At 61.5% G+C, this 57,048-nt stretch carries 50 protein-coding genes, 1 tRNA gene and 3 pseudogenes (1 of these 54 only partly in view); 42 read left to right on the forward strand and 12 right to left on the reverse strand.

Annotated elements, in window-relative coordinates; all coding sequences use genetic code 11:
- Nucleotides 1-419: 419 nt before the first annotated feature.
- Nucleotides 420-968, reverse strand: coding sequence for a hypothetical protein (locus tag FEZ63_RS03705; protein WP_150942273.1), 549 nt, complete (start codon nt 966-968; stop codon nt 420-422).
- A gap of 504 nt (nt 969-1,472) precedes the next feature.
- Here FEZ63_RS03705 and FEZ63_RS03710 point away from each other — a divergent pair.
- The 3 genes from FEZ63_RS03710 to FEZ63_RS03720 all read left to right on the forward strand — a co-directional run bounded on the left by FEZ63_RS03710 (nt 1,473) and on the right by FEZ63_RS03720 (nt 5,276).
- Nucleotides 1,473-2,075 carry a TetR/AcrR family transcriptional regulator gene (locus tag FEZ63_RS03710; RefSeq protein ID WP_150942274.1) on the forward strand — a complete coding sequence of 201 codons (603 nt, stop codon included), beginning with the start codon at nt 1,473-1,475 and terminating at the stop codon, nt 2,073-2,075.
- A 953-nt stretch (nt 2,076-3,028) separates the two neighbouring features.
- Entirely contained in the window at nt 3,029-3,385 is a 357-nt protein-coding gene (locus FEZ63_RS03715) for a hypothetical protein (protein WP_150942275.1), read from the forward strand.
- Between the two features lie 331 nt (nt 3,386-3,716).
- On the forward strand, nt 3,717-5,276 hold the full coding sequence (locus tag FEZ63_RS03720) for an ABC transporter substrate-binding protein (RefSeq protein WP_150942276.1): 1,560 nt from the start codon (nt 3,717-3,719) through the stop codon (nt 5,274-5,276).
- Here FEZ63_RS03720 and FEZ63_RS03725 read toward each other — a convergent pair.
- Nucleotides 5,263-6,180 (reverse strand): LysR substrate-binding domain-containing protein, encoded by a 918-nt coding sequence (locus FEZ63_RS03725; protein ID WP_150942277.1) that lies wholly within the window; start codon nt 6,178-6,180, stop codon nt 5,263-5,265. The two genes, FEZ63_RS03720 and FEZ63_RS03725, sit on opposite strands and share 14 nt — an antisense overlap.
- 92 nt (nt 6,181-6,272) lie before the next feature.
- Here FEZ63_RS03725 and FEZ63_RS03730 point away from each other — a divergent pair, with 92 nt between their 5' ends.
- From FEZ63_RS03730 to FEZ63_RS03770, 9 genes are all read left to right on the forward strand, one after another.
- Complete coding sequence (locus FEZ63_RS03730; RefSeq protein WP_150942278.1) at nt 6,273-7,394, forward strand: NAD(P)/FAD-dependent oxidoreductase; 1,122 nt, start codon at nt 6,273-6,275, stop codon at nt 7,392-7,394.
- The gene (locus FEZ63_RS03735; protein ID WP_150942279.1) at nt 7,375-7,668 is read left to right on the forward strand and encodes a (2Fe-2S)-binding protein; all 294 of its coding nucleotides are present in this window, start codon (nt 7,375-7,377) and stop codon (nt 7,666-7,668) included. Before FEZ63_RS03730 ends, FEZ63_RS03735 begins: the two co-directional genes overlap by 20 nt.
- Nucleotides 7,665-9,062 (forward strand): FAD-dependent oxidoreductase, encoded by a 1,398-nt coding sequence (locus FEZ63_RS03740; RefSeq protein WP_150942280.1) that lies wholly within the window; start codon nt 7,665-7,667, stop codon nt 9,060-9,062. Before FEZ63_RS03735 ends, FEZ63_RS03740 begins: the two co-directional genes overlap by 4 nt.
- Complete coding sequence (locus FEZ63_RS03745; RefSeq protein ID WP_150942281.1) at nt 9,059-10,189, forward strand: NAD(P)/FAD-dependent oxidoreductase; 1,131 nt, start codon at nt 9,059-9,061, stop codon at nt 10,187-10,189. Before FEZ63_RS03740 ends, FEZ63_RS03745 begins: the two co-directional genes overlap by 4 nt.
- A complete protein-coding gene (locus FEZ63_RS03750; protein WP_150942282.1) occupies nt 10,186-11,127 on the forward strand; it encodes an ABC transporter permease in 942 nt (313 codons plus the stop codon). The genes FEZ63_RS03745 and FEZ63_RS03750 overlap by 4 nt, the downstream gene beginning before the upstream one ends.
- Nucleotides 11,127-11,993, forward strand: a complete 867-nt coding sequence (locus tag FEZ63_RS03755; protein WP_150942283.1) for an ABC transporter permease — start codon at nt 11,127-11,129, stop codon at nt 11,991-11,993. The genes FEZ63_RS03750 and FEZ63_RS03755 overlap by 1 nt, the downstream gene beginning before the upstream one ends.
- 6 nt (nt 11,994-11,999) lie before the next feature.
- Nucleotides 12,000-12,995 carry an ABC transporter ATP-binding protein gene (locus tag FEZ63_RS03760; RefSeq protein WP_150942284.1) on the forward strand — a complete coding sequence of 332 codons (996 nt, stop codon included), beginning with the start codon at nt 12,000-12,002 and terminating at the stop codon, nt 12,993-12,995.
- Between the two features lie 5 nt (nt 12,996-13,000).
- Nucleotides 13,001-14,011: an ABC transporter ATP-binding protein gene (locus FEZ63_RS03765; protein WP_150942285.1), complete on the forward strand. Its 1,011-nt coding sequence runs from the start codon at nt 13,001-13,003 to the stop codon at nt 14,009-14,011.
- Between the two features lie 70 nt (nt 14,012-14,081).
- A complete protein-coding gene (locus FEZ63_RS03770) occupies nt 14,082-15,173 on the forward strand; it encodes an NAD/NADP octopine/nopaline dehydrogenase family protein (protein WP_150942286.1) in 1,092 nt (363 codons plus the stop codon).
- A 311-nt stretch (nt 15,174-15,484) separates the two neighbouring features.
- Here FEZ63_RS03770 and FEZ63_RS24785 read toward each other — a convergent pair whose 3' ends face one another.
- The gene (locus FEZ63_RS24785; protein WP_153245850.1) at nt 15,485-15,658 is read right to left on the reverse strand and encodes a hypothetical protein; all 174 of its coding nucleotides are present in this window, start codon (nt 15,656-15,658) and stop codon (nt 15,485-15,487) included.
- A 389-nt stretch (nt 15,659-16,047) separates the two neighbouring features.
- Between FEZ63_RS24785 and FEZ63_RS03775 the strand changes: the two genes are divergently transcribed.
- A complete protein-coding gene (locus FEZ63_RS03775) occupies nt 16,048-16,806 on the forward strand; it encodes an SDR family NAD(P)-dependent oxidoreductase (RefSeq protein WP_150942287.1) in 759 nt (252 codons plus the stop codon).
- 43 nt (nt 16,807-16,849) lie between these two features.
- Here FEZ63_RS03775 and FEZ63_RS03780 read toward each other — a convergent pair whose 3' ends face one another.
- Nucleotides 16,850-17,614, reverse strand: a complete 765-nt coding sequence (locus FEZ63_RS03780; RefSeq protein WP_201274076.1) for an SDR family NAD(P)-dependent oxidoreductase — start codon at nt 17,612-17,614, stop codon at nt 16,850-16,852.
- Between the two features lie 169 nt (nt 17,615-17,783).
- On the opposite strand from FEZ63_RS03780, the gene FEZ63_RS03785 reads away from it, so the two are divergent.
- The 3 genes from FEZ63_RS03785 to FEZ63_RS03795 are packed head-to-tail and all read left to right on the forward strand — an operon-like array spanning nt 17,784 to nt 20,623.
- Nucleotides 17,784-18,524: an ATP-binding cassette domain-containing protein gene (locus FEZ63_RS03785; RefSeq protein WP_150942289.1), complete on the forward strand. Its 741-nt coding sequence runs from the start codon at nt 17,784-17,786 to the stop codon at nt 18,522-18,524.
- Nucleotides 18,525-18,538: 14 nt separating this feature from the next.
- The gene (locus tag FEZ63_RS03790) at nt 18,539-19,567 is read left to right on the forward strand and encodes an ABC transporter permease (RefSeq protein ID WP_150942290.1); all 1,029 of its coding nucleotides are present in this window, start codon (nt 18,539-18,541) and stop codon (nt 19,565-19,567) included.
- Between the two features lie 39 nt (nt 19,568-19,606).
- Complete coding sequence (locus tag FEZ63_RS03795; protein WP_150942291.1) at nt 19,607-20,623, forward strand: sugar-binding protein; 1,017 nt, start codon at nt 19,607-19,609, stop codon at nt 20,621-20,623.
- An 89-nt stretch (nt 20,624-20,712) separates the two neighbouring features.
- Here the strand turns inward: FEZ63_RS03795 and FEZ63_RS03800 are convergent, their stop codons facing one another.
- The 3 genes and pseudogenes from FEZ63_RS03800 to FEZ63_RS24790 form a co-directional block, all read right to left on the reverse strand.
- A complete protein-coding gene (locus FEZ63_RS03800; protein WP_150942292.1) occupies nt 20,713-21,756 on the reverse strand; it encodes an aldo/keto reductase in 1,044 nt (347 codons plus the stop codon).
- Between the two features lie 276 nt (nt 21,757-22,032).
- A pseudogene (locus FEZ63_RS25425) lies at nt 22,033-22,231 on the reverse strand (IS6 family transposase); the annotation flags it as partial.
- Between the two features lie 387 nt (nt 22,232-22,618).
- Nucleotides 22,619-22,813 (reverse strand): hypothetical protein, encoded by a 195-nt coding sequence (locus FEZ63_RS24790; protein WP_153245851.1) that lies wholly within the window; start codon nt 22,811-22,813, stop codon nt 22,619-22,621.
- Between the two features lie 238 nt (nt 22,814-23,051).
- Here FEZ63_RS24790 and FEZ63_RS03810 point away from each other — a divergent pair, with 238 nt between their 5' ends.
- Both FEZ63_RS03810 and FEZ63_RS03815 read left to right on the forward strand, forming a co-directional pair.
- A complete protein-coding gene (locus FEZ63_RS03810) occupies nt 23,052-24,119 on the forward strand; it encodes a patatin-like phospholipase family protein (protein WP_150942293.1) in 1,068 nt (355 codons plus the stop codon).
- Between the two features lie 197 nt (nt 24,120-24,316).
- The gene (locus tag FEZ63_RS03815; protein ID WP_150942294.1) at nt 24,317-26,395 is read left to right on the forward strand and encodes an ATP-dependent helicase; all 2,079 of its coding nucleotides are present in this window, start codon (nt 24,317-24,319) and stop codon (nt 26,393-26,395) included.
- A gap of 168 nt (nt 26,396-26,563) precedes the next feature.
- On the opposite strand, the gene FEZ63_RS03820 is transcribed toward FEZ63_RS03815, so the two are convergent.
- Nucleotides 26,564-27,028 (reverse strand): YidB family protein, encoded by a 465-nt coding sequence (locus FEZ63_RS03820; RefSeq protein ID WP_150942295.1) that lies wholly within the window; start codon nt 27,026-27,028, stop codon nt 26,564-26,566.
- A gap of 382 nt (nt 27,029-27,410) precedes the next feature.
- On the opposite strand from FEZ63_RS03820, the gene phaP reads away from it, so the two are divergent.
- The 3 genes from phaP (at nt 27,411) to FEZ63_RS25435 (ending at nt 29,590) form a co-directional block, all read left to right on the forward strand.
- The gene (phaP, locus tag FEZ63_RS24940; protein WP_162419659.1) at nt 27,411-28,412 is read left to right on the forward strand and encodes a phasin family protein; all 1,002 of its coding nucleotides are present in this window, start codon (nt 27,411-27,413) and stop codon (nt 28,410-28,412) included.
- A gap of 792 nt (nt 28,413-29,204) precedes the next feature.
- The gene (locus FEZ63_RS26145; protein WP_420846252.1) at nt 29,205-29,414 is read left to right on the forward strand and encodes a lytic murein transglycosylase; all 210 of its coding nucleotides are present in this window, start codon (nt 29,205-29,207) and stop codon (nt 29,412-29,414) included.
- Nucleotides 29,411-29,590, forward strand: coding sequence for a peptidoglycan-binding domain-containing protein (locus FEZ63_RS25435; RefSeq protein ID WP_244622611.1), 180 nt, complete (start codon nt 29,411-29,413; stop codon nt 29,588-29,590). Before FEZ63_RS26145 ends, FEZ63_RS25435 begins: the two co-directional genes overlap by 4 nt.
- A 165-nt stretch (nt 29,591-29,755) precedes the next feature.
- On the opposite strand, the gene FEZ63_RS03835 is transcribed toward FEZ63_RS25435, so the two are convergent.
- Nucleotides 29,756-30,766, reverse strand: a complete 1,011-nt coding sequence (locus FEZ63_RS03835) for a LacI family DNA-binding transcriptional regulator (protein WP_244622612.1) — start codon at nt 30,764-30,766, stop codon at nt 29,756-29,758.
- Nucleotides 30,767-31,081: 315 nt separating this feature from the next.
- On the opposite strand from FEZ63_RS03835, the gene FEZ63_RS03840 reads away from it, so the two are divergent.
- The 13 genes from FEZ63_RS03840 (at nt 31,082) to FEZ63_RS25445 (ending at nt 46,817) form a co-directional block, all read left to right on the forward strand.
- Nucleotides 31,082-32,362, forward strand: a complete 1,281-nt coding sequence (locus FEZ63_RS03840) for an ABC transporter substrate-binding protein (RefSeq protein WP_150942297.1) — start codon at nt 31,082-31,084, stop codon at nt 32,360-32,362.
- A 139-nt stretch (nt 32,363-32,501) separates the two neighbouring features.
- The gene (locus FEZ63_RS03845) at nt 32,502-33,458 is read left to right on the forward strand and encodes a carbohydrate ABC transporter permease (protein ID WP_244622613.1); all 957 of its coding nucleotides are present in this window, start codon (nt 32,502-32,504) and stop codon (nt 33,456-33,458) included.
- Between the two features lie 7 nt (nt 33,459-33,465).
- Nucleotides 33,466-34,515, forward strand: coding sequence for a carbohydrate ABC transporter permease (locus FEZ63_RS03850; RefSeq protein ID WP_150942299.1), 1,050 nt, complete (start codon nt 33,466-33,468; stop codon nt 34,513-34,515).
- Between the two features lie 11 nt (nt 34,516-34,526).
- Entirely contained in the window at nt 34,527-35,606 is a 1,080-nt protein-coding gene (locus tag FEZ63_RS03855; RefSeq protein WP_420846257.1) for an ABC transporter ATP-binding protein, read from the forward strand.
- Between the two features lie 22 nt (nt 35,607-35,628).
- Nucleotides 35,629-38,010: a glycoside hydrolase family 31 protein gene (locus tag FEZ63_RS03860; protein ID WP_150942301.1), complete on the forward strand. Its 2,382-nt coding sequence runs from the start codon at nt 35,629-35,631 to the stop codon at nt 38,008-38,010.
- Between the two features lie 86 nt (nt 38,011-38,096).
- A complete protein-coding gene (gene araD / locus FEZ63_RS03865; RefSeq protein WP_150942302.1) occupies nt 38,097-39,830 on the forward strand; it encodes an L-arabinonate dehydratase in 1,734 nt (577 codons plus the stop codon).
- Between the two features lie 7 nt (nt 39,831-39,837).
- The gene (locus tag FEZ63_RS03870) at nt 39,838-40,644 is read left to right on the forward strand and encodes an HpcH/HpaI aldolase family protein (protein ID WP_150942303.1); all 807 of its coding nucleotides are present in this window, start codon (nt 39,838-39,840) and stop codon (nt 40,642-40,644) included.
- Between the two features lie 7 nt (nt 40,645-40,651).
- Entirely contained in the window at nt 40,652-41,551 is a 900-nt protein-coding gene (locus FEZ63_RS03875; protein ID WP_150942304.1) for an aldose 1-epimerase, read from the forward strand.
- Nucleotides 41,548-42,429 (forward strand): SMP-30/gluconolactonase/LRE family protein, encoded by an 882-nt coding sequence (locus FEZ63_RS03880; RefSeq protein WP_150942305.1) that lies wholly within the window; start codon nt 41,548-41,550, stop codon nt 42,427-42,429. The genes FEZ63_RS03875 and FEZ63_RS03880 overlap by 4 nt, the downstream gene beginning before the upstream one ends.
- A 14-nt stretch (nt 42,430-42,443) precedes the next feature.
- Nucleotides 42,444-43,208: an SDR family NAD(P)-dependent oxidoreductase gene (locus tag FEZ63_RS03885; RefSeq protein WP_150942306.1), complete on the forward strand. Its 765-nt coding sequence runs from the start codon at nt 42,444-42,446 to the stop codon at nt 43,206-43,208.
- Between the two features lie 7 nt (nt 43,209-43,215).
- Nucleotides 43,216-45,231, forward strand: a complete 2,016-nt coding sequence (locus tag FEZ63_RS03890) for an alpha-glucosidase (RefSeq protein ID WP_150942307.1) — start codon at nt 43,216-43,218, stop codon at nt 45,229-45,231.
- Nucleotides 45,232-45,637: 406 nt separating this feature from the next.
- The gene (locus FEZ63_RS26150; RefSeq protein WP_162419660.1) at nt 45,638-46,093 is read left to right on the forward strand and encodes a tetratricopeptide repeat protein; all 456 of its coding nucleotides are present in this window, start codon (nt 45,638-45,640) and stop codon (nt 46,091-46,093) included.
- Nucleotides 46,094-46,376: 283 nt separating this feature from the next.
- Entirely contained in the window at nt 46,377-46,817 is a 441-nt protein-coding gene (locus FEZ63_RS25445; RefSeq protein WP_244622627.1) for a hypothetical protein, read from the forward strand.
- Here FEZ63_RS25445 and FEZ63_RS03905 read toward each other — a convergent pair.
- Both FEZ63_RS03905 and FEZ63_RS03910 read right to left on the reverse strand, forming a co-directional pair.
- On the reverse strand, nt 46,787-48,562 hold the full coding sequence (locus FEZ63_RS03905; protein ID WP_150942308.1) for an adenylate/guanylate cyclase domain-containing protein: 1,776 nt from the start codon (nt 48,560-48,562) through the stop codon (nt 46,787-46,789). The two genes, FEZ63_RS25445 and FEZ63_RS03905, sit on opposite strands and share 31 nt — an antisense overlap.
- A gap of 981 nt (nt 48,563-49,543) precedes the next feature.
- Nucleotides 49,544-50,242: pseudogene (locus tag FEZ63_RS03910) on the reverse strand (IS256 family transposase); the annotation flags it as partial.
- A 106-nt stretch (nt 50,243-50,348) separates the two neighbouring features.
- Between FEZ63_RS03910 and FEZ63_RS03915 the strand changes: the two are divergent.
- The gene (locus FEZ63_RS03915; protein ID WP_150942309.1) at nt 50,349-50,690 is read left to right on the forward strand and encodes a hypothetical protein; all 342 of its coding nucleotides are present in this window, start codon (nt 50,349-50,351) and stop codon (nt 50,688-50,690) included.
- A 172-nt stretch (nt 50,691-50,862) separates the two neighbouring features.
- On the opposite strand, the gene FEZ63_RS03920 is transcribed toward FEZ63_RS03915, so the two are convergent.
- Nucleotides 50,863-50,961 (reverse strand) — tRNA-OTHER (locus FEZ63_RS03920).
- A gap of 1,249 nt (nt 50,962-52,210) precedes the next feature.
- Between FEZ63_RS03920 and FEZ63_RS03925 the strand changes: the two genes are divergently transcribed.
- The 7 genes and pseudogenes from FEZ63_RS03925 to FEZ63_RS03955 form a co-directional block, all read left to right on the forward strand.
- Nucleotides 52,211-52,606, forward strand: a complete 396-nt coding sequence (locus tag FEZ63_RS03925; protein WP_150942310.1) for a hypothetical protein — start codon at nt 52,211-52,213, stop codon at nt 52,604-52,606.
- Between the two features lie 133 nt (nt 52,607-52,739).
- Complete coding sequence (locus FEZ63_RS03930; protein WP_150942311.1) at nt 52,740-53,606, forward strand: zinc metalloprotease; 867 nt, start codon at nt 52,740-52,742, stop codon at nt 53,604-53,606.
- 42 nt (nt 53,607-53,648) lie between these two features.
- Nucleotides 53,649-54,272 (forward strand): annotated as a pseudogene (locus FEZ63_RS25885) (isochorismatase family protein).
- A gap of 49 nt (nt 54,273-54,321) precedes the next feature.
- Nucleotides 54,322-54,762 (forward strand): ester cyclase, encoded by a 441-nt coding sequence (locus FEZ63_RS03940; RefSeq protein WP_150942312.1) that lies wholly within the window; start codon nt 54,322-54,324, stop codon nt 54,760-54,762.
- A 22-nt stretch (nt 54,763-54,784) separates the two neighbouring features.
- Nucleotides 54,785-55,384: an NADPH-dependent F420 reductase gene (locus FEZ63_RS03945; protein WP_244622615.1), complete on the forward strand. Its 600-nt coding sequence runs from the start codon at nt 54,785-54,787 to the stop codon at nt 55,382-55,384.
- Nucleotides 55,385-55,808: 424 nt separating this feature from the next.
- Nucleotides 55,809-56,615: a FadR/GntR family transcriptional regulator gene (locus tag FEZ63_RS03950; RefSeq protein WP_150942313.1), complete on the forward strand. Its 807-nt coding sequence runs from the start codon at nt 55,809-55,811 to the stop codon at nt 56,613-56,615.
- Nucleotides 56,612-57,048 carry the beginning of a sialic acid TRAP transporter substrate-binding protein SiaP gene (locus tag FEZ63_RS03955; protein ID WP_150942314.1) on the forward strand. The gene runs 553 nt beyond the window's last position, so 437 of the gene's 990 nt are visible here — the first part of the coding sequence; its start codon is at nt 56,612-56,614; its stop codon lies beyond the right edge, outside the window. The genes FEZ63_RS03950 and FEZ63_RS03955 overlap by 4 nt, the downstream gene beginning before the upstream one ends.

Below are 57,048 nucleotides of genomic sequence, written 5' to 3' on the forward strand. Positions count from 1 at the left end.
TGCTTCGCCCGGCGTCAGCGTAATGCCGGCATCATCGAGCGGACGGCTGGGGCCGCATAGTTCTTCCGAGTACTCGCGTCAGCCATCTGCAGGCAGAAAAGAGCGGTTGGACTGGCCTTTTACTCAGTCTTCGTCTTTGTCGCCGCATTTCTACCGAACACTTCAAATCGCAACCCCATCCGGATCCACAAAGGGGTTTATCGGAATTACGGGCGGAAGTTCGCCGGAAGTTCATTTTCCGGGCGGCAGTCCCTCGTACCCTTCAATGACAACAACGTTCAGGTCAGCCTTGCCTAGCGACGGCGCACTTACCGAACCCAGCTGCCAAGTGCCACCTGCTCGGGCCGTCAGCATGAGCCCAGATCATCGTGGTCGTGATCGGGCGCAGCCGGTGGGAACCAACTACGCCCCTGGACCGCTCATTGAACAGGGATTGTTGCTGCGCTCGCTGGGACAACGTTCGCTGGCGACTTTACCGCATCGGCTTGGAGGGTGGGCGCAGGGTTTACCGCGACGGCGATATCGCGCAGCACCTGATGGTCATGGATCAACCACTTACCGACATCATGGTCATACGCGAAAGCCACGCTGATCTGGGACGGCTGGCTCAACGTTTTGCCCGAGCGCCTGGTCACAACGAACTCCATGCCACCGGCACAAGTGGCGGTCACATCATCATACGCGTAGCACTTGATCTCACCGAGCTTCACTACGCGCGACGTGCTGTGCCCATTCTCGAAGTAGTAATGCTCGCTGATTGCCTCCGGTCCGATCATATCGGCCGTGTCCACACCACGCAGGCGGGCATAGCGATCGTACAACTGCGATATCTTGTTGTGATCACCCTCTGTATAGGCTTGTACCCAAGCCGAGATGATGTCTCGGACCTCCTCATCCGGGGTTGCTAACGCTGGGGAGACCGTGATGCATAGCATCGACGCAACAAGAATTCTCGATACGGTTCTCATGGAGACCTCCTGAATCGGTTCACGAACTCTGGATTTTGGTTCTTCAGCCCTCCCGTAGGAGGAGGGATAGGGATCAGTGATCTGTCGGAGGGCGGGTGTTACTGAGCCGCTGCCGTTTGCAGGTAACCCAGTGTGTCCTTCTCGGCCTCACCCGTATTCGCGCCGACCTGCAGGCGCTCTTTGTGTGCAGAACTGGTGAGGGAACTGGTTCGCTTGACATCAGCGGGCCCGCACAGGAGGCCAAAGGTGTCCTTCTCGGGATCCCTACTCACGTCTCCTACCTGAACGACCTGAGTAGAGCCGCATGCGGCCAGAGCCGGTCCGGCAGTTGTGAGAACAAGAGCGGTGGCTGCAAGGATGATGGTGGGTGTGCGCATAGCTTCGCCTTCCACGGAACCGGGTTCCGCAATCATGAGATTGTTGACGGGCTAGTGTTGTCGGATTATATATTTTTGTGAGATATAAATTTCACGAAACTACAATTCTGTCAAATGTAGAGGTCTGATGGCGAGAGACTACCGGATGCAGAAGCGGGCGGAGGCCCGCGACCAGGTACGCGAACGGATCGTGGAGGCGGCGATGCGGCTCCACGATGAGAAGGGGGTGGTTCCCACAACCTTCGCGGAGGTCGCGGAACGCGCTGGTGTGGGGCCGGCCACTGTCTCCCGGCATTTCCCCACCCTCGGTGACCTTGTGCGGGCCTGCGGCGCGCATGTGTGGCAAGAGATGCGCCCCCCGACTCCCGACACCGTGGCTTCGGTGTTCGCCGAAGCCAAGACTGGCCGCGATCGCCTCGCGCGGTTGGTCGAGGAGCTGGATGCCTTCTACGCCCGGGGCGCGCACCGCCTCGCCCTCGCGGCGCGGGATCGCGAACTCGTGCCCGAGCTCGATGGTTTTCTTACCGCTGTGGAGGCCGGCGTTGAGGCGCTGGTCAGGGAGGCGCTGGCGCATACCGGGGATCGCGCCCATGTCATCCAAGTCGTCGTCGCGTTCTGCAGCTTTCAGTTCTGGACGCAGTTCACACGAGTTGATCTCGCTCCTGCGGAATTGACGCAATTGAAAGTCAAGATCCTGGAATACGCACTCAAGGCTGCGCGGCAGGTCTAGTCCGCGAGGGGTCTGCTCGCAATTTCATAATGCCTGCAGGCTCGGACGGTCTCAAAATGGCACCTGCCCGTCGTTTCTCTTAGAGCGGCTACACTGTCAGATCCCGACCTCGCTCCGTGAGATCAGGAGCCTCTGGAGGCGGCCCATCGGCGAGCCGCCTCCACACTCAGATCTCAACTTGCTCGGGCGATCGCAAGTGCATCGTCGACATCGACGCCAGCTCGGGTGCAGTGCTTGCCCGGCGGCACGACGCTCTGAGGCGATGGTCGCGCCGGTGCGATGCCCTCGGACATACTCCATCACCTGATCCACTTCCGGTGATTCCGGAGGCTGTGAGAATGTGGTGTGACGCAGCACATCGAACCTGGTGGATTTCGGTCATGAAACGCGAGACACCCTGAACAGGATCACGGGGGTTTTGAACTTGCTTGCGATATTAGCAAATGTCACAAGCTAAGAATCCTAGCACCGGAGCTCTCCGGCACACCGCAATGGGGCAAGGCGTGAGTGCAAGCATGTCTGGGAACAGCTTTGGCGAGGTTGCATGCTAACACATCGACCGAATGCTCCGCTGACGGAACAAATGTTTGGCCAATCCGTATCTTCGACCTCTCTTGTCTCTGCAAAAAACAAAGACTGAGCTCCCGGCCTTTGTTCGCGCGCGCTCTGAAAGCGGTAGTGCTTGCTATAGCGGCGCTCCTGTTGACAGAGTTGCCCGTGGAGGCGCGCAATAGCGGCACTACCCATCTTCTTGCGGTTGGTATCTGTCCTCCCTGGAAGGATGATGGACCCGAACCCTGCATCAACAGTGTCGAAGCAGTCAGTCGCGCACTGCAGGAGCGCCTCGACATCGATGACGTAACGTCAGTCGGCTGGTCAATGCGAAGGCAACTGCGAAAGGGTTTGTCGATAGCCTCAGGAATTATAAGCGCCTAGGACCGTCTGACCGGCTGGTGATTTTCCTTAACCTGCATGCAGGGCCCATCTTCCTTAACCTGCATGCAGGGCCCATCAGTTCTCATACCGCAGCCAATCCGAGTGATGTCGTGTTCGTACTATGGACGGACGAAAAGCCTGTAGCGGCGCCATTTGCGGTGGCTAAGGGCGACTGGATGATGGCGACCCGTTTTGCAGACCTCGTCCATGCAATCCCAGCCGGTGAAGTTATCGTCATCCTTGATACCTGCGAGGCCGGTGCAGTTTCGCCGCTGTTCATCGACGAAAATCCTCATGATGACGAACGCCGGCCAGAAAGCGTGATCACCTCGTCCGGCGCAGGGCAGTTTGCCAACTTTGCGGCCGACCATTAAATTCAGCGGCGGAAGGAATTAGCCCGCTTTCTTGTGCCCCCGAAGACGCGACGTTCCCCCACCGAGTGCAGCAGCTGCCGTAAACCGGAATACGAACGGCCGAAGCTTGCCTCGGATCTCCGGCACGGGCCAATCCTTGCATGAATGAAAGATGCGCAACTCAGCAAAGTAGCAGTCGTGGTCCTCCGTACTTCAAATATCCATGAGGGTATCCGCCGGCTGCCAGCCGCTCCCCTCTATAACCTCCACGAATACCCCGCAAAAATTTTCGACTTTGACATAACGCCCCCTGCCTCCCAGCCTCGGGGTCCAGTGGGAGAACCTTTAGAAAATGAACCGGAACATAGTTTCGTCGGCGTCGGTTGTCGTGGCGTTCATGGTGGGCGGTGCGGCTGCGGCCCAGGCTCAGGAGAGCGTGCTTCAGATTAGTTCTGGCGGCACCGACATTGCGACGCTCGATGCACATCGCGCGAGCGCGACCACGGACAAGTCGCTGATCGGCTGGATGTACAACGGCCTCGTCCGCTTTCCTCCGGGAAGCGCCGATCCGAAGGATCTCGAGCCTGATCTCGCGGAGCGCTGGGAAACCTCGGCCGACGGCAAAACCTGGACTTTCTATCTGCGCAAGGGCGTGAAGTTCCACGGCGCGTATGGCGAGCTCACGGCTGACGACGTGGTCTATTCGCTCAAGCGCGCTGGCGACGAGAGCCGTTCCACGTTCGCTGCGAATTTTTCGGGCATTGAGGATGTGGCGAAGGTCGACGATTACACCGTCCGCGTCACCCTGAAATATCCGGATGCGAGCTTCCTTGGCCGCGTGTCCAACTATCACGCCGGCAACATCGTCAGCAAAAAGGCCGCGGAAGACCTCGGCGCGAAATTCGCTGCGAACCCGGTCGGCACCGGCCCGTTCAAGTTCGCCGAGCACGTCACGCAGCAGCATGTGAAGCTCGTCGCCCACAAGGATTATTTCCGCGGCGCGCCGAAGATCGACACCATCATGTACCGCATGATCCCGTCCGATAGCGCCCGCGAACTAGCCTTCGCGTCGGGCGAACTCGACGTAATGTACGGCAAGCGCGAGCAGCGCTGGGTCGATACCGCGCGCAAGCGCGGCAACATGATCATCGACATCTTCCGGCCGGGCGAGTTCCGCACTCTCCATCTCAACCGCTCCATCGCGCCGCTCGACGACATCCGTGTCCGCCAAGCCATCGCCCATGCGGTGAAGGTCGACGACATCGTTCGTTATGTGGGCAAGGATGTCGGGCCGAAAGGCTGCTCCGTCGTGCCCCCGGGCTATCTCGGTGAGGATTGCTCGGCCGGGGCCTACGATTACGATACGGAGAAGGCCAAGAAGCTCCTGGCGGAAGCTGGACACGGGGAAGGGCTCGTGCTGAAAGCCACCGTTTCCAACATTTCGGCTCAGCTGCCGATCATGGAGATCGTGCAATCCCAGCTCGCCAAAGTCGGCATCAAGCTCGACATGAATGTCGTCGACCACCCGACCTATCAGACCCAGAGTCGCAAGAACGCCAGCGCAATCGTATTCTACGGCGCCGCCCGCTTTCCCATCGCGGACGCCTATCTGACAGAGTTCTACCACTCGGACGCGATCGTCGGAAAACCCACCGCGATCACCAATTTCTCCCATTGCGCCGTGGCAGACAAGGAGATCGACGCCGCCCGTCTCGAAGGCAACCCGGAGAAGCAGCTTGCTCTATGGAAAGAGGCGCAGCGCAAGATCCACGAGGACGTCTGCTCCCTTCCTCTGTTCGATCTGCAGCAGGTCTGGGGTCACAGCAACCGCGTGGATTTCGGCTATGAGTTGAAGGGAGCGATGAACCTCGCTCCGCCAATCACCGAAAAGACCACCGTCAAGCCTCGCTAAGCAACTCGCGGGAGATGCGCTCCGCCGTGGAGCGCGTCTCCTGCACGAAGGCCTCGACAAGGCTCGCATTGCGGATGTCGTATGCGCGGCAGAGTTGAAAATCGAACGGCACCAGTGGCTCGAAGCGCCGCACCGCTACGCGCCCCTGCAGGCCGCTGATGAAGAGCGGATGGACCAACGAAACGCCTAGGCCCGCGGCCACGAACTCGCACAGAGTGGGCGAGGTGGTGGCGTCGAGAACGAAGTTCACCCGGACCCGGTAGGATTCGAAAACCGTGGCGATCTGCCGGCCGGTATAACTTTCCGGATCGAACGAGATGAACGGTACCCCGTCCAGATCATTGGGTTCGATCAGGCTGCGTGCAGTCAGGGGATGGTCGAGCGGCATGATGCAGACGAGCGGTTGCTGCATCAGCGACTCGGTCGCGATATAGGGATTGTCGATCCGCGAGCTGATCAGCCCGACATCGAGTTTTCGCGTTACCAGCCAATCCGCAATCCATTGCGAGCTTCGCGATTGGATGGAGCAATAGACATTCGGATGCGTGCGCAGGAAGCCGGTCGTCGCCTGTTGGATGAAGGCGCCCGACAGGGCGGGCATGACACCGACCAACAGCCGCCCCTGTTCCTCCCGGCGAATGGCCGCGACCGCGGTCTCGACCTGACGCACGCCGGCGAAAATGCGGTCGACTTCCTCATAGAGGCGCATGCCGCGCACGGTCGGGGCCAGCCGGCCTTTCAACCGGTCGAACAGCTCGAGACCGGTGTCCTCTTCGAGATGGGCGATCAGCTTGCTCACCGCGGGCTGTGAAATGTTGAGCATTTCCGCCGCTCTGCTGACCGTGCCGTTCTCGACCACGGCCTTGAACGCCTCGATTTGGCGCAGGTTGAGCGGGCGACGCATTCCATAACCTTCCTGAATAGGGTGGCGATAATTACGACTTTGACGAAATGGACTCTGTCTTCGTACCGTCATGTTCTGCAAGAGGAAAATCCATGCAGTCAGATGCAATCGTCATTGGGGCCGGAACGGTCGGCGCCGCAGTCGCCTATGGGCTGGCGCGTCGGGGCTTAAGCGTGCTCGTTCTCGACGGCGACGATGGCGATTATCGCGCGGCGCGCGCGAATTTCGGTCTCGTCTGGCTGCAGGGCAAGGGCATGAACATGCCGGCCTACCAGCAATTGACGCGGCGCAGCGTCGATCTCTGGCCGGAATTCGACGCGGAGCTGTCTGCGCTCACCGGCATCGATCTTCAATATGAGCACGATGGCGGTCTCGCCTTCTGTTTTGGCGAGGACGGCTTCGAGCAGCGTCGCCTGCATCTCCAGCGTCTGCACAATCAGCTCGGCAGCGAGGATCCCGATCACGAGATGCTCGACCGCGGCACGCTCGAAAAACTCGCACCGAAGGTGCGGTTTGGCGCGGATGTCAGCGGTGCGAGTTTCGGGCGGCGCGACGGTCACGCCAATCCTCTCAAGCTCCTCGCGGCTCTGCATGCGGGCATCCTGCGGCACGGGGGCGTGCTGCGTAGCCACAGCGCCGTGGACAAGATCGTGCCCGGCACGCAAGGGTTCACGATCGAGATCCAGGGGGGTGATCGTTTCTCCGCAACGCGCCTGGTCATCGCGGCCGGGCTCGGATCGGCGACGCTGGCGGAGCAGGTCGGCCTCCATGTGCCGCTGCGCCCCCAGCGCGGCCAGGTGCTCGTCACCGAACGCGTCGACCCGCTGCTGCCGCTGCCGGCGAGCGGTCTTCGCCAGACCCGCGAAGGCACGCTGATGATCGGCGCCACGCAGGAAGAAACCGGCTTCAACACCACGACCACGAGCGAGGCCGCCGCGCATTTGGGTCACAAGACCGTACGACTGGTTCCAGCGCTCGCCGAGCTGACCTTGGTGCGCCATTGGGCGGGTTTGCGCGTCATGACGCCCGACAGCTACCCGGTCTATGTGCAGTCGCCGACCTATCCCGGCGCTTTCGTCACCCTGTGCCATTCGGGCGTCACGCTCGCCTCCACCCACGCGACCGTCATCCCCGATGCGATCATCGCCGGCCGCCTGCCCTCCATTCTCGATCCTTTCCACCATAGGCGCTTCGATGTTCCGAAAGCTGCATGAGCCCGAAGGGGCCATAACCGTTTATGTCGACGGCATCGCCGCATCGGCGGAGCCCGGCGAGAGCATCGCCGCCGTGCTGCTGCGCGCGGCGCCGCATTGGTCGCGCACCACGCCCGTCACCCAAAGCAAGCGGGCGCCCTATTGCATGATGGGCGTCTGCTTCGAGTGCCTCGCCATCGTCGATGGCATCGCCTCCGTCCAGACCTGCCTCACTCTGGTGCGCGACGGCATGCGCATCGAGCGCCAACACGGAAAGCGGAGCCTGAGCGCATGACAAGCGTCGATCTTCTCATTGTCGGCGCCGGTCCGGCCGGCATGGCGGCGGCCGTTCAGGCGCGCCGGTTCGGCCTCGATGTGCTCGTCGTCGATGATCAGCCGGCACCCGGCGGCCAGATCTGGCGGTCGGTCGAAACGGTCGCCGCAGCTCCGCGCGGCAAAATTCTCGGCCAGGCCTACCAGGCCGGAAAGCCCCTCGCGGACGCCTTTCGCGCCAGCGGCGTGCGCTATCAGCCCGGCACTCAATTGTGGCAGATCGAACCGGGATTTCGCGCTTTCGTCACCCGCGACCGGCAGGCCTCCACGATCGAGGCCAGAAGCGTGATCCTGGCGACCGGTGCGCAGGAACGGCCCGTTCCTTTCGCGGGCTGGACGCTGCCGGGCGTTCTGACTGTCGGGGCGGCGCAGATTCTGCTCAAGAGTTCAGGCCAGATCCCGGAAAAGCCGGTCTGGATCGCGGGCAGCGGCCCGCTGCCGCTGCTCTATCTGGTCCAGCTCTTGCGCGCCGGCGGCAAGATCGCGGGGTATCTTGACACGACGCCGCCCGGACGTCGCCGCGCGGCGCTGCCTCATCTGGCCAAGGCGCTCGGCGCGGCCGGCGATCTCATCAAGGGCCTGGCCTGGATGGGGATGCTCCGCAAGGCTCGCGTGCCCATCGTCAGGCATGTGGCCGATATCGAGGCGATCGGCTCCGAGCGGATCGAGTCGCTGATGTACCGCACCCGAACCGGACAGGAAAAGACCGTCCCGGCGGACGTGCTTCTCGTTCATGAGGGCGTCATCCCGAGCATTCACGGGGCGCTGGCGCTCGGCTGCGCGGTGGCCTGGCGCGATGATCAGGATTGCTACGCGCCGGTTCTCGATCCGTGGGGCGAAAGCTCGCAAGCGGGGATTTTTGTGGCGGGCGACGGCGCCGGCATCGCGGGCGCTCAGGCCGCAAGCCTGCGCGGCGAGCTCGCTGCGCTTCGCGTCGCCGTGACGCTTGGGCGCGCGAGCGAGCAGGCGGCGGCGGAGGCGGCAAAGCCGATCCGCCGGAAACTGGATCGCCAACTTGCCTTGCGCCCGTTTCTCGATGCCCTGTTCAAGCCCCGTCCGGAAATCTTCGCCCCCAGCGACGCAACTATCGTGTGCCGTTGCGAGGAGGTCACCGCTGGCGATATCCGTGCAATGGCCGATGTCGGCCGTCCCGGGCCGAACCAGGTCAAGGCCTTCACCCGCGCCGGCATGGGCCCCTGTCAGGGGCGTCAATGCGGCTACACGGTGACGCAAATTCTCGCGGCCGCGGAAGGCCGGACGGCGCAGGAGGTCGGCTTCTACCGGATCCGCCCGCCGCTCAAGCCCGTCACCCTGGGTGAACTCGCCTCTCTCGATCGGCGGGAGAAAGTTTCGTGAGCCGCTCGGCTTTCGATACCGCGGTGATCGGCGGCGGTCTGCATGGATTGTCGGCAGCGCTGCATCTGGCGCGCGCCGGGCGGCGGGTCGTCCTCGTCGAGCAGAACTGGGTCGGCCGTCATGCCTCCGGCGCGACGGCGGCCGGCGTGCGCACGCTGGGCCGCGATCTGGCGGAAGTGCCGATCTCGCTCGAATCGATGGAGATGTGGCACCGGATCGAGGCGATCGTCGGAGACCATTGCGGGTTCCATTCCTACGGCCAGCTCCGGGTCGCGGAATTCACCGCCCATCTTCCGTCTTTGGAGAAGCGCCTCGAGACCATGCACCAGCAGGGCTATGGACACGAGGAGATCATCGATCGTGCGGAACTCCTGAAGTTGGTTCCGGCGATCGCGCCCCATTGCGTCGGTGCGCTGATCGCGCGGCGGGATGGCGCGGCCGATCCCCATCGCGCCTTGCGCGCGTTTCGACGCAGCTGCGAGGGTGCCGGCGTGGTGATCCATGAGGGCTGCGGCGTTACGGCCATTGATCGGCGGGGATCGGACTGGCACATCCGCGCCGGTGAGCAGGAAATCACAGTGCCGGTGATTGTGAATGCGGCCGGCGCCTGGGCCGCCCGCCTCGCCGCCTTGGTGGGCGACGACATTCCGCTCGGCCTCAAGGCCTCGATGATGATCGTGACTGAGCGCCTGGCGCCCCTTTTGAAGCCCGTCGTCAGCGTGGTCGGCCGGTCTTTGTCCTTCAAGCAATCCGACCAGGGCACGCTCGTGATCGGCGGCGGCCTGCAAGGCAGGGCCGATATCGACGCGCAGAAGAGCGCGGTCGATTTCACCGAACTCGCCAAGGGCGCGCGGGCGGCGACCGATCTCTTTCCGAGCGTCAAGGACGTGCGGATCACGCGCAGCTGGGCCGGCATCGAGGCCAAGACGAAAGACCTTCTTCCCGTGATCGGTCCCTCGCCCAACGCGTCCGGCGTTTTCCACGCCTTCGGGTTCTCGGGACACGGTTTTCAGCTCGTTCCCGTCGTCGGATCGATCATCGCCGATCTCGTCGTCAGCGGCAAAACCCAACGCCACATCAGCCCCTTCTCGGCCGAACGGCTCATGACCACGCGAGCGGCAGCATGATCAGATACGCCATCAAACGTCTCCTTTTGGCGATCCCCACTTTGTTCGTCATGCTCACGGCGATCTTCGTGCTGGTGCGCCTGGTGCCGGGCGATGCCGCCGCCGTCATTCTCGGCGATCAGGCGAGCGAAGCCTCGTTGCGGGCGTTGCGGACGACGCTCGGGCTCGATCAGCCGGTCTACATGCAATATCTGAGCTTCATCGGCGATGTTCTGACCGGCGATCTCGGTCGGTCGCTGAGCAGCGGCCGTTCGGTCGGGCAGGAGGTGCTGCTCGTACTGCCCTACACGATTGAGCTGACGCTGGCGGCGATCGTGATCGGCGTCGCGCTCGGCCTGCCGCTCGGGATCGCGACCGCTGTGCGCCGCAACGGTTGGGTCGATTATGCCGGCCGGCTGATCTCCCTTGTCGGGCTCTCGTTTCCCGCCTTCGTCTCCGGCATTCTTCTCTTGATCGTCTTCGCGATCCAGCTCGGCTGGTTCCCGGTGCTGAATTCCGGCAGTTCGGGCGATCCGATCGAGCGTCTGCGCAATCTCGCCCTGCCGGCCTTCAATCTCGGCATCATTATGATGGCCTATGTGGTGCGCGTGACGCGCTCCTCCATGCTGGGCGTGCTGGGCGAGGACTACATCCGTACGGCGCGGGCCAAAGGCGTCCGCCCGGGCCGGCTCGTCATCCGTCACGCGCTGCGCAACGGGTTGATCCCGATCATCACCGTGGTCGGTCTCTATTTCGGGACGCTGATCGGCAATTCGGTGCTCACCGAAATCATCTTCAACCGTCCGGGCCTCGGCAAGTTGATTCTCGGCGCGCTGAATGCTCGCGACTACACGCTGCTCCAGGGACTGATGATCATCTTCGCAATCTGCGTCATCGCAGTGAACACGTTGACCGATCTGGCCTATGGGCTCGTCGATCCAAGGGTGAAGTACAAGTAATGGGTGCCGCAGTTTCCTCATCTCCCGCACGGCCGGGCGGCCTGTGGTTGGCGTTCTCCAAGAACCGCCTGTCCTGGGTCGGGCTTGCGCTTCTCGCGATCATCATCATCGTGGCGATCTTCGCTCCCTTGATCGCGCCCTACGATCCGCTGGAGCAGAACATCGTCGCACGGCTCGAGCCGCCATCGGCGGAGTTCCTGCTCGGCACCGACAGCTATGGCCGGGATGTCCTCTCCCGCCTGATCTACGGCACGCGGATTTCGCTCACCGTCGGCTTCATCGCGATCCTGATCGCGATGACCATCGGCTCCATGATCGGCATCCTCGCCGGCTATGTGGGCGGCGTCTTCGACCAGATCGTGATGGGCCTGCTCGACGTGATGCTATCCTTTCCGACTCTTCTGTTGGGATTGATGATCGCCGCCATGCTCGGCGCGAGCCTCGAGAACCTGATCATCGCCATCGCAATCACCGAGATCGCCCCCTTCGCCCGCATCGCCCGCGCGCCGACGATTTCCCTGAAGCAGCGCGACTTTGTCGAGGCCGGCCGGGCGCTCGGTTTCGGGCCGGTGCGCATCATGGGCGTTCACATCCTCCCCAACATGATCTCCGACGTGGTGGTCATGAGCTCGCTCTGGATGGCCTCCGCGATACGCACCGAAGCCTCGCTCTCCTTCATCGGTCTCGGCGTGCCGCCGCCGACCCCGACCTGGGGCAGCATGATCCGCGAGGGATTCGAGAACATCCTGGATGCCTGGTGGCTCGCCGTCTTCCCGAGCCTGGCCATCCTCCTCACCGTGCTCGCTCTCAATCTCTTGGGCGATGCCCTGCGCGATGCGATCGATCCCAAGCTACGGGCCGAGTAAGCCGATATGCAGCAAAACCAAGAGACCGCCCTCGATATCCGCGGCCTGCGCACCGAGTTCAAGGTCGGCGGCCGCTGGTATCCGGCCGTTCGCGATCTGTCGCTTGACGTGGCCGAGAACGAGACGCTCGCCATCGTCGGCGAATCCGGCAGCGGCAAGAGCGTCACCGCTCTGTCCATCCTGCGTCTTCTGCCGCAGGCGGGTGCGCGCATCGGCGCAGGCGAAGTTCTGTTCGAGGGGCGGGATCTGACGAAGCTTTCCGAACGCGAGATGAGCAGCGTGCGCGGCAATTCCATCGCGATGATTTTCCAGGAGCCGATGACCTCGCTCAATCCGACGATGACCGTCGGCGAACAGATCGCGGAAGCCATCACGATCCATCGCGGAGCCTCGCAGGCAGATGCGATGGCCGAGGCGCTTCGCCTTCTCAAGGAGGTCAAAATCCCCTCCGCCGATAGCCGCCTGCACGATTATCCGCACCAGTTCTCCGGCGGCATGCGCCAGCGCGTGATGATCGCCATGGCGCTCGCCTGCCGTCCGAAAGTTCTGCTGGCCGATGAGCCGACGACCGCCCTTGACGTGACCATTCAGGCCCAGGTGCTGATGCAGCTCGACGAGCTGAAGGAGGCCTATGGCATGTCGGTCGTGTTCATCACGCATAATCTTGGCGTCGTGGCCCAGATCGCCGACCGGGTGGCGGTAATGTATGCGGGCGAAGTCGTCGAACTCGCCACCGTCGATGCGCTGTTCGCCAATCCGGCCCATCCCTATACCGTCGCCCTTCTGCGCACCATGCCGCGCGCCGACCGGGCGACGGAGAGCCTGGAGCCGATCCCGGGCAGCGTGCCGCCGGTGACCGCCATGCCGGAGGGTTGCGCCTACGCTTCCCGTTGCCCGCTCAAGCAGCCGAGCTGCGAGGATAAGCGGCCGGAGCTTCTGCCCTTCGACGGTCCCGGACATCAGGTGCGTTGTCCCGTCCGCCTCGAACAGACGAGAGGGTGATTCCCATGACAGCTGGAAACGGGGCCCTCGAGGTCCGCAACCTCGCGAAGCATTTCACCATCGGCGGCGGATTGTTCGGTCCCGAGAAGAAGCTCGTCCGCGCCGTCAATGACGTGTCGTTCACGGTGCCCAAGGGGACGTCGCTCGGTCTTGTGGGCGAATCCGGATGTGGCAAATCGACGGTGGCGCGCTCACTGCTGCGCCTGATCGAGCCCGATGCCGGATCGGTCGTCTTCGACGGCATCGACGTGCGGGCGGCCAAGGGCGCTGCGTTGCGCCAGCTGCGGCGCCGGATGCAGATCGTCTTCCAGGATCCGTATTCGTCTCTCAATCCGCGCCGCACCATCCAGCAGGCGCTGGAGGAACCCTTGCGCGTGCACCGGCTCGGCACGGCCAGGGAGATCGCCGAGAAGATCGAAACCGCGATCACGGAGGTCGGGCTGCCGAAGCAGGCGCTCGATCGCTACCCGCACGAATTCTCCGGCGGCCAGCGCCAGCGCATCGGGATCGCCCGCGCCCTCGTGCTCGATCCGGAGCTGATCGTCGCCGACGAGCCCGTCTCGGCGCTCGACGTTTCCGTTCAGGCGCAGATCTTGCGGGTGCTCGAACGCCTTCGCGACAAGCGCGGCCTCTCCTTCCTGTTCGTGTCGCACGATCTCGGCGTGGTTCGGCATTTCTGCGAGCGGGTCTGCGTGATGTATCTCGGACGCATCGTCGAGCAGGGCGTGACGGCCGAGGTGTTCGACCGGCCGCTCCATCCCTATACCAAGCTACTGCGGGACAGTTCTCCGGTGCCGGACCCGACCGCGCGGCTGACCCTGACCAAGATCATGGGAGAGGTTCCGTCCGCCGCCAATCCGCCGCCGGGCTGCACCTTCCACCCCCGCTGCGTCCGGGCGGCCGGCCCTTGCATGACGGATATTCCGGCGTTGAACGAACATGACCGCGGCCGCCAGGCGGCCTGTTATCACCCCGAGACCTGGCCCGGCCTGCAGGCTGTTGCGGCCGCCGGCTGACCACTTCCTAATCCAAGCCAACCGGCGGGCCAAACCCAGCTCGCCGTCATAATCTTCACGGAGAAAAACGATGCGTGTCGCCATCGCCGGCGCCGGAGGAATCGCCTTCGCCGCCGCCGCCTTTCTGATTGAGAACGGCCATGATCCGATTCTCTGGTCGCCTTCGGGGAAGCGCACGACCGAACTTGCCGCCGGGCAGCCGCTGACAGCGACGGGCGCCGTCTCCGGCACCTATCATCCGCGCGTGGCGTCCTCCGCGGCTGAACTCGTGCAGGGTTCCGACGTCATCCTGATCGCCCTTCCCGCCTATGGTCACCGGGCGGTGATGGATGCGGTCGCGCCGCACGTGACTGACGGTCAGGTCGTCATCATCAGCTCTCACGCCTCCTTCTGCGCGCTCTATCTTTCGAAGAAATTTGCGGAGAGGGGCGTCAAGGCTCCCATCGTCGCCTGGGGAACGACAGTTACCACAGGGCGTCAGAAGAGCTTGACCGAAGTTCATATCTCCACCGTGCGGGGTAAAATTGATATGGCGACCGTGCCACTCGCGGCAAGCGAGCAGGGACTCGCAATGTGCCAGGCGCTGTTCGGCGACCGTTTTGTTCAGAAGGACGATCTGCTCGCCATCGCGCTCAGCAACCTCAATCCGCAGAACCATATGGGCATTGCCTTGTGCAACCTGACCCGCATGGAGCGCGGCGAGGCCTGGGGGCAGCACCAGAACGTCACGGATGCGGTCGGCCGTCTGTTCGAGGCCCTCGACGCCGAGCGCCTGCGCATCGCCGAGACCTTCGATTTGTCGGTGCGCACCGTGCGCGAGCATTATCACTTCTCCTACGGCGTCCCGATGGGGCCTGTCGGTGAAATGGCGCTGAAATTGCATGAGCGCGGCGGCGGACCCATGGGGCCGACCACCCTCGATACCCGCTACGTAACGGAAGACGCGCCGTTCGGCCTCCTGCCGACGGTGCTGCTTGGAAAATTGACCGATGCTCCCGCCAGGCTCCACGAAGCGGGGCTCGACATCTTCTCGGCGCTCTATGGCCGTGATTTCCGGCAGGAGAACGATCTCCTGCCGGAGCTCGGACTCGAAGCCCTGTCGAAGTCGGACATGCAGCGTCTTGCCCGGGAAGGCTGGAGCAGCCGGAGCGACTTGCGCTGAGCGGCGAAGGCGGGTCTCAACCGCCCGAAAACGAAAGATCAGCGGCATTCATTTCGGAACCGAACGCGCTCATCGGCCTCGCCCCGGGGTCTAATATGACAATACGTCGGTCCTTTCCGAAAATTGTTATGCTAAACCAACTGAAAGACCAGGAGACCTGACAATCACCATCGCCTGCGTCCGGAGAGCACGTTTGCAAGTCCCGGTGGTTTCAGGTCCCCGCAACCAGCTTTAATTGTCGTGCATCAAAAGCCGGATCCGAAAGGGTCCGGCTTTTTGCGTTCGCGCCGGCCCACCGGCGTCGGTCCTGATCAAACAGTTGCGAGCGTCGGGGGTTTCTTGCTGCTGTCGGCGTTCCGGAGATCCAGCCGAACACAGCACAAGATGCGGACGAGGTCCCCGCTCAAGACGGCATCCAGTCCACCGCCAGCACCGACCCGCGGCGTCAGGGTGATGTCGGCGATCAGCGAGCGGATCAGCTCCATGGCTTGCTCTCGTGATCATCCTCGAGCAGGAGCTCAAGTTCCGCAACCTTGCGCCGATAGACGGCGGCCAGGTTCGGATGGACACCTTGGGGCGCAAAGCTGAAGGTCCGGTGTTTTTCATACAGGAAACAACTTCCGCTTCTGGCACAGCTGGGACGTGGCGCCTTGGTCAGCTTGCGAGCTCAAAGCGGAAGTTCACTTAGAGCAGGGGACTTCCTAGCACCCATTTGACGGTCGGGCTGAAAACAAGCTCACGACCTTAAGGCGACCATCGATCCATCTCACAGCTTCCTGTCAAAGCGTTTGCGTTTGCCTTTGCGCTTGCGCGCGGAGGGGGCTCGGTCAGAATAACGAGGCTTGAGGAAACGTTGAGGCGAAGGAGGGATCAGATGGCTGCGACCTATAGCGACTTGGATGGCAAAGTGGTGCTCATCACGGGTGGCGGCTCGGGCATAGGCGAGGCCATCGTCCGCCGCTTCGCCGAGCAGAAATGCAAAGTGGCCTTCATCGACATTGCACGGGACGCATCGGAGAGGCTGACGCGCGAACTGATGGCCCGGGGCCTCAGCGTGCGTTTCGAACATGCCGACCTCACCGACATCACGGCTCTGCGTGCCGCCATTGGCCGGATCCGGGAAACGCTCGGGCCGATCCAGATCCTCGTCAACAACGCCGCCCACGACGAGCGCCACCCGACGCCGGACGTCACTTCCGAGTATTGGGACGATCGTATCGCCGTGAACCTGAAGCATCAGTTCTTCGCCGCGCAGGCTGTCCTGCCCGATATGCAGCGAGCAAATGAGGGGATCATCGTCAATTTCGGATCGTTCTCTTGGATGATCGGGCAGGGAGGCATGGCGGCTTACACGGCTGCCAAATCCGCCGTGCTTGGGCTCACGCGCTCGCTGGCGCGGGATTACGGTCCCTATAATATCCGCGTGAACGCCATTGCGCCGGGTTGGATCATGACGCAGCGCCAGATCGAAAAGTGGCTCACCCCCGAGGGCGAGCAAGAGCTGATGCAGCGCCAGTGCCTCAAACGGAAACTGATGCCGGACGAGATCGCAAAGTTCACGGTCTTCCTGGCGTCCGAGGAGGCCTCAGCCTGCACCAATCAGCAATATGTGGTGGATGGCGGCTGGGTCTGACCCGCACTCATGAAGGCCGATCCCGGGGACCATGCACTCCGGCTCACATGGATGCCAGCAATCCGCCATCCACATAGATTATCTGTCCGTTCACGAAGTCGGAAGCCGCCGAGCTTAAGAATATGGCGGCACCCACGAGCTCGTCGGGTTCGCCCCACCGGCCGGCGGGTGTCCGCGATCGGACCCAGCTGTCGAAGGCGGGGTCCTCCTTCAGGGTCGTATTCAACGGCGTCGCAAAATAACCGGGACCGATCCCGTTTGCCTGAATATTCGAGCCTGCCCATTCGACGCACATGGCTCTGGTCAGCTGCCTGACCGCGCCTTTGGCGGCGACGTAAGGTGCGATGGTCTTCCGGGCAACTTCACTCGCAAGGGAGCAGATGTTGACGATCTTGCCACGGCGGCGTGCCACCATGCCCTTCGCGACTGCCTGCCCGACAAGGAAGACGCCGGTCAGGTTCGTCCGGATGACCTCGTCCCACATGGCCGGATCCATCTCAAGAAGAGGGGCACGGCGCTGGATTCCCGCATTGTTGATGAGGATATCGATCGGGCCGATCTCGCGCTCGATGCGTGCGATCTCGGGGGCGATCTCGTCTGCAAGAGTGCAGTCGAAGCGGGAGCCGTGAACTTGAAGGCCCTGGCAGCGTAGCATCTCGACAGTGCGGTCGATTCTATCCGGATTGCGACCGTTCACCACCACCACGGCGCCTGCCCCCGCAAGGCCTTGAGCAAGCGCCAAGCCGATGCCGGATGTGGCACCTGTTACGAGAGCAGTTCGGCCGGTCAGATCGAAAAGACGAGTCACCATCCAAGACTTTTAAAAAGCAGTAAACTGGGGCCGGAATATTGATTCTAATGCATAATCCCCAAGAGGAAAGGGCTTTACCGCGGCCATTAGAGTTGTAATCTCTCCTCACGAAATGTTCCCAAGACAGGAGCTTCGGTCCCGGCCGAGGCTCCGATGAGGGGGATGCATGGCGCTGCTGGAGCTTCAAGGTATTGCCAAGCACTTCGGTGCTATCGAAGCATTGAAAGGCGTCGATCTCTCCATCCAGGCCGGAGAGGTGGTCGGCCTGATGGGCGACAACGGCGCCGGCAAATCCACTCTTGTGCGAGTTATCGCGGGGAATTTCCGGCCATCCGAGGGCGAGATCCGGATCGAGGGTCAGACAAAGCACTTCCACAAACCTGTCGATGCGCGGGCGGAAGGAATCGAGGTGGTCTATCAAGACCTCGCTCTGTGCGACAATCTCACGGCTGCCGCCAACGTTTTTCTCGGCCGCGAGATGAAGCGTCGGATTGGCCCGATCAAGATACTCGACTATGCGGCCATGTACGCCCGGGTCGCCGAGCTCTTTAGTGAACTCAAGTCGGAGACGCGCCCTCGCGACCTCGTCAGGCAGATGTCGGGAGGTCAGCGTCAGGCCGTCGCCATCGCGCGCACCCGCCTCTCCGACGCACGCATCGTACTCATGGACGAGCCGACGGCCGCGATCAGCGTGCGACAGGTTGCGGAAGTCCTCGGTCTCATCCGGCGGCTGAGGGACAAGGGCATTGCCGTTGTGCTGATCAGCCATCGCATGCCGGATGTGTTCGCGGTCTCCGATCGCGTCGTAGTCATGCGCCGCGGCACGAAGGTCGCCGACAAATCTGTCAATCAGACCTCCCCTGAAGAGGTCACCGGCCTGATCACGGGAGCCATTCACACTGCGTAACTGACCGAGGGCCCATGACGACGAACTTACCGACCCGTCCGTTCCAGAGCAGCGTCGCGATTGAGGATATCACGGGCCTCAAGGAACGCAGCCTCGGCCAAAGGTTGCTGGCAAGCCAGCCCTTCTGGGTCACGATCGCGCTCATCATCATGTGCGCGGTGATGACGTGGGATCAACCGGATGCCTTTGCCTCGGCGGACAATTTCTACAATATCACCCGCAACTTCGCCTTCATCGGCATCATGGCGGTCGGTATGACCGCGGTGATCCTCACCGGTGGCATCGACCTCTCGGTGGGATCCCTGATGGGCCTCGTCGGCGTGGTCTGCGGACTTGTCCTGCAAGCCGGGTATCATTGGGCAGCTGCCGTTCTGGCAGGACTTTTCGCCGGTGGGGCTGCGGGCGCGGTCAACGGCCTGTTGATCGCCTATGTGGGCCTCCCGGCCTTCGTCGTAACGCTCGGCATGCTCTCGGTGGCTCGCTCGCTTGCAATCGTCCTGTCCGAAAACAAAATGATCTACGAATTCGGGCCCTGGGGCGACACATTCAACGCCCTCGGGGGAGGCTCGGTCCTCGGCATCGCCAACCCCGTCTGGACGCTGCTGGTCCTTGCTCTCGTTTTCGGCTTCGTTTTCAACGCCACCGCTTGGGGCAACTATCTCTATGCGATCGGCAGCAACGAGAACGCCGCCCGCCTCACCGGCGTTCCAGTCCGACGGATCAAGTTGCAGGCCTATATCGTCTCCGGCCTGACGGCGGCGCTCGCATCCGTCCTGATCGTTGGGTGGCAGGGCTCGGCCATCAATGCCCTCGGGCAGGGTTACGAATTGCGCGTCATCGCCTCGACAGTGATCGGCGGCGCGGACCTTATGGGTGGCCAGGGAAGCGCGTACGGCGCCGTCGTCGGCGCGGCGCTGATCGAAGTGATCCGCAACTCCCTTCTCATGGCGGGCGTCGATTCCAACTGGCAAGGCGCCTTCGTCGGCCTCTTCATCGTGTTGGCGGTTCTGCTCCAGCGGATCCGCGGCAAACGTTCGGCTTAAGAGATGCCGGGCGTCTATAACCAGCAGGAGGAACAACCAATGAGAGCTCTAACCCTAGGTGTCGCTACTGCGGCGCTGCTTGTGATGAGTGCCGGCGCCCAGGCGCAGGGCAAGAAATACACCTTCGCGCTTGTGCCAAAGAACATGAATAACCCGTTCTTCGATCAGGCTCGCGACGGCTGCAAGAAGGCCGAGAAGGAATCGAGTGGCTCGATCGAATGCCTCTATATCGGCCCTGGCGAGCATGGCGGCGGCGACGAGCAGGTCCAGGTCGTGAACGATCTGATCGCAAAGAAGGTCGACGGCATCGCCGTGTCACCCTCCAACTCGGCTGCCATGGCAAGAGCGCTCGAGGGCGCAAAGAAGGCTGGCATCCCGGTGCTGACCTGGGACTCGGATCTCCTCGAAAAGGACAAAGCCCTGCGCACTGCCTATGTCGGCACCTACAACTACGACATCGGCGTGAATCTGGCGAAGCTAGCCATGCCGCTGAAGCCGCAAGGCGGGACGATCTGCATCCAATCCGGTGGCGCCGCGGCGTCAAACCACAACGAGCGCATGCAAGGCATTCGGGACACCCTTTCGGGCGCGAAGTCGGCCGCGGCTCCAGGCACCCGGCTGGCAGGTCAAAACGGCTGGCGTGAGATAGACGGTTGCCCCCTCTACACCGACGACGATTTTCCGCGTGCGGTCCAACAGATGGAGGATATCCTCGGCAAGAACCCGCAGCTCGATGCGTTCATTCCGACCGGCGGCTTCCCGCAATTCATCCCGCAAGCTTATCGCAGAGTCGCCGAAAAGCATAAGGCTCGGATCGACAACGGCTCGCTCGCGCTCATCGTCGCCGACACCCTCCCGGTGCAGATGGACCTCATGAAGGCGGGCCTTTCGAGGGGGCAGGTCGGTCAGCGTCCGTTCGAGATGGGCTACAAGACCATGTTATTCCTCAAGGACATGAAGGACGGCAAGGCGCCGCCCAAGGACCCGACCTATACGGGTCTCGACGTCTGCACGCCTCAGAACGCTGCGACCTGTATTGGTGGCTCTGGCTCCTAGAGCGCTTTCACGTCTGGTGAAATCGCTCTCTTGTTCAGATTTGCCGCGTTTGTCTCCGGCGAAGTGGATCCACTTCGCCGGAGAATGCTCTAGGCAGGTACGGGAGCGTCGGGACGCAGCAACCCTTCTGTCTTGAGGTCCGACCAGAGGGGGCGTGGAATGCGAGCCTTGATGATCTCAGCATTGCGGTACACCTCTTGGGGCGTCTGCGCACCGGGGATGACGGACACGACCGCCGGATGGCCGAGCGGGAAGCGCAGAGCTGCTTCGATCAGCTTCACGCCGTGCACGCCACAGACACGCTCGATGCGCGCGACCCGGTCCAGGATCTCCGGCGGCGCGGGCTCGTAGTTGTAGAAGGCTCCGGGTTTCGGTCCCGTGGCAAGGATGCCGGAATTGTAAGGGCCGCCGAGCACGATTGCGATGTCCCGCTCGCTGCAATACGGCAGAAATGATCCCAGAGCCTCCTGCTCCAGGAGCGTGTAGCGACCGGCAAGCAGGAAAATGTCGAAATCGCCCTCGCGGGCCATCCTCTCGCAGACCTGCCATTCGTTCACGCCAGCCCCGAGCGCAGCAATCACGCCCTGATCGCGCAATGAGGCGAGGGCACGATAGCCGCCGTCCATGAATTCCCGGATACGACGATCGGATGCTTCCTTGGAGCCATGGGTGAACACATCGACGTCATGGCAGAAGAAAATGTCGATGCGGTCGACCCCGATGCGCTCGAACGAATCCTCGATGGAGCGCATCACTCCGTCATAGGAATAGTCAAAGATCTCCTGGCGCGCGGGCGTATCGAAGAACTTCCCGATTCCGGTGCGACTCTCGGGCGGACAGATCCGGAGAAGCCGGCCGACCTTGGTCGATAGGACATAGCTGTCGCGCGACCGGTCGCGAAGGAAATGGTTGAGGCGAGTCTCGGCAAGACCGAGGCCGTAGAGCGGCGCTGTATCGAAGTAACGGCAGCCCGTATCCCACGCTGCCTGCAAGGTGGCTTGCGCCATATCCTCCTCGATTGCCTTGTACAGGTTCCCAAGCGGAGCCGTTCCGAAGCCAAGTTCCGTGAAGGACAAGCTACGACGGGAGCGCGTCGTAAACCGTCGTGGGACTTGAGATTCGGCGCCATTCATGGTCCCGCCGCTCCGTTTGTCTGCGGACGCTAGCGTAGCAGGATTGGACGTCGGCGATAGTCGCGATGGCGACCGAAATCAGGCACAGTGCGTTTCCGTAGTCAACTTGACCGGTGGCCCTGGAGCCGTTGATATTCCGCACCCGAAGCTAGGCGGCCGATGGGCTCGCTTGGCTGGCTCTGCTGCGATTGATTGTCCTGAGCAACGCCCTCCGAACGCTCACCGATCTCGATCCGGCGCGGCCTCAATGCCTCAGGGATCTCTCGGACGGAGCTGGCTCGCAGGAGACTTGAAGTCGAGCATAGGCCGGGCCCGGCGCTTGATCCCCGATGATCTTGCTCGATGCGATTGTTCAGGGTTTGGTTTTTAAGGATCCGGATTGGCATCAGCTTGGGTCGGGCGCGCTCCCGCAATCAATGGCTGATGTCGCAGGAAACAACGGCTCTCGATTGGTCCGGCTTCGGTCGATAACGAGCTATCGGGCACCTTCCAGAGAACGCCGGTGGTCATGGGAGGCGGATTTGGTCGATAAGAAGCAAGCGGATCCCGTCTTCCTCGACTTCGAAGCCTCATCTCTGGGAAAGCACAGCTACCCGATCGAGGTCGGATGGGTGTCTGCTTCCGGGGATGAGGAGAGCCACCTCATCAGGCCCGCTCCGTCGTGGACGGATTGGGCAGCAGATGCCGAGTCTATCCATCGCCTCTCTCGCGATCGCCTCGTGGAGGAGGGCGCCCGGTCGAGGAAGTGGGACGACGCATGATCGCTGTTCTGACCGGCCCCGGACTCTATGCGACCGCACCCTCTTGGGATGGACGCTGGCTCAGTCGATTGCTGCGGGCCGCAGGCCTGCCCCGACATGCGCTACGATTGCAGGGTTCGGACCAGGCCCATCGGGAGGCGACGGTCGAAATACTGCGGGTGGCCAATATCCCGCCAGAGCTCCATGACGGGATCTTTCGGCAGATTTTGGCAAGCGCACGCCGCGTCGATGACGATCGCGGGCCGCCGACGCATCGCGCCCTCGCGGATGCCCGGCGCGAGCAGCGTGTGTGGCACGATGTCCGTCGCATCGCGGAGGAGGCAGCCGCACGATTGCCAAGCAACATAGCATCTTGCGGCGCAGGGGTTGCTCCAATGGTTGGGTCGGGTTTTGATGGCACAAGATGCCCGGGGAGACCGTTTGATCGAGTTGCGGCCGCTAGCATCAGGCGAGAAAGGGAAATCGCATGAATGTTCGCATTACTGACAATGGCGATCCGAACAATGGCGATCCGAATTTCGCCGGGCGACCGGCATGACGGGCAAGGCGACAAAAAAGTCGGACGGTCCGCGCGGCCTTGCCGGCCCCAATGCGGAGAAGTCCCTCTCGTTGGCTCTGCAAGGTGGCGGCGCGCACGGTGCTTTCACCTGGGGCGTCCTCGATCATCTTCTTGAAGACGGGCGACTTTCGATTGAGGCGATTACGGGAACGAGCGCAGGAGCGCTGAATGCCATCGTTCTGCTCGAAGGCTGGGTCGAAGGCGGACCGGAGGGCGCTCGCGCGCAACTGCGCCAGTTCTGGAAGCGGGTCAGTCTGGACGGGGACCTCTCCCCCATTCAGCGCTCGCTCTTCGACAGGTTTCTGGGCTACTGGAACGCCGACGGATCACCGGGCCATTTGTGGCTCGACGCGTGGTCGCGCGTGGCGAGCCCTTACGACTTGAACCCGCTCGATATCAATCCCCTCCGCGACGCCTTGAGCGAGTTGATCGATTTTGAGCGGGTCCACGCGTGTGTGGATACAAAGCTCTTCGTAGCCGCCACGAATGTCTGGTCAGGAAAAATTCGGATCTTCAACGCGCCGGAGCTCACCGTCGATCATGTCCTGGCTTCCACATGCCTGCCGATGCTTTTCAAAGCTGTCGAAATCGATGGCGAGCCGTATTGGGACGGAGGTTATTCGGGAAATCCGGCGCTCTTCCCACTTTTCTACGAGACCCGGGGCGATGACATCCTGCTGGTGCAGATCAATCCACTTGAGCGCCGTTCTACTCCTCGAACGACGCAAGAAATTCAGAACCGTCTTACCGAGATCACCTTCAACTCGAATCTCTTGCACGAACTTAGAGCCATCGAATTCGTCACGCGGCTGATCGACGAGGGCAAGCTTTCGTCCAAGGAATACAAGCGCGTTTTCATGCATCGCCTCCATGGTGGTCCCAAACTGGACGCCTTTGCGGCCTCGTCACGCATGAAGGCCGGTTGGGATTTCTTCAAGGAACTGAGGGATCTTGGCCGCGCCGCTGCGCGAAGCTGGCTGTCGGATCACTACGAGGCCATCGGAACGCACAGCACGCTCGATTTGCCGAATACCTATTCGTGAGTTTCGAGAGGCAGCTCTCGCGTGAACGCACCTTCGTCTATCAGGCTGCGGCAGATTTACCTGTCGGCTGCGCGCCACCGACCCGCCACCGGGATACTCGATTCTGGTCACGCTCGACTTCGGCCGCAACTCAAGCTCAGCGGTTGCGAACAAATCAGAAACAGGAATACTGCCTGATCGAGGAGATCGATTCGCCCGTGTCCGTCAACGCGACCTATCTGGAGAAGCTCAACCCGCAACAGCGCCGGGCGGTCGAGCATGGGACGGAGGGAATGGGACAGGGCAGGGGCCGTCCGCTTCTCGTGATTGCTGGCGCCGGATCGGGCAAGACAAACACTCTGGCCCATCGCGTGGCCCATCTGATGGTCGGTGGCGCCGATCCTCGTCGGATCCTCCTTCTGACGTTTTCACGCCGGGCGGCTGCAGAGATGGCGCGCCGCGTTCAGCGGATTTCATCGCATGTCATGGGACAGGATGCCCGCATGATGACGCACGCCCTGACCTGGGCTGGCACCTTTCACGGCATCGGCGCCAGACTGCTACGGGATTACGCGCTCGGGATCGGACTGGATCCTGCCTTTTCCATCCACGATCGCGAGGACTCGGCCGACCTGATCAATCTCGTTCGCCATGAGCTCGGATTCTCCAAAACGGCGAGCCGGTTCCCGGCGAAAGGAACTTGTCTGTCAATCTACTCCCGCTGCGTCAATGCCGAGATGGCGATTGAAGAGGTACTGAGAACCTCCTTCCCATGGTGTGCAGGATGGGCTGCCGAATTGCGCCAGCTTTTCGCCGCCTATGTTGAAGCCAAGCAACGCCAGAATGTCCTCGATTATGATGACCTCCTGCTCTACTGGGCACAGATGACGGCTGAACCGTCTATCGCGGCAGAACTCGGTGGCCGCTTCGACCACGTGCTTGTCGACGAGTACCAGGACACCAACCGGCTCCAGTCCTCGATCCTTCTGGCTCTGAAACCTGATGGGCATGGCCTCACGGTCGTCGGAGACGACGCCCAGTCGATCTATTCGTTTCGGGCAGCCACGGTCCGAAACATTCTTGATTTTCCCTCGCACTTCTCTCCTCCGTCCGAAATCATCACGCTCGACCAGAATTATCGCTCGAGCCAACCCATCCTGGCCGCCGCCAACGCGGTAATTGAGCTCGCCTCCGAGCGTTTTACAAAGAACCTCTGGAGCGAGAGATCTTCCGCGGAGAAGCCGCAATTGGTAGCGGTTCCGAACGAAGCCGAGCAGGCCCAATATGTGGTCGAATGCGTATTGCAGAATCGAGAGAGCGGCATCGTCCTCAAGCAACAGGCCGTTCTCTTTCGCACCTCGTCCCACAGTGGACCGCTCGAAGTGGAGCTGATCCGTCGGAATATTCCATTCGTCAAATTCGGTGGCCTCAAGTTTCTTGATGCCGCTCATATCAAAGACGTGCTGGCATTGCTGCGGTTCGTCCAGAACCCGCGCGATCGCGTCGCTGGTTTTAGATTGATGCATCTCCTGCCGGGCGTCGGACCGTCTTCGGCACAAAGAGTGCTCGACCTCATGGCCAAGGCGCCTGATCCCGTGACGGCACTGCTGGAAGCTCCTGCGCCACCCCGTGCAGGCGACGATTGGCGATCATTCGTCGAGACCATAGAGCAGCTCCGCGCGGGCATGGTCGGCTGGCCGGCAGAACTTGAACGAGTGCGGACTTGGTATGAGCCTCATCTCGAGCGAATACATGAGGATGCATCTGCCCGCAGAGCCGACCTTGTCCAGCTCGAGCAGATTGCCGGCGGGTATCCCTCGCGGGAACGTTTCCTGACCGAGCTCACTCTCGATCCGCCGGACGCGACGAGCGATCAGGCTGGCGTGCCTCTGCTTGACGAGGACTATCTGATTCTCTCGACCATTCATTCCGCCAAGGGTCAGGAATGGAAGTCGGTCTTTGTCCTGAACGCTGTCGACGGCTGCATCCCGTCAGACCTGGGCACCGGTACCACTGCCGAGATCGAAGAGGAGCGACGGCTGCTCTATGTTGCCATGACGCGGGCCAAGGATAATCTGCACCTGATGGTCCCACAGCGCTTTTTCACGCATCAGCAATCGGCAACCGGCGATCGGCACGTCTACGCCGCCAGAACACGTTTCATTCCCAGCGCGCTCCTGAAATTTTTCGAGAGGGTGTCATGGCCGGTGGCGGCTTCAGACTCTGACGTGACACGCTCGCTGAATAACGACGTTCGTATCGATATCGGGGCCCGGATGCGAGGAATGTGGCGCTGAGGCAAGAGTTACCTGCGGTCACTATAAGCCGCCCTTACGTGACGAGCGGCGGTTCTCCTATTTCCGCAAACTCCGGCACGCAGGCTTCTTCCGAGAGTGCAACATCCGGACAGGATTCGGACCAAACTCTGCTGTTGGGCGCCCCTGTCGATGTGCATCGAAGGTCGGTCAGGTTGCAGGTGGAAGTTGACCATCGGGCGTGTACTTATCGACTGCCTCGGGCAATTCCCGGGAAAGTCGGGCCAGGAGTTCCTCGCGAGACAGCCCCGTCTGTTGCGATAGCGTCGCTAGTACATCCGGTCCGATCGCTTGTTCGAGTTGCTGGGGAGCAACCGCTTGATTAGGGCCCGTATTGACCCAAGAATCGACCACTTCGCGTTGTCCGCTCTGGGTGAACCGCTCCACGAGCTCGCCAAGTCCGCCGCCAAGCAAGTTGCCCACGCTTGTGCCTTCCAGAGCACCACTCAGATTGCCAAGCATCCCGCCTGGCCCATCTGACTGACTGCCCTGCGACCGAGTTCCGGTATGTTTTGCTATTCCCCCAAGCATTTCAGCGAGCTTGTCTCGGTTCTGAAAGCCTGCCACCGCAAGCAAACCTAATAGGGCCGTCATCGACGGGAATCCGCGACTCATTTTGCTCTCCTCACTGCTGCCGAAAACAACACGGGAACGAGTTGGTCGTTCCAGCGAGCGATGACAAGAAGATAAACCCGTACAGTGGAGCTTCGAAACCCGTTACAGAATGCACAAAGCTGGTCGGCACAGGTGTCGGATTTCGCGAGCACTTCGCCGGTGTATATTTTTTGGTTGGGCGGTGTGGGCGGGCTACGCCTGTAAGCGACAAGGCTGAGTTATCACCAAACGTCAGTCGCCCAGGGAACGTTAAAGGCATCAGCGGCTTCCCATAGGATCGCAGGATATTAGCCGTCGCGACGGCCACCGGCGTGACGGCACCCACCCGCTTTCGTCGTGACACACCCACCCGCGTAGCACACCTATTATTTTGTGAGGGAACATGACCACCAACAAAAAATTTAGCAAAACCCCGCCGGATAAGGCAAATGAGCTTATTACGAAGCTCCTCGCCACGTCCGACAACGCGGCGAGAACTCGTGAGCGGTTGCTCTCGGAGCTGAAAGAAGAGTTGGAACTGCTGGCCAGCCTCCAGGAGCAGCATCTCTTTCCGGTCTTGAGGAAGCACGGAATGCAGGTGCTCGTTCAAGAGGCGAGCGATGACAATCTCGAAACCAGTGCGCTCATCGCGGAATTGGAGCGCATGCCGAAGAACAATGGCAAGTTCCTCACCAAGGTCGCAGAGCTACGGAAGGTATTCCAGCAGCATCTCCGCGACGACAAGAAGGAACTGCTCCCGGCCGTGCTCAAGGTCTTGAGCGACGAGGAGGCCGAAGCCGTCGTCGAGAAGGTGGAGGATGAGGTGGCGAGTATGGAGGAGACTAAGCGGGCCGAGCCTGAGCACGCGCAGGAGCAGGTTGAAATTGTCCAGCAAATCGCGGTGGATATGACAGACACCGTGCGGGCAGGAGCGGAAGGAGCCCAATCGGTCGCTCGTACCGTGCAGGATGCGGTACAGAATGGCCTTAGCTCAGCATCAGAGTTGGCCCACCTATCAACCGAACAGGCAATGCAGCTCTTCTTCTACACTGCACGTACCAGAGACCCACAGGCAGTTGGCGATCAAACCTCCCAGAACCTCCGAGCGGTCTCACAATCGGGCACGATTCTGGCCCGCGGCGTGCAGGATGTCTCACGGAAATGGTTCGAGTTGAGCGAAAAGCGCCTGCAGACCAATATCGAAGGCTTGAGCAGTCTGGCCAGATGCCGGTCGGTTCCGGACTTCGTTGCGGTCCAGACTTCTCTCATTCGCGAGAACCTCGAGCAGACCATCGACAACAGTCGGCAGATTGCTGAAGTCACTCGTCAGCTCGCAGATGAGGCAATCCGGACGGTGACTGTTCAAGCTAAAAAGACGGTAGAGCACGCCAGCCGCGCGGCTTGACAGTCTGGGTTCTATTGCGAAGGATGTGCCCTGACTTAGAAGTCGGGCGCGTCCTCGCGCAGGTATCAGATCGATTGCGCGGAATCGTTTTGATTGCGCAGCACTCGTGCCTACACCGTCCAGCAACGCACGATGCTGAGAAGGTTTGGCGGAACAGTCTATTCTCACGACCGTGAGACCTGCGCGGTAACAACAGCATGCTCCTCATCGGTGCATTGAGAGCGGCCGAGCCCTGATGCGGTGCGTGAAGAGGGAGAACAGCAAGCTCGCCGGTTAATAATCCACATCACGGCAGCGGCCCGCTTCCTCACCATTATCCGCTACAAAGCAGGCAGGTGGAGCGGCGTCTCTAACACCGCCATTCCATCAGAAACTATCCTGATCTAGTGTCTGTGCCATGTCGGTCCTCGCCCGGTTCGCGCGCTACGCCTCCGTGGCTCTTGTGGCTATCGTCCTGTGTGCCGTCCTCGCAGAGGCGCTCTCTCGCGCGCAAGCGCAGGCGCCGGAAATAAGGCCAGTCATTGAAGCGCAGTTCCGCGACTGGCTCGTGCAAACCGTGTGGCCCGATGCGCAAAAACAGGGCGTCTCCCGGGAAACGTTCGAGCGCAGCCTGGTTATGGTCACACTTGATTGGGACCTTCCGGAGCTTCAGCCGCCTGGCTCGGCGATGCCTTCAAGCGACCAACGCCACGCGGTGTTCCAGAGCCCGGGGCGCTATTTCGCGGAGCGCCAACTCGCCTCCCTCGCAAAGCTCGGAGGCGAGCTCTTGAAGCAATGGGCGCCGAACCCTCAATGCGATCGAGCGGCGCTACGGAGTGCCACGCGAGATCATCGTCGCGATCCGCGGGCCGTCTGGGACCGTCCTTCCTGGTTTCGGAGAACTTCTACGTCCTCAAGCGGTACAATGAGTCCGACCTCTATGCACTCTTCATCGGCGATCTCTCGAATCGGATGCGTGGTGCCGCCGCCTTCGCGGGGACATGGATGCCGTGGATGCGATGAGGCGTGGCGATATCGAAGCGCTGCAGGAGCGCCTGCGGGCCCAAGGCTACGACGTGGGGAAGATTGACGGTCTGATCGGGTTTGCAACACGTACCGCCATCGGCCGGTGGCAGGCAACAAGCCGGCGCGACGAGACTTGCTTCCCCGATCTTGCCCTAATCCAGATGACCCGCTGAGCAGCCTAGTGACGGGGCGGGTTGGATTTCGGTTGTTGCGCTTTAGTCAGCTCCTGGGCCGTAAGCTGACCTTCATTCGCTTCGCTCAACGTCGCACGCTGACCCGTAGCGGACTCTCATTCCTAATCCAATCAACGAGTATAAGGTGCGGATAAAATCAAGTCGCTAACGGACAATGAGCTCATGCGGCAAAAGCTGCTCCGAGGGTTGCTCACCAGCCCAGAGAGCTTGCAACTGGCCCACGACCTTGGCGCCAAAATCCGCATAGGGAATCCGGACTGAGATAAGCCAAGGGGCAATCCAAGCGTTGAGCGCGTTATCGTCGATACCAACAATTCGACATGTTTCGGGGATGCGGATGCCCTTCTCCAAAGCCAAGCGGTAGGCCCCGTAAGCCATCATATCGCTCGGACAGAGGAGCCCTCCCGGCCACGATTTCCCGTCAATAAGCCTTTGCGCTGCGGCGTATCCCACCTCCAGATGTGACAGGCCCAAGGCGCTGGCTTGACGGATCGCTTCGCAGGGAAGACCGAGCTCCTTGAGGCGCCTCACAAAACCGTCAACGCGATCGCGCGACGCCGATGATCCTTGCGTAGGATGGATGACAGCAAGGTCCCTGATCCCTTGCGCCCACAGATGATCGGCCGCATCGGCCCCAGCGCGCCGATTGTCGATCCCGACAAAGGATCCCGCCCCGGCGGGGTTCCGGCGCCCGACAAAAACGATGGGGTCGCCTCGGGCAACCGAGGCGGACAATGCTTCGCTTTGCACCGCATTGACCAGCACATAGCCCTGCACGGCCTGCGACCGCATGGCGTGCAAGTATTCATCTTGCAGTTCCGCGCGGTCATGTGTGTCGCAGAGGATCATCACATAGCCAGCCGAGCGCAAAGCTGTCTCGACGGAGGCCGCGATCGCCGCCATGGCCGGGTTGTCGAGGTTCGGGGACAGCATGGCCACGATACGGCTTTCCCGCCTGCGCAGGGCCCGGCCGACATGGTTCGGCCGGTATCCCAGCGCTCCCACTATTTTCTGGACGCGCTCGATGGTTTCGGCAGAAGCCCGGCCCGTCTCCCCGTTCACAATGCGGGAGACGGTCGCAATCGAAACGCCCGCCTTGGCCGCGACCGTTGCCAACAAGACCGGTTGATGGGCCGAAACTCGTTTCCTGTTCATGGCCCCTTGTTCACCACTTTGACTGGGCCTGTCGAGACCCCTCATGCGTAGGTCAAGAACGCTGACCTGAAGAGTGCTGGACAGCCCGGCAAACGTTTGCCAAACTGGTCTCGCAAATCGAGCTTCTGGTCTCCCGACGCTTGTCTGTGGCCACTCGCCGCCCTACCGGCCGCCAACCGATTAGGGTCGGATGCCTTTCGAGAGGAGGCTAGTCCGATCAGGCACCGCAGCCGGTCTCTGAGTCCGGTCGCCCCGTTGGCGCCATAGATTCAAGCAAATCTTCAATCTTGAAGAGCAAAATAAACGGAGGAAACGATGAAGGGCACCAAGATGCTCCTAGGTTGCGCCCTGCTCGCGGCGAGCCTTGTAGTGAGCAACGCACAGGCACAAACGACCTTGCGGATGACCTGGTATTCGGACGGCAACGAAGGCGAGGTCATGAGCGACCTGTTGCGCCGCTTCGAGGAGCAGAACAAGGACATCAAAGTCGTTCTCGATCAGGTTCCGTTCAAGGCGATCAATGAGAATTTGCCGGTGCAGCTGGCGGCAGGGCAGGGACCTGACCTCGCACGCGTCGCAGATCTCGGGGGCGTCGCTCGCTACATGTTGGATCTGCGGCCCCTCCTGAAGGACCCGGCCTATTTTGAAACCAATTTCGGACCGTTCCTCGAATGGATGCGCCTTCCCGGCGACAAGACTTCCATCCCGGGCTTCATGACGCAGCTCACCCTCACGGGCCCCCTGGTCAACAAGACCTTGTTCGAGCAAGCCAACATTGCGATGCCCGGTCCCAAAGCAACCTGGGAGGAATGGGCGAAGGCCGCAAAGGACGTCGCGACGAAAGTCCAGGCGCCATTCCCGGTCGCCATCGATCGCTCGGGCCATCGCTTCTTCAGCTTGGCGATCACGCAAGGCGCAAAGGTGTTCGACGACAAGGGCGAGCCCGCGGTCGTGGATGACGGCTTCAAGAGGGGCGCGCAACTCGTCTATGACTGGCACAAGAACGGCGTGATGTCGAAGGAGCTCTGGGGCTCGGTGGCGGGAACCGCCTATCGTGGCGCCAACGACGAGTTCAAGAACGCACAGGTCGTGATGTACGTGTCGGGCTCGTGGCAGATCGGCCAGTTCGACAAGACCATCGGAAACGGCTTCGATTGGGTCGCCGTCCCGACGCCTTGCGGACCCGCCAACTGCTCGCCCATGCCGGGCGGCGCGGCGCTGGTCGCCATCAAGACGACCCAGCATCCCAAGGAAGTCGCGCGCCTCGTGGAATATCTCGCCAGCGAGAAAGTCGTTGGCGAATTCTACGATCGCTCCCTCTTCGTGCCGGGTCATCTCGGTCTCGCAAAGCAGGGCCTTACCTACAAGGATGCCTCGCAGCAGGGCAAGGCGGCGCTTAAGGTCTTCAGCGAAGGTGTGTCGACCCTGTCTCCGGTCGCCAACAAGCTGCAGGGCTACGTCCACAACCGCGTGATCTTCAACGCGGTTATCAGCCGACTCGGCCAGGCCATCGCCGGCGAGGCCTCGCTTGACGAAGCCTACAAGCGCATCACGGCCGATATCGAGCAGCAGATCGCCGAGCGCACAAAGAAGTAATGGGAAACCCCTCCCGGGCTTTCCAACCCGGGACGTTCCAGCTTCCGCCGGGGACACCATGACTCTCTCGTCAAAAACCACTCCAGCGACTGCGGCGGATTCCACAAGCCGGCAGGCGCAGCCGCGCGGGACGAACCCCATGCTGAGAGGGGCTACTCGGATCATCGACTGGCCCATGGAGGGGCTGCAGCGACTGATCGGCGAAAGGCGAATGCCTTACGTCTTCCTGCTGCCGAACCTCGCCTTCTTCGGGGTCTTCGTTTTTGTCCCCATTTCCATCAACTTTCTCTATTCGGTCACCGGCGGACCAGCTTTGTTTCCAGCTGAGCGCCCATTCGTCGGGGCTGGGCAGTACGCTTACCTGTTCGACTGCGGATCCTTCGTGGACCCAAGTTCCTGCCGCGAGGACCACTTTTGGCGCGGTGTTTCGAACACCCTTCGGTTCACCGCGTTCCAGGTCGTTGCGATGGTGCTGTTGTCGCTCCTGACGGCCATCGTGCTGAACATGAAAATTCGCGGACGTGGCTTCTTTCGCGCCGTTTATTTTTTTCCGGTTCTGCTGTCTCCCGTGGTCGTCGCGCTGATCTGGAAATGGATCCTGCAGCGCGATGGGCTGCTGAATGCCGGCATCACGGGACTGGGCGGCGACAAGATCCTGTTTCTCAGCGAGCCTGGCTGGGCGATGTTCTGGATCATCTTCGTGTCGGTCTGGGCCCATATGGGTTTCTACACGCTGATCCTGCTGGCCGGACTCCAGGCGATTCCAGCGGATATCTACGAGGCCGCCGAGATGGACGCGACACCCCGGTGGCGGGTGTTCTGGCGTCTTACCCTCCCGCTTCTCTGGCCCAACCTGATCGTCGTGATCGTGCTGGCCCTGATCCGCGCCGTGCAGACCTTCGACGAGGTCTTCGTGTTGACCGGAGGAGGACCCGGCACTTCCACCCTGATGGTGGTGCAATACATCTACGAGACGGCGTTTTCGAACCAGGTTCAAAATTTCGGCCTCGCAGCGGCGGCGTCCGTGGTGCTCGGCATCGTGCTGTTCGCGCTGACGTTGGCGCAACTCGCGTTCTCGCAACGCAAGTCCTCGTGAGGACGTCATGAAGATAGCGCAACTCCTCACCGCCCGCCGCGATGCCAGCCATCGGCATTGGACCGATATCGCGGCTTACGCATATCTGTTGCTCGGCGTCGTTTTGATGTTCGGCCCGGTTCTCTGGCTCGTCCTCTCGTCGTTCAAGACACAAGCCGGTCTGCTCGAATTTCCCCCATCGCTTCTGCCCATGTCGCAGAAGGAGATTTCGGTTGCCGGATACCCGCAACCGCTGCCTCTCTTCACGGTGACGATGGAGGACGGAACGACTCGGCAACTGGCGCAAGTTCGCCGCGTCGGCATCCAGTCCCAGATGGTCGACCCGGACAACCCGAGCCAGCAATATCGCGTGGCGATCGACAAGCGGGTTCCCGTTCGCGAATTCTCGCTCGCCACAGAAAACTACACGGAGCCGCTGGCGCGTTTTGCTTTTCCGCGGTTCCTCGCCAACTCGGTCTTCGTGACCGTGGTCGCGACCTTGATCACGCTCCTGATCAACTCGATGGCGGCCTATGCGCTGTCCATCTACGAGTTCAAGGGCAAGAACGCCGCCATGCTGATGGTGATCGGCACGCTCATGATTCCGATCACGATCATCCTCGTGCCGGTCTACCTTGTGGTGACCAAGCTCGGGCTCGTCAATTCGCTCTGGGCAGTCATCCTGCCGGGGGCGGCGACGCCGACGGGCGTGTTTCTTCTGCGCCAGTACATGCTGACCCTCCCGCGCGATCTCATCGAGGCCGCCCGCATGGACAAGGCATCCGAGTGGCAGATCTACTGGCGAATCGTGATGCCCCTCACATTGCCGGCGCTCGCGGTGTTGGCGATCTTCTCGATCATGTGGCGCTGGAACGAGTTCCTCTGGCCGCTCGCCGTTCTGACCAAGACAGAAGTCTATACGCTGCAGATCGGCCTTAATGCGTTTCAGGGCGAACTGCAGACCCAATGGCAATACCTTCTCGCGATGACCGTCATGACTCTGACTCCGGTCGCGATCGTCTTTGTCTTCCTGCAACGCTTCATCACCACCGGTATCGCCAATACCGGGATGAAATAACCCGTGGTTAACTGATGGCTGACCTCAAGCTCACCGACATCAAAAAGGCTTACGGCAACGTGACGATCCTTCACGGGGTCGACCTTGCCATCACGGATGGGGAGTTTGTGGTGTTCGTCGGCCCGTCGGGCTGCGGAAAATCCACGCTTCTGCGCATCATCGCCGGCCTCGAGCAGGTCAGCGGCGGCGATATCCGGATCGACGGCCAGAGCGTCACGAATGTTCCGGCGTCAGATCGCGGGCTTGCGATGGTTTTCCAGTCATATGCGCTCTATCCGCACATGAGCGTGTATAAGAACATGGCGTTTGCCCTGGAGAATATGGGACTTGGCAGGAGCGAGGTCGACAAGCGCGTCCGCCGCGCCGCCGACATGCTGCAGCTGACCGCCTACCTCGATCGCAAGCCGAGGGCTCTCTCAGGAGGGCAGCGTCAGCGTGTCGCCATCGGCCGCGCGATCGTGCGCGACCCCAAGATTTTCCTGTTCGACGAGCCGCTGTCGAACCTCGATGCGGAATTGCGTGTCGCCACCCGCAAGGAGCTGGCGGCCCTCCATGCGGAGATCGGCGGCACCATGATCTACGTTACCCACGATCAGGTCGAGGCCATGACGCTTGCCGACCGCATCGTGGTGCTGCGCGCGGGCGTTATCGAGCAGGTCGGAACGCCTCTCGAAGTTTACAATCACCCGGCCAATCTTTTCGTCGCAGGCTTTATCGGCTCTCCGCGCATGAACCTGTTCCCGGCGCGGGTAGCGGATGCCGGAGGGGTGGCGGTCGGCAGCGAGATGCGGCCGATCATATTGCCCTCCACGGGCCATGCTGTCGTCGGAACCGATATCACCTTGGGTGCCCGGCCGGAACATATCGACGTGGTGGGAGAGGATCAGGCCGATATCGTGATCACCCTCGATCTCGTCGAGCAGCTCGGTGGCGAAACCTACCTTTACGGATCGACCCCCGGACTGCCGCAGCTCACCGTGCGCCAGCATGGTCAGGCTGCCTATGATCGGAACCAGAGGCTCGGCCTGCGACTGAAGCGCGACGCCCTTCACCTTTTCGATGCGGACGGAAGCGCGATCCGCATCCGCTGATATTGCTGAGGAGACATTTTCAATGAAGGCATTGACCAAAGGTCAGTATCGCGGTCGCGATGGAATCTGGGCTGTGTTCGATCTGGGGTGGAACACGGAGCTGCGTGTCGGCATCCTTGAACACGATATCGGCCGCGTCGTCATGAAGCGCGCAGGAGGTTATGCGCTTGATCGCGGTTGGAGCATCGCGCCCAATGGACTCGAGCCTCCCTTCGAGGGAAGATCGCGAGATTCCATCGAGGGGTTTACCTGCCCTGCAGCCTCAGTTGTACAACGCGATGGCGCGGTCGTGCTGGAAGCCGCGGGCTTGACCGCCGTGGTCAGATTGTCACCCTTCGGCGTGGCGTGGCATCGAACCGGGGAAAGCCAACCCTTTCTCAACGACCGGCCCACGCAGGCCTATTTCATGTCGCGAAAGTCCGGCGCGCTGCAGCACGTCGTCGCGCGGCATGAGAATGAGCGTCACTACGGCGTCGGCGACAAGGTCGGGCCTCTCAATCACACCGGCCGCCGCTTCAAGATCGACGCGGTCGATCCCTGTGGATTCGACGCGGAGCTGAGCGATCCGCTCTATAAGATGATCCCGTTTCTCGTCGTCGACGGCGATATGGGCGCTCACGGCGTGTTCTACGACAATCACGCGGCCGGCGAGATGGATCTCGGCTGCACCATCGATAACTATCATGGCCTGTTCCGGTCCTACAGCGCCCAGGATGGCGACATGGATTTCTATGTCCTGGCGGGGCCTAGCGTGCCGGATGTGGTGCGGCGCTTCTCGTGGCTCACCGGTGGCCAGGCTTTCGCGCCGAAATGGTCTCTCGGCTTCGGCACCACGTCCATGACGATCGCGGACGCGCCGGATGCGGATGCGAGAATTACCGACTACACCGGGAAGTGCCGCCACCATCAGATTCCTTGCGACAGTTTCCATTTCGGATCCGGCTACAGCTCCATCGGCCCGCGTCGCTACGCCTTCAACTGGAACCGTGACAAGTTTCCCGATCCGGCGGCGACCATGGCGCGTTTGAAAGAGGCCGGCATGCAGCCGGTCACCAATCTCAAGCCCTGCCTTCTTGATGATCACCCGCGATTGAAGGAGGCAAAGGATCAAGGGATCCTGGTCATGGATGGTGCGACGGGCGAACCGGCCGTCGCCCAGTTCTGGGATGGTCTCGGCTTTCACATCGACTTCACAAATCCCGATGGTCGCGCCTGGTGGCGCGACGGCATGCAAACCGCGCTTCTCGATTACGGGGTGGTCACAATCTGGAACGACAACAACGAGTACGAGATCTGGGACGAGGATGCCATTTGCAATGGGGATGGCCGACCGTTCGCGCAGGTGCTGGCCCGGGCCGCGCAGCCGCTGCTCATGACCAAGCTGTCGTATGAGACGCAAGCCGCTCACGCCCCCGGAAAACGGCCCTATGCCATCACGCGGGGCGGAGCGGCCGGTCTGTGGCGCTATGCACAAACCTGGTCCGGCGACAATGAGACCGCCTGGAAAACCCTCCGTTTCAACCTCACGCAAGGGCTCAACATGAGTCTGTCGGGCATGTTTAACATTGGCCACGATGTGGGCGGTTTTCATGGGCCAAGCCCGAATCCCGAATTGTTCTGCCGCTTCGTGGAATTCTGCTCTCTCTGGCCGCGCTTCGTCATGAATTCCTGGAAGGATAACGGCGTCGTCAACCTTCCATGGATGCACGAGAGCGTCATCCCGCAGGTGCGCGGGGCCATGACGCTTCGATATCGGCTGATGCCGTACATCTACACACAGATGTGGCAGGCTTCCCGTCGCAATGAGCCGGTGGTTCGCCCGCTGTTCTATGATTTTCCAAATGACCGCCAGGCGATCAATGTGCAGGACAGCTTCATGCTGGGGCCTGACCTTTTGGTCGCTCCCGTCCTTGAGGAGGGAGTGGTGGATCGGGAGGTTTACCTGCCGCAGCACGAAGGCGGCTGGTTCGACTTCCACGATGGCCGCCACGTGGACGGCGGACAAACCATCACCGTCGCAGCGCCCCTGGGCCATGTGCCGGTCTTCGCCCGGTGCGGCGCGATGATCCCGGTGACAAACCAGATCGATCGCATCGACCCGGGTCTCGACACGCAGCGCGAGGTGCTGGTGTTCGGCGTGCTAGCCGATGTCTCCGAGGCATATCTTTACGAGGATGATGGCGATACGACAGACTGGCGGGGGGAGCGCCGGCTGGAGCTTCGCTTCGGGTTGCGCCGGAGCAAAGACGGTCCGGTTCTGTCGGTCAACACCGACGGTTCGTACCGGCCCGCTTTCGACACGATCTCGGTTCGCACCGTTGCGGTCGATGGGAAGATTCGGATCGACACGTCAAAGGACAGTGCGGTCAAGATCGAACAAGGTAGCCAAGCATTTCCCGTCTGAGCGCGTCTAGATACATCGCAGACCCGACTCGGTGATTTCGTCGGGTTCGTGTTCGCTCTCACAACAGCCAAGGGTGAGGACTCCGAATGGCACGTCGAGCACTCGAGGAACTTCGCAGCCAGCGCTGGTTTGCATCGGACGACATGCGCGGCTTCTCGCACCGCCAGCGCACCCAGCAGATGGGCATGCGGCGCGAGGAGTTTCTCAACAAGCCGGTGGTCGCCATCCTCAATACGTGGAGCGACCTGAGCCCTTGCCACGCGCATTTGCGCGAGCGCGCGGAGGCGGTCAAACGTGGAATCTGGCAGGTGGGCGGTTACCCGGTCGAGTTGCCGGCCCTGTCTGTCGGTGAGGTGATGGTGAAGCCGACCACCATGCTCTATCGCAACCTGCTCGCCATGGAGGTGGAAGAAATCCTGCGTTCGCATCCGGTCGATGGCGCGGTGCTCCTCGGCGGTTGCGACAAGTCCACCCCGGGACTCTTGATGGGTGCGATCAGCATGGATATCCCGGTGATCTATTGTCCGGCCGGACCCATGTCGAACGGGCAGTGGCGCGGTCAAAAGACGGGCGCCGGGACGCATACCAAGAAGTACTGGGACGAGCTTCGGGCCGGCAACATATCGCCTCAGGACTGGGTCGACCTCGAGAGTCGGATGACCCGTTCCATCGGCACCTGCAACACCATGGGTACGGCTTCCACGATGACGTCCATCGTCGATGCCATGGGCCTGACCCTTCCCGGAGCATCGTCCATTCCCGCCGCCGACAGCGGTCATACGCGCATGGCGTCGGCCTGCGGCGCCCGCATCGTCGAGATGATCTGGGAAGATCTCAAGCCGTCGCAGATCATCGATGCGAGGAGCTTCCGAAACGGCCTTGTCGCCTACATGGCGCTCGGCGGCTCGACCAACGCCGCCGTCCACCTCGTCGCCATGGCGCGCCGGGCCGGCGTCCCTCTGAACCTGGACGACATGTCGGAGATGGCCGGCAAGGTCCCGGTCTGCGCCAACCTCTTCCCATCTGGCGAATATCTGATGGAGGACTTCTATTTCGCGGGCGGCCTGTTGGCCTTGCTAAAAAAACTTGAGTCGCACCTCGAGCCGAATGCGCTGACGGTAAACGGCCGGAATCTTGGCGAAAATCTCGTCGGCGCCGATTGCTGGAACGATGACGTTATCCGCGACCCCTCCAATCCCGTCGTCCCGCTCTCGCGGGGAAAGACCCTTGCGGTGCTACGCGGCAATCTCGCGCCGAACGGCGCGGTCATGAAGTCGTCCGCGGCCAACCCGCGTTTCCTGAAGCACGCCGGTCCCGCCATCGTGTTCGACAGTCCTGCGGCGATGAACGCTGCGATCGATGATCCCGACCTCGACGTCACGGAAGACAGCGTGCTGGTGCTGCGCAATGCAGGTCCGGTGGGTGCACCGGGCATGCCGGAATGGGGCAATCTGCCGATCCCGAAGAAGCTCCTGAAGCAAGGCATTCGCGATATGGTTCGCATCTGCGACGGGCGCATGAGCGGCACCCATTACGGGACATGCATTCTCCACGTATCGCCAGAGGCTGCCGTGGGCGGTCCGCTCGGCTTGCTCAAGACCGGCGACCTCGTGGAACTGGACGTTGAAGCTGGCCGCCTCGACATGCGGGTTGATGTGGCCGAACTGGAGCGCCGCAGGGCGGAGTGGAAGCCGACCGCTCCCGTCTACCGACGCTCCTTTGCGGCTTTGTACCAGCGCCATGTCTCGCAGGCCGATGAAGGCTGCGACTTCGACTTCCTGAGCGCGCCCGGACCGGTAGCGGAACCAGCAATTTATTGAGGATGCCATGATCGATATCGAGAACCGCTTCAAACGTTGGCTGGCAGGCGAGGGGCCGCGTCCGCCCTTGGGAACCTGGTTGATGGCGGCAGCGCCGGCAACGGCGGAGGCCATGGGTTATGCCGGTTTCGACTTTCTCGTCGTCGACATGGAGCACGTGCCCATCGAAGTGTCGGACCTCACGCATATCCTGCGCGCGATCGGGTGCACGCCGGCTGATGCGGTGGTGCGCCTTGCGTGGAACGACCAGGTGCTCATCAAGCGCGTTCTCGATGCGGGCGCTCAGACCATCATGGTGCCCTTCGTGCAAACGGCCGAAGAGGCGCGCCAGGCTGTTTCCTTCGCCAAATACCCGCCCGAGGGCGTGCGGGGCGTGGCGGCCGTCCATCGCGGATCGCGCTTCGGGCGAGCAACGGATTACCTCAAGCGAGCCAATGGCGAAGTCGCGGTGATCGTCCAGCTCGAAACCCCCGATGCAATCGAGCGGCTGCCGGAAATCGCGGCGGTTCCAGGTGTCGATGGCCTCTTCGTCGGCCCGGGCGATTTGTCGGCCGCCATGGGTCATATCGGCAATATAACTCACCCCGACGTACAGGCGCTGATCCAGAAGGCCGCGAAGGCCTCCCGTGCAGCCGGAAAGCCCGTGGGTATCGTCGGGCCCAACCCCGACATGGTTCGTCGCTTCCTCGATTACGGTTACGACTTTTCCGCCGTCGCTTCCGATATCGCCATGATGACCGGCCGGGCATCCGACTGGCTCGGTACCTTGCGGGGAGAGCGTGTTCTAGCCGCCGCGCCCGCCGCGGCGTATTGAGGTCGTGATGGCGCCTTGCCCGGTCGTGACCCTCAGAAGCGGTGCGTTGAAGGTCGATTTAGCCCCGTCGATCGGCGGCGCAATCGCGGGGTTCTGGCACAACGGAACGCCGCTGATGCGCGAGACGCCGGACGAAGCGTTCCGCCAACGGCTTGTTCGCCAAACCAGCAGCTATCCCCTCATTCCTTATTCAAACCGGATCGCGCATGGCCGGTTTTCATTCCAGGGCATCGCCCATCAGCTCGCGTTGAATTTCGGTGATCATCCGCATTCCATCCATGGCAATGCGTGGCAGAACCCGTGGCAGGTTGATGAAGCGGGCGATACGCATTGCCGCCTTTCATTCCTTCATCGTCCATTGGGAAGCGACGCAAAGGCATGGCCTTTTGCGTATCGCGCCGAGCAAGTCTTCGCGCTTTCTCCCGACGGTCTGATGATCACCCTTCTAGTGGAAAACATGGACCATCGGGCGATGCCGGCCGGTCTCGGGCTGCACCCGTTTTTTCCCAAACGGTCAGGTGTTCGGCTGAAGTTCTGGGCCGGCTATGTGTACCAAATCGGGCCGGATTCGCTTCCCGCCGCATGTATCCCGGTGCCAGCCGAATGGGATTACCGTGTCATGCGCGATGTGGACGAACCAGGTCTCGACAATTGCTTCGAGGGTTGGGACGGGAAGGCCGAGATCCTGTTCGAGCAGGAGGGCATTCTCCTCCGACTTGATGCAGATCCTGTCTACGGCCACCTCGTCGTGTATGTGCCGCCTAGGCGTGATTTTTTCGCCGTCGAGCCGGTCACTCATCTAAACGATGCAATCAACCGTCCCGACATCGTCCGTCACGGGTTGCATGTGCTTCAACCTCGCGAGCTGTTGACCGGTACGGTCAGGTTCGGTGTGGAGGTCCAATGACCTTCATCGTAGCGCTCAATCATCGCGCCGAACTCGGTGAATGCCCGTTATGGTCCGTGGAGGAGCAGGCTCTCTACTTCGTAGATATCAAGGGCAGGGCGCTGCACCGTTTCGAGCCGCGTGCCGAGAAACATGTTGCGATCCAGATGCCCGAGGAGATCGGCTGCATCGGGTTCAAGAAAGGCGGCGGTTTTATCGCCGGCTTTCGCTCGGGCCTCTGGCTCCTCGACGAGAAGGGTGCCCGCCAGCAGAAGCTTGCCGACAATCCCGAGGACCAGACTCAAAGCCGATTCAACGACGGACGCGTCGATCCTGCGGGGCGATTTCTTGCGGGCACGATCGACGAGCCGAAACTAGGCGGCAGGGCGCATCTGTATCGCTACGACGCCCGCGGTCTTTCCGTGCTGGCGGAAGGGCTTCTCACATCGAATGGCGTCGCCTTTTCGCCGGACGGACGCACGCTCTATCATGCCGATACGCCGACCTTCACAATCTGGCGCTATGCCTACGATCCCGCTACCGGCGACGCCACGGGTCGCACCTTGTTCGCGCGGCTTTCACCGACGGAAAGCGATCGCGGCCGGCCTGATGGCGCGGCTGTCGATGCGCAAGGATGCTACTGGACGGCGCTCTTCGAGGGAGGCCGGATTCGGCGCTACTCCCCCGATGGAGTCCTTCTCGCCGAATTTCCGGTTCCGGCTCGCTGCCCTACGATGGTTGCCTTCGGCGGGCCCAATCTCAAGACGCTGTATGTGACCTCGGCGAGTACGAGCCGTCCTGCCGACGAACTCGCGGCCTTGCCCCATTCGGGCAGCCTGTTTTCCATGAGAGTCGAGGTGCCCGGCCTTCCAGAACATCGTTTTGATCCTGCCGTTTGACGCACGAGGTTCCGATGCCCTTCGACTATCAAACAGTTCAGTATCGCTCCCTGCAAAGGCGCGCGGTGGCGATCACCGGCGGCGCCTCGGGCATCGGCGAGGAGATTGTGAAGGCCTTCGTGGCGCAGGGAGCGCGCGTTTCGTTGATCGATATCGATGCTGAAAAAGGCGCGGCCCTGGCTTCAGAAACGGGCGCTTCGTTCCACATTTGCGATGTGACTGATATCCAAGCCCTGCGGGAAAGCCTGGCTCGTGTCGAGCATGAGCACCATGGCATCGATGTTCTCGTGAACAACGCGGGTAAGGACGATCGCCATGATATGGAGGAGGTCGAGCCGGATGACTGGCGACGCGCTCTGGCGCTCAATCTCGATCATCTGTTTTTTGCCACGCAGGCGGTCTCGAAAGGGATGGCAAGAGCAGGTCACGGCTCCGTCATCATGCTGGGCTCCGTTTCCTGGATGCGGGGCCGCCCCGGTATGGTCGGCTACACCACCGCAAAGGCAGCCATCAATGGCATGACTCGCACACTGGCCCGCGAACTCGGTTCTTCAGGCATCCGAGTCAACTGCATCGTGCCAGGCGCTATTTTGACTGACCGGCAGGAAAAGCTCTGGCTCACACCGGAGCTCAACCAGCAATTCCTCGATCTTCAAGCCCTGAAGTTCCGTCTGGACGCGAGCCATGTTGCGAAGGTTGCCCTTTTTCTCGGATCCGATGAAAGCGCCGGCTGTTCGGGTGCCAATTTCATCGTCGATGCCGGCCTGACGCAGAACTGAGCGCCCCATGCAGATCCAGACCTATCCCGACGGTTTCGACCTTCTGCTCGATGGCAGGCTCGTTCTTCGCCACCGCAGCGATGCTCCCTGTCTTTTTATCGGCCAGGGCGACGCGCGCATGGACATGTACCGGGGGAATTTCGACATTGAGGATTACGTCATCGAACGTACGCCGCTTTCTCACGCGGAGGTGTCAGGCACCGGGGATGAGTTCGAGGTTTCTCTCTGCGCGGCGCCTGGTCAACCGGCTCGCCTCACTCTTGTGATCTCAGGCAGTCATTGTGACGGAGTCATCTTCTTCAATTCTCTGGACCCGTCAATCAATCGGATATGGCTCCGTGTCGTCGCCGGAAAGAACGAACATGTCTGGGGCGGTGGCGAACAGATGTCGTATTTCGATTTGCGGGGACGCCGTTTCCCGCTCTGGACCTCGGAGCCGGGTGTCGGGCGTGACAAGACGACGGAGATCACCTTCAAGGCAGATGTCGCCGGAAAGGCGGGCGGTGACTACTGGAACACCAATTATCCGCAGCCGACCTATGTCTCATCTCGGCGCTACGCGCTGCATGTGGAAACAACCGCGTATTCTGCGTTCGATTTCAGACAGGCGGGCTTTCATGAAATCGAGGTTTGGGCGGTGCCGGACCGCATCGAGCTAACGGCCCGGCCGAGCTTCCCAGGTTTGGTCGAGGCGATCTCCGAGCGCTTCGGTCGACAGCCACCCCTTCCTGAGTGGCTTTATGGCGGCGCTGTCATCGGCCTCAAGGACGGCTCGCGATCCTTCGATCGGCTCGAAACAATGATTGCAGCCGGAGTCAAGATCTCCGGCCTCTGGTGCGAAGACTGGGTTGGCCTGCGCCATACATCGTTCGGGGCGCGGCTGTTCTGGGACTGGCAGGCGAACGAGGACCGATACCCTGGTTTGCCTCAGCACATCGCAGAGCTGGCAAGCCGGGGCATTCGGTTCCTCGGCTATGTGAATCCGTATCTTGCCATCGACGGCCCGCTTTTTTCGGAAGCGGATGCTGCGGGTTATTTTGCGATGGACGACAAGGACAAGACAGCACTCGTGGATTTCGGCGAATTTGAGTGCGGCGTCGTTGACTTCACCAATCCGGAAGCGGCGGAATGGTTCGCCGAGCGCGTGATCGGCCGTAACATGATCGACTTCGGCCTCTCGGGATGGATGGCCGATTTCGGCGAGTACCTTCCTCTGGACGTCCACCTGGCCAACGGGGTTGATGCGAAGTTGATGCACAACGCCTGGCCAACGCTTTGGGCCGAAGTGAATGCGCGCGCGGTCGAGAAACGAGGGAGAACCGGCGATATCCTGTTCTTCATGCGAGCCGGATTCACAGGCGTTCAGAAATATTGCCCGCTGCTGTGGGGAGGCGATCAATCTGTGGATTTCACGCGTCACGACGGTCTCGTCACGGTCATCTCGGGCGCGCTGTCCTCCGGACTCCTCGGCAACGCTTATCATCATTCGGATGTCGGCGGTTACACGAGCCTTTTTGGAAATGTTCGAACCGCGGAACTCATCATGCGATGGGCCGAAATGGCCGCCTTCACTCCTGTCATGCGCACTCACGAAGGCAACCGTCCGCGCGACAATCTGCAACTCGATCAGGATCCCGAAATTCTGGCGCATTTCGCCCGCATGACTCAGGTCTATGTGCATCTGGTGCCCTACTTGAAGTTCCTAGTCGCGGAGGCGTCCACCCGCGGTCTCCCGGTGCAGCGGCCTCTGTTTCTCCATTTCGAGGCCGACGCCCGCACCTATGCGATCCAGGATGTCTATCTCTACGGCCCGGACCTCCTGGTTGCCCCTGTGTGGCAGTCGGGCAAGACCGAATGGAGCACCTACCTCCCGGAAGGATCGGATTGGATTCATGTCTGGTCTGGCCGCACCTTCGCGGGTGGGCGGGAGGCAACGGTTGCTGCCCCCTTCGGCCAGCCGCCAGTGTTCCACCGTGCCGGAAGCCGGTTCGCGGAGTTGTTTGCTGGGTTGAGGAACCTGTAAGTCATGTCGCTTGCGGAGCTCGTTGGATTCCTGATGCTGACGGGGGCAGCGCTATTTCAGCGACGGGTTCACCAAGGACATCATCGTCAAGCTGTCCCGGTTCCGCCAGTTGGCCCTGGTCTCGGGCAGCACCTCCTTCCGGTTTCGCGACGCCGATGTTAGAGCCCTTGCCGAGCACCTAGGCGTGCAGTTCGTCCTCAAAAGCAGCGTGCGAAGACGGGGCCGGCAGCTCCGAATCTCCTGCGAGCTCCTCGACACACTCTCTGGCGAACACATCTGGACCGAGCGCTTCGGCTATCTCGAGCTCGAATAGTTCCGGGACATCGATGCCTCCGACGCGATCCTGGAGCGTGCCTTCGAGACGGCGCAGAAGGCCAACGCCCTGGCACCGAATGATCCCGTCCGAGTGAGCATCCTGGGCTGGATTCACCTGTACCGACGGGAGTTCGACCTTGCCGAGCAGTACTACCAGCGCGCCCTGGATCTCAATCCGAACGATCCCGAGCAGATCGCATACGTCGGCGTCCTGAAGACGGTTCTGGGCGAGCCGGATCAGGCCCTCGCGGGCCTCGAGCAGGCACGGCTCCTGGACCCGTTCTTCGGTCCATCCTGGTACTGGCCGCTTCAGGGCATGGCACACTTCATCGGCCATCATACGAACCGGCCGTTTCCGCGCCGAGCCGGTCGGCCACAATGCCCGTGTGGGTCAAGGCTTGCTTGGCTGTGGCGCATGCGCTTGCAGGCACGATCGGGAAATCCCGGGAGCTTGCCCCGCAGGTGCCTCGGGATGCGCCGACATTCTCGTCATCCGGTTTCGTCGGCAAGGAGCCGTACCGCCGCCTTAAGGACAGCGAAACCCTGATGTCATGTTGCGATCTGCCCCGTGACCCTTTCGCCACGGGGCCAGGCTTCCTGTAAACTGGCCGGAACGCACAGGAGGATGGCCTCTGGCATCCGGCTTCCTTGGCCCTGGCGAGGGCAGGACCGTCAGGCTCGGCACCATCGATCTGAATCCCGTGGAGTCCGATGGCTGTTGTCGGATTCAAACGGTACCCGAGCGAGCCGCCATCGCGTACCTCGACGGAGAAACCGCCCGACAGCGTTATCCAGGGGAGTGGCTTGGGGACTTCAAGGAGGAGGGCGGCTTGGCGGTCTCTATTGAAGTCGGCGGCCTGGGTGTGGCGGTGCGGGAGATCAATGGCGTTGTACTGGGCACAAGAGGCCATGTGAGCTTAGCGCCCGACCGGACCAATGGCGTCATCCTGAACTTCGTTGCAGCTCCGACGCAATCCGGACAGGTATGCCGATTGGAAGCCGGACAGCATTCCGGAAAGAAGCCGAACACCGTTCCAATCAATTTCCGGACACTTCGATCATCGGACGATCCCGAGATCAACCGCAGCTACGGCATGATGGCGCATGACGGCGTCGGCATCCTGTCGGCGCGCTCGGGCAAGCCCAGGGACAAGGCCAAGGTCGAGAATGGCCTTCGCTTTGCCGGACCTGCATTCCCGGACGGCTGCGGCACCAGACTGTTTTCCCGGCCGAGCTTCGTTTATGGCCATGGCGGCTCCTCCAGAGCCTGACGAACCGCCCCATCGATCTCTTCGGCCCAGACTGGATTGAACCTGGTAATGCTCTGGATCAGATCGCCACCAGGGTCGCTTGCCCGGAGGGCAGAGGCGGCGGACCGGGCTTGCTGCCTGTCGCCGAGCGCGGCACAACAGATAACCACGAGCTTCAGGGCAGGGTGCCAATCCGGGCGCAGGGACAGCGCTCGCCGGGCGGTGCCGAGCGCCTGCCGAGGCTCGCCCGCGAAGAAGTAGGCCAGGGCAAGAAAGAACAGCCAACTGAAGTTCTGGGGGTCGAAAGGAGAGAGCCTCAGCCCGTGTTCCAGAGGGGCGATGGCCTCCTTGGGCCCACCGGCATAGAGATGCGCGACTCCGAGGACGAGGTAGCCGAGAGCAAAGCTCGGACTCAGGGCGACGGCGCGTTGCGCCGCCTGAAGGGCCGTCTCGACCTCGCCTCCGAAGACATGCGTGACCGCGACCGCATAGTGGGAGTAGGGGTTCCGCTCGTCCAACTGAACGGCTTGGAGACTGACCATCATGCCATGGCGTAGGCTTGCGTCCGGATCGCCGCTCCAGCCGTAAGCGGCCAATCCGGCCTCTACGCGGGCCAGCCAGAGATATCCGTCCGCCGAGTCCGGCTCCGCCTCGATCGCCTTGAGGAAAAGCTCGCGCGCGCGGCGGTGCGACTCGGGCCTGATCTTGTGGAACTCCCACATGCCGCGCCGAACGAGATCCCAGACCGTCATGCTCTGGGGGCGCTCGGCACCCCTTTGCCCCTCCTTCTTGAGGAGTTCGGGCTCAATGGCGCCGGCGACCTCCTCGGCGATCTGATCCTGAAGCGCGAGGATGTCACCGACCTCGCGGTCGTACCGCTCCGCCCAGATGGAGCCGCCGGTCTCGGCCTCGGTGAGTTGGGCCGAGACGCGGACACAGGAGCCGCTGCAGCGCACGCTGCCGCTGAGGACGTAACGGACGCCCAACCGGCGGGCGACCTGCTCGGTCTCGAGGGCCTTGCTCTTGAAGGCAAAGGAGGAGTTGCGGGCGGTGACGAACAGCCACCGGGTTTTCGCCAGGGCCGTGATGACGTCATCCGTGATTCCGTCGGCGAAGTACTCCCGTTCGGAATCGCCGCTCAGGTTGGTGAAGGGGAGCACGGCGATGGACGGCTTGTCGGTGTGATCCGGACCTGGGCGGGCTGCCTTCGGCTCGTGGGCCGAGATGTTTCCACCGCGCAAGGCATAGACGTGCACGGGACGGGCAATGTTCTTGAGACGCTGCTCGCCGCGGTCCTCGAAGGGCAACGACAGCTTGCCCTCGAGCTCGTCGAATACCTTGCCCGAGATGCAGATGCCGCCGGGATCGGCGGTGCCTTCCAAACGGACCGCAATGTTCACGCCGTCTCCCAGGATGTCCTCGTCCTCACCGACGAGGACATCGCCCAGGTTGATGCCCATGCGGAGACGGATCGTCTCGTTCCCCGGGTCGTGCCCGGCGGGATCGGCGATTGCGGTCTGGGCCTCGACCGCGCACAGCACGGCCTCGACCGGACTGGCGAACTCCAGGAGCGCCCCATCGCCCATGGTCTTGACGAGGCGTCCACGATGCCGCGCGGCGGCTGGCTCAATGATCCCCGACAGGATTGCCCGAATGGCCGAGGCCGCGGCTTCCTCGTCCACCTCCATGAGCCGGCACGAGCCCACCACGTCGGCTGCCAGAATGGCGGCCAGTCGGCGCCGGGATTTGGGACGCAGATCAGGCATGGGCGTGTCCGCCCTCTCGCGCACGAGCAGTTTGCGCCCATCCTCGGCTTGGGTCTACCCGTCTAACGGGAGGCTGCCGCACGGGCCCTTCATACCCCGGATGCTCACTTCAAAAGGCCGGCGCTTGCTCATAGCCTGATGCCGTCCGATGAGCCTGCTCCGAGTTAGATGCGTAATCTTGCACGACAGGATTGGGAGCAGGGAAAGGTTCCCGTGCGTACAGCGACCGGGTCAGGGGACCACTCCGCGTCTCAGGCCCGCAGGAGGTCGAGATCGTTGGCGAAGTTACAATGGGAGTAACGGTCGAAGATTGGGGTCTCAACCTCGATCAGGCAAAGGCGATCTTCTACCTCCGCTGCCGACAGTAGCAAGTTCCATATAGGGTTTATCGGAATTACCGGCGGTAGTTCGCCGGAAGTTCATTTCCGGGCGGTCCCTCGTACCCTTCAATGACTATGACGTTCAGGTCAGCCTTGCCTTGGCGAAGCGCTCCCAGCAGCTCGGGCCCAACTTGTCTTTCCGATGCGAGTAGATGTCGTGGGCTTGGATTGGCAGCGGCAGGCTGGCGGCGAGACAACGGCCACGGCGGCTCTTGACAACATACGCCTCTCCCTCACGGGCCCCAGCTTCCCTTGGATCCAAGCCCCGGCTTCTTCCCGCGTGCTCCATAAGGGAGCACCACCAGAGCGACGGCGCACTTGACGAACCCCGCTTTCAAGTGCCACGGGGCCCCGGCCGTCACGAGCCCAGATCATCGTGGTCGTGATAGGGCGCAGCCGATGGGAACCAACTACGCCCCTGCACCGCTCATTGGACAGGGATTGTTGCTGCGCTCGCTGGTGACTTTACCGCATCGGCTTGGAGTGTGAGCGCTGGTTTTACCTCGACGGGGATATTGCGCAGCACCTGATGGCCATGGATCAACCACTTACCGACATCATGGTCATACGCGAAAGCCACGCTGACCTGGAACGGCTGGCTCACAGCGGTGATCGCCTCCGGAAAGCCCTTCAGGCCGTCGACGACGGCCAGCCGGATATCATCGACGCCGCGGTTCTTGAGCTCGTTCATCACCCGCAGCCAGAACTTGGCGCCTTCATCCGTCCGAGCCATAGACCGAGCACCTCCTTTGCGCCATCGGCGCCGACGCCCAGCGCGATATAGATAGCTTTGTTGCGGACCATCCCTTCGTCGCGGATCTTGACTCGGATCGCTTCTAAGAAAATGAGCGGATAAACCGGATCGAGCGGCCGCTGCTGCCAGGTGGCGACTTCATCGAGCACAGCGTTCGTCGCCGTGCTGGTCAGATCCGGCGACACGTCGATGCCTACAGTTCCTGCAGGTGCCCGGTGATCTCCCGGGTACTCATCCCGCGCGCATACATTGACACGACCTTGTCGTCGAAACCGACAAAGCGGCGCTGATATTTAGCGATCAGCTGCGGGTCGAAGCTCGACTGGCGATCGCGGGGATGTCGATCTCCAGCTTGCCCGTCTCGGTCGTCCGGCCGTAGCCGTTGCGCGTATTGCCGGCGCCGACGTCGCAGCGAAATGATGATCCATCTCCGCGCTCAAGGCCCGCTCGGTCAACGCCTTCTTTAGCGTTTTCAGCAGACCGGCTCGCTCTAATGCGGCACTGGCGGCCACCCGCCAGCAGCTGGTCGAGAAGCTCATTCGGTATTTCAGGCTCTTGCGTCGGGACATACTGGGACCCTTCTTACCCATTATGCCCGCCCGCACACGGAAATCCTGACAAGCCCCATCGGTGGATGCGATGAGAGCATCATATGCCGACGAGTCAAAACCCCATCGTTGAATGGCCCAGAGAACTTTATGGCCTGCTGGAGGGCATGCAGATCGCTACCGGCAGAGATGACAAGCGCTATTGCCGTATGGACGTCGACGTGGACCCTAACATCCTGTTCCTTCTCAACGACTTCGAAGCGCGGGTGCGGCATCGCCAAGTCCGGGTCAGACCATCAGGTTGTGCCGAGTGCCTTGTGAGTGAGATGAATGGGCTTGTTGGCCTCGGTGCAGCGTCCGATCCGACCCGTCACATTGGCAAAGTCCGTATCAGCTTTCACGACATTCAAGATGATAGCTGCGTTGATGCAGCACCTCAGATGTGAGGTACCATAACTCCCCATGCACTGCTCTCGTTTGTGCCGTCCTCTTCGGAAGCCTGCCGGAGCCCGAGGCGGCGTCTATGCAGCTCGAGTGGCTGTGGGTGCTGTCAGGATGGTAATTCGCGGAAGGCCCTTAATGGAGCAGGCCGGGTCGGGATCTCTCACGGTAGTCGAGTAGGGACGGAGGGATTCGAACCCCCAAGTTCACAAGATCGAGGCCTGCGTCACGCGATGGGCCTAGTTCCAGTGCGTCTACCAGTTCCGCCACGCCCCTATGCCGGTCTCAGTAACCACAGTCCCGGGCGGGAGACTCCGACGCAACCGAACAGTCTCCGGAATAGCTTGCGGTCAGAAGCGGCCTCGGATTGCTGCTCCTTCGATTGAACCTCGCTTAGGATTTTGGGGAGTAGCTCAGCGGTAGAGCGTTGGGGTCCAACTTCAGAGAGGCAGTGTTCAAGTCCTGCCCCCGTCTAACGAACTGCCGAATTCGCGGAACTGCCTATAGGGAACCTGGCTCGCGCGCGAGACGCAACCGTGCGGCCGTTTTATCGGGCAGGAGGGCGGACCCGCGCGACATATCGAAAGACCCAGAGCGGTACTCATGGAGCTTTGCAGGGTGTGCCTCTCAGGCCAGAATTGAGAAGGCGACTTTGTAGCAGGCATCGAACGCTCCCGCCCTGGATTGCGCGAGCGCATCGATGAAAAAGCCCGTCAGATTGTTCCGACCCTGGCTCAAATCCTGATCGAGGAAGCCCGTACGGAAAGGGGAGTCAAAGCCGCTCAAGCTGCGCGAGAACGGGAAGCCGACGATAAGCTAGACGAGCACATCCAACACTTTCTGCGCCGAAAACTCCGGCCTTCGTAGGGGCTTCATGAACCTGAGACGGCGACGCACAGGACTGCCGAAACCCAGCCCTGCCGAGGGGCTCCAATCCTCTCGCAAATCGCGAGGACGCTGCCGCACTCAACAGGCCTGCAGCGAGCCTTCCAATTTGCTGTTTCGTTGGCATCTGCCACGTTCAAAGCTCGAACGCGTTAGCAGCAGCAGTAAAAACTCGACTGAAGGCAAATGGCGGCTGTTTTGCTGCCGAAAGTTCTCATGCTATGCTTGTATCAAGAGCGACCGTCGGGAAGGATCCCAGATGACGCGCTTCTTTTTTTACCTTAGTAGCCGGTTCCGAATCGGGGTGGTCTTACTGCCAATTGTGGCGGGGGGAGCTCCGGCTGCTGCAGCTGAGGGGGCCACAATGCCGGGCGAGCAGCCTCCATCAGTAGACCCCGCTGCGGCCGCCATCACCCAGGTGAACCCAAGGCCCCTCCAATTGCGTCCCACTCTCAGTGATCTCGCGCGTTCGGCACCATTGGTGTTCCGCGGCAGGGTCTCCGAGCAGGCAAGTGCGCGTGATCCGCGCGGTATAATTATCACGCGTACCCGGTTCGAGGTCGACGAGGTGCTGATTGGGGGCCCCGAGACGCGTTCTGTAACGCTCACGACCCTTGGAGGAAGGGTTGGGAATGAGGTGATGACGGCCAGCCACGTTCCGCGTTTTTTGCCCGGGCCCACCTATATCGTCTTTGCGGAATCCGGCCGTCCTATGAACGCCACCTCCATCCGCTTTGCGGAGCCGGGCCGGGCTATGGGTGAGAATGGCGTATTCATCGTCGACGCCGCGCGCAACATCGTCCGGACCGCAACGGATCGCATCGTTCTCGGGGTGGAGGACGGAGACCTGCGCCTCGGACCCTTCCTGCCGGCAAACGGGACTGACCCCAGATCAAGAGCCGGCAGCGAACGGGCGCCGACCATCTCCGAAGGAATCACCGCCGCAGAGACGGCAGCGGTTCCGGAACAGCGGCAGCCCGCGGTGACACCGGAGGAGTTCGTGAGGGCCATCCGGGCGCTCGGCGCCGCTCGCTAATGTCCGACTGCTGACGAAGGAGGAGGTTATGACCCGATTCTGGGCGGGCGCGTTGGGTGCGGTGCTCAGCCTGATCGGCATCGCCGATGCCCAAGCTTTCGTGGTTTGCGGGTTCCACGAGCGGCCTTTCATTATGCGCGCCATCTTCTGGAACTCTGAGTTCTGGGTCGACATGGTCGCGAACGAGGCGGGCAAATGGAATGCTGTACATCCGGTCGTGTCTGTTGACCGGGAGCGCCGGTCAACAGTGCCGACCGGACGCGACAACCTCAACGTGATCTCCTGGCTCTCGGATGCCTCATTGCAGTCTGCCTACGGCGAGGCTTGGGGCACGAGCGTCGGGATCACGCTCATTTGGAGCGACGGCGAATGCGGCCGAATTGTCGAAGCAGACATGATATTCAATCCGAGCATCACGCTCTTCACCTCACAGCGGCAGGTTCCGTACTCCCTCGGCTTTCAAGAGATCGCGCTGCATGAGCTTGGGCATGCGCTGACCCTTGATCATGAGGAGACGACGCCGGCCGTAATGACGGACGGGGTCGCTGTGAGCAACGTGCTCTACACCCAGGACAAGGTCGGGTGGTTCCGCTCGGCGCAGTTCCGGTTCTCGCCCCAGGATAAGAGCGACATGGGGATTTTCCCGCTGCGCGCCGCCGGTGGCGCGAAGCGATACGCCACAATCAGCCCTTCGACGGTTGCGGCAGGTTCGACGTTTACGGTGCGTGACATCTCGGTCGAGAACCTGAGCTCCGGCATCACCTTTCCTAACCCCCAGTTCAGGGCATTTCTGGTCCCGATATCGGGCGCTTTCATAACGACATTGGGGACGTTCAACTGGGCCAGCTTCTGCGGGTTCTGCAGCTGGGGCGGAAATCTCACGTTCAGTGTGCCGGCCGGCCTCACCCCCGGCCAGTACCGATTTTGGATTGAACTCAGTGGCTCAGACAACGATCTCAGCAACAACGTCGCTCAAATCGGGCTTGTCACAGTCCCATGACGTTGGCGAGATGGCCAGAAGCGACATGCCCCATCCGACCCCCTGAAGAACGGTCTGAACGCTCTGATTACCCCAGACGAGTCGGTCCTGATCCTGATCGATCACCAAACGTTCCAATTCGCCAACCTCCACAGCCACGAGCCGATGATGATCGTGAACAATGTCGTTGGCCTCGCGAAGGCCGCGAAAGCTTTCAACGTGCCGACGATTCTGACCACAGTGGTGGAGGGCCGCGGCGGAAGGCTCATCCAGGGCTTGCAGGACGTCTTTCCGGAGCAGAAGCAATACCTGGGAAGACGACCGGGTCGTTGACGTGGTGAAACAGACTGGCCGCAAGAAACTCGTCATGGCAGCGCTCTGGACTGAAATCTGTCTCGCCATGCCTGCCATCCAAGCCGCCGGTGAGGGATACGAAGTCTATGCCGTCACCGACGCTTCAGGAGGCGTTGGCGTCGAAGCCCATGAGATGGGAGTCCGCCATGCTGATGGCCGGCGTGGTGCCGATGAACTGGCTGGCGGTCGCAAGCGAATGGCAACGCGACTGGGCTCGCCAGGACTCGGCCAAAGGCGCTCGGCGAGACCGTTCTCCCTCATACCGGCGCGACCGGCACCGCATTTGCATGGGAACTGCAACTTCTCGGCCAGAAGACGGGGTCGGCAGCCTGACCGCCACTATTCACGGGACACAGCATTCTTCAACCGCGAGAGACAGATCATGTCCGATATCAGTGCCACTGAAGCCGCGAAAGCTATCGTTCGGCGGAATACCGAGGAAGTGCAAGGCGGCGGGAACTTCGAGCTGTTCGAGGAACTCTTCGCCGACGATTTCCTCGACCATACGCCTCAGCCAGGCCGGACGCCGGACAAGGCCGGCGCGCGAGAACTGTACAAAGTCCTGCGCCCGGCGTTCCCGGATTTTCATGCCGAAATCCATTGGCAGCTTGCCGATGGAGATCGCGTGACGACGTACAAGACTTATCACGGCACGCACAAAGGGGACTTCTTCGGCATTGCCCCAACAGGCCGCAAAATTGCGTTCGAGACGGTCAATATCATGCGTGTGCGGGACGGCAAGATTGCCGAGCATTGGGGTGTGGCCAACCTTTTCTCGCTCATGCAGCAACTCGGCGCGCTGCCGGATACGCCGAAGTCTTAACCCAGCATCACGGAACATCGCCATGACCATCGGGATCATCGGAGCAGGCAGTATCGGCTTGGCCGCCGCAAAGACGCTCGCGCGAACCGGCATTGCCGCAATCATAGCCAACAGCCGCGGGCCTGACTCACTTATAGAGGCCATCAGGCCTTTGGGCCCGACAATCAAGGCGGGCACGCGCGAAGAAGCCGCGAGCGCCGACATCGTCTTTATCGCCGTCAACTGGTCGAAACTGCCGGCGGCCGTTGCCGATCTGCCACCCTGGAGCGGAAGGATCGTGATCGACGCCAACAATCCCGTTGAGGCGCCGCTGTTCAAGCCGATCGATTTGCAGGGTCGGGTGTCGAGCCAGGTCGTGGCAGACCTGGTCAGCGGCGCGCGTCTTGTAAAGGCGTTCAACCATCTGCGAGTTGAAATTCTGGCGAACGATCCACGATCAGATGGCGGCCGTCGGGTGCTGTTCTACTCTGGCGATGACAATACCGCGAAGGCAGAAGTCGCCGCGTTGATCGACCGCATCGGCTTTGCGGGCATTGACCTTGGGTCGCTTGAAGTCGGTGGCAAACTCGCTCAATTTCCCGGCGGACCATTGCCGAACCAGAACCTCGTCAGGATCGGATGATGGGATTGGTGGTCTTCGCAGTGGGTTGATAGCAACCGGCAGAGGTTCTCTCATCAAAGGGAGGAGTAAGTCCGGCCGCGGAGGTCGGCGCGGTCCACCCGCTGTCTGCGGGCATGGCTGTTCACGATCCTCAGGACTGCCCGGCTCGACATGGACAGCCCCGACGCCAACCACCAATGAATTCAATCGCGAACCGCCTCGGCTGTGAACTCTGGGCCGTTATCTGACCCTCCGAGAACTAGCTGTGCGGGAGGTCTGTTTTGCTCTGCCGAATATTTTCGGCGCAAAGTGGAATCATACCTGTTATCGCAACTTGACACACATCGGCTACTGCGTTTCTCTTTCTGGTAAATTGGACTGACCAATTAAAGAAGAGCAGCCGCGACAAGCGGCTCAGGATGGGAGCGACCGTAGGAGAGGGACCTTGCCACTCAAGGCCGTTGAACCGCGTCGGCTCTATCGGCAAATTGCCGAGCACCTGCGCGAGCTGATCAATAACGGTGAATTTCCGATCGGCGGAAGGCTACCCTCCGAGCGCGAACTCGCGGAGACGCTCCACGTCTCACGGCCGAGCGTGCGAGAGGCGCTTATTGCGCTTGAAGTCGAAGGGCTTGTTCGCATCAATGTCGGCTCTGGGATCTATGTCCTGGCCACCTCGGGAAGCTCATCGCCAAGGTGGGCCGCCGGTGTGCCGCCCGGTGGACCTTTCGAGATTCTGCATGCACGTGAGATCATCGAAGCTTCGGTCGCAAGCGAAGCCGCCCTGCTTGCCGGCCCCAAACACATCGAAGCGATCGATCGGGTGTTGTCGCGAATGGATGAAAGCGGGGCGCCTAACGACGAATGGATCGCGCTTGATCGAGAGTTTCACGTGACGATTGCGGCAGTGCTCGAGAACGAGGTGCTGGTCCGTTTCGTCGGACAGCTCTTTGATCAGCGCATCAACCCTTATTTCGAACGCCTGGCCAGCTACTTCGAGGACGACAGCACTTGGCGCCGAGCGCTCGCAGAGCATCGCGCGATCCGTGCCGCCATCGCCGCCGGCGACCCTGAATCGGCGCGCTTTGCGATGCGGCATCATTTGCAGCTTTCGCAGGAACGCTTCTCACGAGGTTTCGGCGAGCCGGTCAAGCCGCCATCCGATGCGGGCAAGACCCGACCCGCTGCTCGCAGTCGAGCGGCCGATCCGCGAGATCTGCACATCAAAGCCCAGAGGAGGAAGCAAATATGACTGCAAAATGGCCCGTACTCGTTGCCGCAGCACTGAGCCTCTCGATCACGGCCGGCGCAGCCGAGGCTCAGACAAAGTTGAAATGGGCGCATGTCTACGAGACATCCGAACCGTTCCACACCCAATCGGTTTGGGCGAGTCAGGAAATTGCGAAGCGCACTAACGGGCGATACCAGATTGACGTCTATCCGGCCTCGCAGCTGGGCAAAGAGACGGACATCAACCAGGGGCTTTCACTGGGTTCCGTCGACGTCATCATTTCGGGATCAAGCTTCGCGTCCCGCAGTTTCGCGCCGATCGGCGTGACCTACTATCCCTACATTTTCCGAGATGCTAACCATCTTCTGGCCTATACCAAGAGCGACGTGTTCAAGGAGCTTGCGAAGGGCTATGCGGATAAGACGGGTCATCAGATTCTGGCAGTGACCTATTA

It is taken from the genome of Microvirga brassicacearum (assembly GCF_008757455.1).
In the GTDB taxonomy this organism is placed as follows: domain Bacteria; phylum Pseudomonadota; class Alphaproteobacteria; order Rhizobiales; family Beijerinckiaceae; genus Microvirga; species Microvirga brassicacearum.

What these genes read in the sequence shown, in the direction of transcription:
- FEZ63_RS03795 (WP_150942291.1), top strand. Translation starts at nt 19,607, where the DNA reads ATGAGAGCTCTAACCCTAGGTGTCGCTACTGCGGCGCTGCTTGTGATG.
- FEZ63_RS03885 (WP_150942306.1), top strand. Translation starts at nt 42,444, where the DNA reads ATGCCCTTCGACTATCAAACAGTTCAGTATCGCTCCCTGCAAAGGCGC.
- FEZ63_RS03710 (WP_150942274.1), top strand. Translation starts at nt 1,473, where the DNA reads ATGGCGAGAGACTACCGGATGCAGAAGCGGGCGGAGGCCCGCGACCAG.
- FEZ63_RS03775 (WP_150942287.1), top strand. Translation starts at nt 16,048, where the DNA reads ATGGCTGCGACCTATAGCGACTTGGATGGCAAAGTGGTGCTCATCACG.
- FEZ63_RS03945 (WP_244622615.1), top strand. Translation starts at nt 54,785, where the DNA reads ATGACCATCGGGATCATCGGAGCAGGCAGTATCGGCTTGGCCGCCGCA.
- FEZ63_RS03870 (WP_150942303.1), top strand. Translation starts at nt 39,838, where the DNA reads ATGATCGATATCGAGAACCGCTTCAAACGTTGGCTGGCAGGCGAGGGG.
- FEZ63_RS03730 (WP_150942278.1), top strand. Translation starts at nt 6,273, where the DNA reads ATGCAGTCAGATGCAATCGTCATTGGGGCCGGAACGGTCGGCGCCGCA.
- FEZ63_RS03915 (WP_150942309.1), top strand. Translation starts at nt 50,349, where the DNA reads ATGCCGACGAGTCAAAACCCCATCGTTGAATGGCCCAGAGAACTTTAT.
- FEZ63_RS03925 (WP_150942310.1), top strand. Translation starts at nt 52,211, where the DNA reads ATGACGGCCAGCCACGTTCCGCGTTTTTTGCCCGGGCCCACCTATATC.
- FEZ63_RS03770 (WP_150942286.1), top strand. Translation starts at nt 14,082, where the DNA reads ATGCGTGTCGCCATCGCCGGCGCCGGAGGAATCGCCTTCGCCGCCGCC.
- FEZ63_RS03930 (WP_150942311.1), top strand. Translation starts at nt 52,740, where the DNA reads ATGCGCGCCATCTTCTGGAACTCTGAGTTCTGGGTCGACATGGTCGCG.
- FEZ63_RS03735 (WP_150942279.1), top strand. Translation starts at nt 7,375, where the DNA reads ATGTTCCGAAAGCTGCATGAGCCCGAAGGGGCCATAACCGTTTATGTC.
- FEZ63_RS03765 (WP_150942285.1), top strand. Translation starts at nt 13,001, where the DNA reads ATGACAGCTGGAAACGGGGCCCTCGAGGTCCGCAACCTCGCGAAGCAT.
- FEZ63_RS03940 (WP_150942312.1), top strand. Translation starts at nt 54,322, where the DNA reads ATGTCCGATATCAGTGCCACTGAAGCCGCGAAAGCTATCGTTCGGCGG.
- FEZ63_RS03880 (WP_150942305.1), top strand. Translation starts at nt 41,548, where the DNA reads ATGACCTTCATCGTAGCGCTCAATCATCGCGCCGAACTCGGTGAATGC.
- FEZ63_RS03800 (WP_150942292.1), bottom strand. Translation starts at nt 21,756, where the DNA reads ATGAATGGCGCCGAATCTCAAGTCCCACGACGGTTTACGACGCGCTCC.
- FEZ63_RS03860 (WP_150942301.1), top strand. Translation starts at nt 35,629, where the DNA reads ATGAAGGCATTGACCAAAGGTCAGTATCGCGGTCGCGATGGAATCTGG.
- FEZ63_RS03835 (WP_244622612.1), bottom strand. Translation starts at nt 30,766, where the DNA reads ATGAACAGGAAACGAGTTTCGGCCCATCAACCGGTCTTGTTGGCAACG.
- FEZ63_RS03725 (WP_150942277.1), bottom strand. Translation starts at nt 6,180, where the DNA reads ATGCGTCGCCCGCTCAACCTGCGCCAAATCGAGGCGTTCAAGGCCGTG.
- FEZ63_RS03705 (WP_150942273.1), bottom strand. Translation starts at nt 968, where the DNA reads ATGAGAACCGTATCGAGAATTCTTGTTGCGTCGATGCTATGCATCACG.
- FEZ63_RS03875 (WP_150942304.1), top strand. Translation starts at nt 40,652, where the DNA reads ATGGCGCCTTGCCCGGTCGTGACCCTCAGAAGCGGTGCGTTGAAGGTC.
- araD (WP_150942302.1), top strand. Translation starts at nt 38,097, where the DNA reads ATGGCACGTCGAGCACTCGAGGAACTTCGCAGCCAGCGCTGGTTTGCA.
- FEZ63_RS03810 (WP_150942293.1), top strand. Translation starts at nt 23,052, where the DNA reads ATGACGGGCAAGGCGACAAAAAAGTCGGACGGTCCGCGCGGCCTTGCC.
- phaP (WP_162419659.1), top strand. Translation starts at nt 27,411, where the DNA reads ATGACCACCAACAAAAAATTTAGCAAAACCCCGCCGGATAAGGCAAAT.
- FEZ63_RS03845 (WP_244622613.1), top strand. Translation starts at nt 32,502, where the DNA reads ATGCTGAGAGGGGCTACTCGGATCATCGACTGGCCCATGGAGGGGCTG.
- FEZ63_RS03750 (WP_150942282.1), top strand. Translation starts at nt 10,186, where the DNA reads ATGATCAGATACGCCATCAAACGTCTCCTTTTGGCGATCCCCACTTTG.
- FEZ63_RS03820 (WP_150942295.1), bottom strand. Translation starts at nt 27,028, where the DNA reads ATGAGTCGCGGATTCCCGTCGATGACGGCCCTATTAGGTTTGCTTGCG.
- FEZ63_RS24785 (WP_153245850.1), bottom strand. Translation starts at nt 15,658, where the DNA reads ATGGAGCTGATCCGCTCGCTGATCGCCGACATCACCCTGACGCCGCGG.
- FEZ63_RS03740 (WP_150942280.1), top strand. Translation starts at nt 7,665, where the DNA reads ATGACAAGCGTCGATCTTCTCATTGTCGGCGCCGGTCCGGCCGGCATG.
- FEZ63_RS03890 (WP_150942307.1), top strand. Translation starts at nt 43,216, where the DNA reads ATGCAGATCCAGACCTATCCCGACGGTTTCGACCTTCTGCTCGATGGC.
- FEZ63_RS03790 (WP_150942290.1), top strand. Translation starts at nt 18,539, where the DNA reads ATGACGACGAACTTACCGACCCGTCCGTTCCAGAGCAGCGTCGCGATT.
- FEZ63_RS03720 (WP_150942276.1), top strand. Translation starts at nt 3,717, where the DNA reads ATGAACCGGAACATAGTTTCGTCGGCGTCGGTTGTCGTGGCGTTCATG.
- FEZ63_RS25435 (WP_244622611.1), top strand. Translation starts at nt 29,411, where the DNA reads ATGAGGCGTGGCGATATCGAAGCGCTGCAGGAGCGCCTGCGGGCCCAA.
- FEZ63_RS03840 (WP_150942297.1), top strand. Translation starts at nt 31,082, where the DNA reads ATGAAGGGCACCAAGATGCTCCTAGGTTGCGCCCTGCTCGCGGCGAGC.
- FEZ63_RS03755 (WP_150942283.1), top strand. Translation starts at nt 11,127, where the DNA reads ATGGGTGCCGCAGTTTCCTCATCTCCCGCACGGCCGGGCGGCCTGTGG.
- FEZ63_RS03785 (WP_150942289.1), top strand. Translation starts at nt 17,784, where the DNA reads ATGGCGCTGCTGGAGCTTCAAGGTATTGCCAAGCACTTCGGTGCTATC.
- FEZ63_RS03850 (WP_150942299.1), top strand. Translation starts at nt 33,466, where the DNA reads ATGAAGATAGCGCAACTCCTCACCGCCCGCCGCGATGCCAGCCATCGG.
- FEZ63_RS03760 (WP_150942284.1), top strand. Translation starts at nt 12,000, where the DNA reads ATGCAGCAAAACCAAGAGACCGCCCTCGATATCCGCGGCCTGCGCACC.
- FEZ63_RS26145 (WP_420846252.1), top strand. Translation starts at nt 29,205, where the DNA reads ATGCGATCGAGCGGCGCTACGGAGTGCCACGCGAGATCATCGTCGCGA.
- FEZ63_RS03905 (WP_150942308.1), bottom strand. Translation starts at nt 48,562, where the DNA reads ATGCCTGATCTGCGTCCCAAATCCCGGCGCCGACTGGCCGCCATTCTG.